Origin of the sequence: Vibrio sp. SCSIO 43086, assembly GCF_051132235.1 — a bacterium.
Classification (GTDB): Bacteria; Pseudomonadota; Gammaproteobacteria; order Enterobacterales; family Vibrionaceae; genus Vibrio; species Vibrio diabolicus.
The window spans coordinates 2,875,072-2,932,586 of the sequence record NZ_CP072677.1; the positions used below are offsets into that span (position 1 = coordinate 2,875,072).

Consider the following 57,515-nt stretch of genomic DNA (forward strand, 5'->3'; position numbering starts at 1 on the left):
CTGCACCTTGGTCAAGTTATTTCACGTGGCGATAAGATGGAGTTCACTATCCAAAAGTCAGTGGAACTTGGCGTCAATACCATCACACCTCTGATTTCCGAACGTTGTGGCGTCAAGCTTGACCAAAAGCGCTTTGAGAAAAAACTTGCGCAATGGCAAAAAATCGCCATCAGTGCCTGTGAGCAATGTGGACGCAATGTCGTTCCAGAAATTCGTCCAATTATGAGCTTGGAAGAGTGGTGTAAAGAAGAGTACGATGGCTTAAAGCTCAATCTTCATCCTCGTGCTAACTACTCAATCAACACACTGCCAACACCGGTTGAAAAAGTGCGCCTACTGATCGGCCCTGAAGGCGGTTTATCGTCTGAAGAGATCGAGATGACTCGAGAATATCAATTTGAAGAAACGCTACTCGGCCCTCGCGTTCTGCGCACCGAAACAGCGGCTCTGACAGCAATTACAGCCTTACAAGTTCGTTTCGGCGATCTTGGTTAAACGGAGAAAAATAATGATCAAACTCGGCATTGTGATGGACCCAATTTCGTCCATTAACATCAAAAAAGACTCTAGCTTTGCCATGATGCTTGAAGCGCAACGACGCGGCTATGAAATCCACTACATGGAAATGAATGATCTGCATCTCGATCAAGGCGTTGCTATTGCAGATACTAAAGTGGTGGAACTAAAAGAAGATCCAAACGGTTGGTACGAGTTCAAATCAGAGCAAACGATCGAACTGTCTGAGCTAGACGCTGTACTAATGCGTAAAGATCCTCCGTTTGACACAGAATACATCTACGCGACTTACATCCTTGAGCGTGCAGAAGAACAAGGTGCACTGATCGTTAACAAACCTCAAAGTCTACGTGATTGTAATGAAAAACTGTTTACAGCGTGGTTCCCTGAGCTGACACCAACGACAATCGTGACGCGAAAAGCAGAGAAAATTAAAGAGTTTCGTGAAAAGCATGGTGATGTCATCCTAAAACCGCTTGATGGTATGGGCGGCGCATCTATCTTCCGCGTAAAAGAAAACGACCCTAACGTCTCTGTAATCATCGAAACACTGACCAACCACGGTCAAAACTACGCAATGGCGCAAACCTTCGTGCCAGATATCAGCAACGGTGACAAACGTATCTTAGTCGTAGATGGTGAACCAATGCCTTACTGTCTAGCTCGTATTCCTGCAAAAGGTGAAACGCGCGGTAACCTTGCAGCTGGTGGCACAGGTGAGGCTCGACCACTAAGCGAGACCGATATTAAGATTGCTCAAACTGTGGCTCCTACACTGAAAGAAAAAGGCCTTATCTTTGTTGGCCTTGACGTAATTGGCGATAAGCTAACGGAAATCAACGTCACCAGCCCAACCTGTATTCGCGAAATTGAAGCGGCTTTTGACATCTCAATCACTGGCAAACTGATGGATGCGATTGAGCGTCGAGTAAAAGGCGAATAACTCAAACTGTATTACAGTTAATAGAGAGCGTAGTACATTAACTTAAGCAAACTCATGCACATACCTAGATGGTAAACTGTATGATGTTTGCTTAGGGGCATTTACGAGAGTTAAGGGTCAATATGAGTATGAATCTCACAAATCACTTTTTAGTTGCCATGCCTGGGATGAAAGATCCGTACTTTCAAAACAGCGTGATCTACGTTTGTGAGCACAACGAAGACGGAGCTATGGGGTTGATGATCAATGCTCCTGTTGATATCACCGTCGGCAACATGCTCAAGCAGGTGGAAGTTCAGCCAGTACACCCGCGCCTATTTGAAGCCAGCCTAGATAGACCAGTCTACAATGGCGGCCCAATCTCGGAAGATCGTGGTTTTATTCTGCATAAACCTAAAGATTACTACGAGTCCAGCGTCCAAATGACTGATGATCTCGCTGTAACCACTTCACGTGATATTCTTTCGGTGTTAGGAACAGAAGCAGAACCAAGTGATTACTTAGTGGCACTTGGCTACTCCGGTTGGAGTGCAGGCCAATTAGAAAATGAGCTGGTCGAAAACTCTTGGCTCACCATTGAAGCGACGCCTGAAATTATCTTTAATACACCAATCAACGAGCGTTGGAAGAAAGCGGTCGAAAAGCTGGGCATCGACCCAAGTCACCTTTCAGCAGACTCTGGACATGCTTAGTCCGAAATACAGTTACATTAGATAGAGACACCTTATGTCACGCACAATTATGGCTTTTGACTTTGGAACCAAAAGCATTGGTAGCGCTATTGGCCAAGAAATTACTGGTACGGCTTCCCCATTAAAAGCCTTTAAAGCCAATGACGGTATTCCAAATTGGGACGATATCGAAAAGCAAATCAAAGAGTGGCAGCCAGATTTGCTAGTGGTCGGTTTACCAACTGATCTTCATGGCAAAGACCTTGAGACCATAACCCCTCGTGCACGAAAATTTGCTAAGCGTCTGCAAGGCCGATACGGCTTACCTGTTGAACTGCATGATGAGCGTTTATCTACAGCAGAAGCTCGTGCGGAGTTGTTCAGCATGGGCGGCTACAAAGCCCTATCGAAAGGGAATGTGGACTGCCAGTCAGCGGTGGTGATTCTAGAAAGCTGGTTTGAAGCCCTCTGGGGTGAATAAAACACAATACTCAAAACAAGAAAAGGTTGGCAAGTGCCAACCTTTTTTCGTCTAAACACGCTTAATCCATATCGATCTTAACGTTAGCAAGACTGCCCGTAGAGAATGCTTCGCCACGCTGTGTTTTCAACATCAAGCGCAAATCATTCGCCGAATCGGCACTGTGCAGCGCATCTTCTTCGCTGATCTTACCTTGCATCACCAACTTATAAAGAGATTGATCGAACGTCAGCATACCAAACTCATTTGAGCGAGCCATGGTTGACTTCAACTCATGCAAATCTCCGCGACGGATCAAATCAGATACTCGTGGGCTATTTAGCAAGATCTCAAACACACCATGACGCCCCTGCCCATTCTTATCTCGGATCAGCTGCTGACCAACCACGCCTTTTAGGTTCATCGACAAGTCGAACAAGAATTGTTCTTTTTGATCTTTCGGTACCAAGTGAAGAATGCGCTCTAAAGCTTGGTTGGCATTATTGGCGTGCAACGTTGCCATACACAAATGGCCCGTTTCGGCGAACGTCATCGCGTATTCCATTGTTTCACGGCTACGGATCTCACCAATCAAAATCATATCTGGTGCTTGGCGCAGCGAGTTTTTAAGCGCAACTTCATAGCTTTCCGTATCTAACCCAACTTCGCGTTGAGTCACGATACAGCGCTTGTGCTCATGCACGAATTCGATCGGATCTTCGACCGTCAAAATGTGCCCCGTCTTGTTGCTGTTTCGATAGCCCGTCATTGCCGCCATTGTGGTGGACTTACCTGACCCAGTAGCACCAACCACCAACACCAAACCACGCTTGGCTATCGCTAAATCTTGCAACACTAACGGTAACTTTAATTGCTCAAAGGTGGGAATATTGGTTTCAATACGACGAATCACCGCACCCGGTAATTCTCGTTGAAAAAAGGCACTCACACGGAAGCGACCACAATCTCTCACAATGGCAAAATTCGACTCGCGACTTTTACGAAATTCCTGACGCCGATCTGGTTCCATAGCGCTGTCGAGTAATGCAGCCACATCACTCTCGGTGAGTTTTTCACCTTGTGGTCGCAATTCGCCATCCACGCGAAACAAAATTGGCGCACCAACCGTGATGTACAGATCCGACGCTTTCAGCGCCAGCATACCTTCGAGAAATTTATTTAGATCCATCTTCCGTGTTCACCTACGTATTACGAGAATTGCTGCACTTCTAACCCGATCTTACTATCGACCTCTTCACGAGCGACCATACCTTGTGCCATTAACTGACGAGCATTTTGCTCCATGGTTTGCATGCCGTGAGCCGCACCAGTTTGAATGATCGAATACATCTGCGCGACTTTGTCTTCGCGGATCAAGTTACGAATCGCAGGCGTTGCCATCATGATTTCATGGCATGCAATACGGCCACCACCATTACGTTTCAATAACTTTTGCGCGATAACCGAACGAAGGGATTCAGAAAGCATCGAGCGCACCATGTCTTTATCACTGCCAGGGAACACATCGATAATACGGTCAATGGTTTTTGCCGCCGAGCTGGTGTGTAACGTGCCGAACACTAAGTGCCCCGTTTCCGCCGCCGTTAATGCAAGGCTGATGGTTTCTTTGTCACGCATCTCACCAACCAGAATGACATCCGGGTCTTCACGTAATGCGCTGCGCAGTGCGTTTTGGAAACTGTGCGTATCACGGTGTACTTCACGCTGGTTGATCAAACATTTATTGTTGTTGTGAACAAATTCAATCGGATCTTCAATTGTGAGTACGTGCTTGTTGTGATTATGATTAATGTAGTCAACAATGGCTGCTAAGGTCGTCGATTTACCAGAACCTGTTGGGCCAGTAACCAGAACTAAGCCTTTTTCAGCGTTCGCAATTTTTTTGAAGATCTCGGGAGCTTCCAGCTCTTCCAAAGTTGGAATGCTACTTGGAATGGTACGGAATACTGCCGCACAGCCACGAGATTGGTTGAAAGCGTTGACACGGAAACGACCAACGTTATGCAACTCAAAAGAGAAGTCGACTTCGAGTTTTTCTTCGAACTCACTGCGTTGGGCATCGTTCATGATTTCGAAAACCAAACGATGCACTTCTTGGTGTGTAAACGCTGGAATGCCTAGTTTTCTCACATCCCCATCAATACGAACCATTGGTGGGACACCTGCAGAAAGATGTAGATCTGAGGCATTATGTTTTACACTAAAATCCAGTAACTCAGTGATATCCATTTAAAATCCTTAAGTCTAAAGTACAGCTATGAGTAGTATTCAACAAAATATTGAACATATCACCTCTCAAATTCGATATGACGAGCAAAAATGTGGTCGAACTCCAGAGTCAGTGCAACTTCTAGCGGTAAGCAAAACTAAACCTGTCGAGGCAATTCTCGAAGCCTACCAAGCGGGACAAACCGCCTTTGGTGAAAACTACGTCCAAGAGGGCGTCAGTAAAGTTCAGCACTTTGCCGAGCATTATCCAGATAATCGAATCGAATGGCACTTCATTGGCCCGATTCAGTCGAATAAATCGCGACTTGTTGCCGAACATTTCGATTGGGTTCACACCATAGATCGAACCAAGATTGCTCAACGCCTGAATGATCAGCGTCCAAGCGAACTTAAACCGCTACAAGTTCTGATTCAGGTTAACACCAGTGGTGAAGCATCTAAGTCTGGTGTCACCGAAGCGGAAGTATTCGAGCTGGCGGAGTTGATTTCTCGCCTACCCAACCTCACTTTAAGAGGGTTGATGTCGATTCCTGCCAACGTGTCTGATTACGAATCACAACTTCATGAATTTCAGAAGTTGGCTACATTGAAGCAAACACTCGAAGCTCAGTTCCCAGAAATCGATACATTATCAATGGGAATGAGTGGTGATATGACCGCTGCAATCGAAGCTGGTAGTACAATGGTTCGTATTGGAACCGCTATTTTCGGCGCGCGAGACTACAGCTAAATCAACAAAACGCTCACTAGCGACATAAATTCGTCGTTAAATTAAAGAGTAAATCGCGCAATCATCTTACTCGCCAATAGGAGCAGTAAGTAACAGCGGCGCCATTATACACCTGAGCGCACAACAAACTCTAAATATCATGATGGAAATCAGACAAATGGAACATAAAAAAATCGCCTTCATTGGTGCTGGCAACATGGTGAGAGCCATTGTTTCTGGCTTGGTTGCTAACGGATACCCAGCGCAAAACATTACCGCGACAGCTCCTTCAGAGGCACGCCGTCTTCCGCTAGAACAAGATTTTGGCATCCGTACCACCAGCGATAACATCCAAGCGGCGACCGAGGCGGATGTGGTGGTATTGTCTGTGAAACCGCAAATGATGGCTGATGTTTGTAAACCACTGCAAGCGATCGATTTCACTAATAAACTGGTGATTTCTATTGCCGCTGGCATCAACTGTTCACGATTGGATGATATGCTAGCGACAAAATTGAACTTGGTTCGTGTTATGCCAAATACGCCATCACAACTTGGGTTGGGCATGAGTGGTTTATTCGCACCAGCTCATGTAACTGAGCAAGACAAGGCTTTTGCCGCAGAGTTAATGGAAGCGGTCGGTAAGGTATGCTGGGTTGAGCAAGAGTCTGGTATCAATAATGTGATTGCCGCAGCGGGCAGTGCTCCGGCATACTTCTTTCTGTTTATGGAAGCAATGCAAGCAGAAGCGATTGCTCAAGGCTTTGATAAAGACACCGCTCGACTATTGGTTCAGCAAGCTGCATTGGGCGCGGCCAGTATGGTGGTTAGCAACCCAGAAACTGAGCTATCGACCCTGCGTGAGAACGTGACATCGAAAGGTGGGACAACGGCAGAAGCACTGCGTACATTCAACGAACATCAACTTTCAGATATTGTTGCTAAAGCCATGCAAGCTGCTGTGGCTCGCGCGGAAGAAATGGAAAAACTGTTTTAATTATTTGGATGAACTCCGTTTAGTATCATCCATCACTTGTTAAGGGTACCTTATGAATTCAATGAGTTTTCTCATCTCAACCCTATTTGACCTGTACATCATGGTCGTAATTTTGCGAATTTGGTTGCAAGCTGCACGCGCAGACTTCTACAACCCATTCTCGCAATTCATAGTAAAAGCGACTCAGCCGGTCATTGGTCCACTGCGCCGCATTATCCCATCCGTGGGGAATATTGACCTAGCAACCGTGTTGTTTGCCTACGTGTTGTGTGTGCTTAAATTTGTCGTTCTGATCCTGATAGCCTCTAACGGTTCCGTCTCTTTCAGCGCTGATTTCTTGTTCTTGGGCTTGTTATCATTAATCAAAGCCGCTGGAGGTCTGCTGTTCTGGGTACTATTGATCCGTGCAATTTTGAGCTGGGTAAGCCAAGGTCGCAGCCCTATCGAGTACGTATTCCATCAATTAACCGAGCCAATGTGCGCACCAATCCGTCGTATTATTCCGGCTATTGGTGGTCTTGATTTGAGCGTACTGGTACTGTTTATCGGCTTGCAGTTCGCGAACTTCTTGATGGGTGATATCATTGGTCCAATTTGGTTCCAGTTATAATGTCAGCCGCAGTTTGGCAAGATGGCGAGGACATCATCCTAAAGCTCTATATTCAACCTAAAGCAAGCCGCGATAAAATTGTTGGCTTGCATGGTGAAGAGCTCAAAATCGCCATTACTGCTCCACCTGTCGATGGCAAAGCTAATGCGCACCTAACTAAGTTCTTAGCCAAGCAGTTTAAAATCGCTAAGGGTTTGGTTCACATAGAAAAAGGTGAATTAGGACGGCACAAACAAATTCGGATAGAATCACCTACCCAGATACCGACAGAAATTAAAGCCATCTTATGATGGCTTTTTATTTACAATTTTGTACCACACTTACTAGTACCAATGACTGAGTTCGCATTTTTACCCCGTGACCAAGGTAAAATTGCGGCTATGGTTGTTTTATAACAAGTGCTTTGAGGAAGTAACAATGAGCAAATGGATTACCGCATTACTGATCAGCCTATTGTCGTTACCAAGCTTCGCCGATCAGTTTAAAAATATGAAAGATATCGAAGTACACTATGTCGCGTTTAACTCGACATTCTTAACACCGAAAGTCGCACGTAGCTACGATATCAAGCGTAATGGATACCTCGCTGTGGTTAATATTAGCGTGCTAGATAGAGCTTCATTGGGTAAACCTGCATTAGAAGCAAAAATTGCTGGACGCGCGAAAAACCTCATCGGCCAAACTCAGACCTTGTCCTTTCGTGAAGTCAAAGAAGGCAATGCGATATACTATTTAGCCGAACTGCCAATTACCCACGAAGAAACTTTTACTTTCGATATTGACGTAAAAGCTGGAAACAAAGGCTCAGGTAAGCTTAAATTCACCCAGAAGTTTTATGTTGAAGAGTAATTGGGTTGTGATGATCCAAAAGCTTTTGGATCTAAGCAGGCTAAAAACCACTTATTAGTTAAAGAATATCTAGAGGAGAACGATTTGTTCTCCTCTATCACTATTAAAAGAGATTCCCATGAAAAAAATTGTGCTAGCAACCGGTAACCAAGGCAAAGTTCGTGAAATGGCAGATTTATTGTCTGACTTCGGTTTTGAAGTATTAGCGCAAAGTGAATTCAATGTATCGGAAGTAGCAGAAACGGGTACAACCTTCATTGAAAACGCGATCATCAAAGCTCGCCATGCCGCACAAGAAACAGGGCTTCCTGCGATTGCAGATGACTCTGGCTTAGAAGTCGATTTCTTAAAAGGCGCTCCGGGCATTTACTCTGCACGTTACGCAGGCGAGAACGCATCTGATCAAGAGAATCTAGAAAAATTGCTATCGGCAATGGAAGGCGTACCAGAAGCAGAACGTACAGCACGTTTCCACTGCGTATTAGTCCTCATGCGCCACGAGAACGACCCAACGCCTATCGTCTGCCACGGAAAATGGGAAGGCCGCATTCTAACTGAAGCGCACGGTGAAAATGGCTTTGGCTACGACCCAATCTTCTTTGTTCCTGAAGACAACTGTGCGTCAGCCGAACTTGAACCTGCACGTAAGAAACAACTGTCTCACCGCGGTAAAGCGCTCCAGTCGTTGTTTGCTCAACTATCTGAGCAAGTGTCTCAGTAATCACGAGCGAATTAGACCATGTTAACGCCCCCAGCACTCAGCTTGTATGTACACATCCCTTGGTGTGTGCAAAAGTGCCCTTATTGTGATTTCAATTCACACGCACTAAAAGCGGACATTCCAGAAGAAGAGTACATCAATGCCCTTCTAGAAGATTTGGATACTGACATTCAAAAATACCGCCTTAACGAAGCGCCACGTCCACTGCATTCAATCTTCATTGGTGGTGGTACGCCGAGTTTGATTTCGGCAGAAGGCATCGAGCGTCTACTTAAGGGCATTGAAGCGCGTATTCCGTTCAAGCCTGAAATCGAAATCACCATGGAAGCGAACCCAGGCACTATCGAAGCAGAGCGTTTTGTTGGCTACCGCAAAGCTGGTGTAACGCGTATCTCTATCGGTGTGCAAAGCTTTGAGCAGCAGAAGCTTGAGCGTTTGGGGCGCATTCACGGCCAAGACGAAGCCGTCAATGCTGCTAAGCTGGCGCACCAAATCGGTTTGAACAGCTTTAACCTCGATCTCATGCACGGCTTACCTGATCAAAGCATCGAACAAGCCTTGGCAGATTTGGACAAAGCGATTGAGTTGGCACCGCCGCACTTGTCTTGGTATCAGCTGACCATCGAACCAAACACCATGTTTTACTACAAGCCACCAACGCTACCTGACGATGATGACTTGTGGGATATTTTCGAGCTCGGACACCAAAAACTTTCATCAGCGGGTTATGTGCAATATGAAATCTCGGGTTACAGCAAGCCGGGCTATCAGTGTCAGCACAACCTCAACTACTGGCGCTTTGGCGATTACCTTGGTATCGGTTGTGGCTCTCATGGCAAACTCAGTTTTACCGACGGACGTATTATTCGAACGACAAAGGTAAAACACCCGCGAGGCTATTTAGCGGCTTATCAAAATATGGTCAAACCTTATCTGCATACAGAACATGTCGTCGCGGATGAAGATCGTCCATTCGAGTTCTTTATGAACCGATTCCGCTTAATCGAAGCCTGTCCGAAGCAAGATTATGTGGACACCACAGGCTTACCGCTCAGTACGATTCAAGAAACTATTGATTGGGCGTTAGAAATGGGCTACTTGAGTGAAACCGCCACTCATTGGCAAATTACTGAAAAAGGGAAGCTCTTCCTTAATGACTTGCTCGAAGCCTTTATGGCCGAAGAAAGCGAAGAGTAACGCAACCCAAAAACAAAAAAAGCCTCTCAATTGAGAGGCTTTTTATTTAGAAACAGTACCATCCTAAATAAGGTTGACACACTTCCAACATTAGAAAATTGAACGGCCAATTCGTTCAGAGAGCAGCTCAAGCGCCTTAGTACCAGCAAGCGAGTTACCTGAAGGGTCAAGCTCTGGAGACCATACTGAAATGGTCATTTCACCAGGTACTACCGCGATAATGCCACCACCAACACCAGACTTACCAGGCATACCAACGCGATAAGCAAACTCGCCCGCGCCATCATACAAGCCACACGTTGCTAACAGCGCATTAAGTTGTTTGGTTTGCACAGGGGAAACTACAGGCTTACCCGTTTGTACCGATGTGCCTTTGTTTGCTAAATAGCTAAACGTTTTAGCCAAATCGACACAGCTCATCTTCAGCGCACAAGCGTGGAAGTAGTTTTGCAGCACTGGAATCACTTCATTTTCGAAGTTGCCAAACGAGCGCATGAGATATGCAATCGCCGCATTACGATCACCATGCATCATTTCGGATGCCGCGACGACTTTGTCATACACAATGTGAGTATCACCAGAAAGCTGACGCACAAATTCCAATAGACGCTGACGAGGTGCAGATAAGCGAGTTTGCAACAAATCAGCCACAACTATCGCTCCAGCATTAATAAAAGGATTGCGAGGAATACCTTGCTCCATTTCTAGCTGGATTAGCGAATTAAATGCCTGCCCCGAAGGCTCTTTTCCCACTCGAGACCAAATTTCTTCTTGCTTGTACAAGCACATCGCTAACGTCAAGCTCAATGCTTTTGAAATAGATTGGATAGAGAAAGGTTCATCGGCATCGCCCGCCTTAATAACCTCACCTTCGTTGGTGTATACCGCAATACCTAACTTGTTGCTGGGTACTTTTGCCAGAGCAGGAATGTAATCAGCCACTTTGCCTTGGCCGATTAAAGGGCGCACTTCCGCCAAAATATCTGTCAAAATTTCCACTGTCGGTTTCATTCTCTACCTTCTATTTACAAGAGAACTCGTTGAGCTCAGAGGTAAAAAAAGCCAACGTGTCGTTGGCTTTTCCATAGGGTTCGTTCGACTCAAGTCGATTATGGTTTTACTGCCACAATAATATTGCGGTTGATAGATTGATCAACACGGTGAAGATAACCGATGTAAGGCTCTTCTGAAAGTACCTTCCAACCTTGCTCTTCAAATAATGCCGCGACGTCTTTCCATTTCAACGTAAATTCATTGAAAGACAACACCACTGAACCTTGTTTTTTTAGTACCACTTTCCATGCAGGCAGAGCCTCTTTTAAAAGCTCTAGTGGGCTGCGGTTCAGTTTGCTGTCCTTGGCATTTTTGCTGCCGTGCTGCACACCATAAGGCAGATCAGACACCATCACATCAACTGAGTTCTTTTTCACGACTTGATCAGCGATACGAGTATCAGCCGAATACAGCTTCATAAACTGAAGATTGCCTTGGTTGTAATCTTCTTTATTTGCTGCAGCTTCAACCACGAAACCATCCGCCACTTTCTTGCCACCCGCAGTGCGCTTTTCTTTGCTCACTTTGTGCTTAAAGCGACCATTCTTCATGAACTTAACGATAAAGGTCTGGATCTCTTGCACCCACTTGGCATTGATCTCTACCCCCACCACGTTCAAACCATGGATCAAGCCTTCAAACAAGGTTGTACCTTTACCACACATTGGATCCATTAAGGTTAGCTGCTCACTTCCCGTATTGGACGCACTAATGCCGATATTCACCATCAAGCGAGTAAACTGCTCGTTTGTTTTCCCGGTATAACGCAGAATCTGACTCATGCTTTCCGGGAAAGTATTGAACGCTGGCGCTTGAATTGGTCGAAGTAAACCATCTTCGCGCACTTCAAATAGTGCATAGTAAATCGAAGAGGCTGCGATTCTTCGCGTCTGCTCATCGCTTAGAGCTTCCTGACAAGAAAACACCAACGCTGCAGGTAAGCCAACCTCTTTACTACCAATTTCTGTCACATCCACGCCTTGTGAAGCTAAAATTGCTTTTAGCTCTGAACAGGCAATGGTCATTGCGCTATCAAAGTAAATTCGGTTATGACCCGGATTCGCTAATATCGCGTAATGGTACATCCCATGAACTCCTCTAGTTACGCGATACGCTTATATTTGATATCCCACACACCGTGACCAAGACGGTGACCACGAGCTTCAAACTTCGTTAAAGGACGGTCGTCTGGACGAGGAACGAAATCACCATCTTTAGCAATGTTTTCGAAACCTGGCGCTTGGTTCATAACTTCAATCATGTGCTCTGCGTAGTTTTCCCAGTCTGTCGCCATGTGGAAAATACCTTCATTAGGGATCAGCTTCTCACGAACCATTTCAGCAAAACCTAATTGAACGATGCGACGCTTGTGGTGACGTTTCTTGTGCCAAGGGTCTGGGAAGAACAACTGCAGTGTCGATAGGCTGCCGTTTGGAATCATATGCTCAAACACTTCGACTGCGTCATGGCACATCACACGCAGGTTAGTAACTCCCGCCTCACGCGCATCCGCAAGACAAGCACCAACACCCGGGCTGTGTACTTCGATACCAATGAAGTTCTTCTCTGGTGCATTCTTTGCCATTTCAACCAATGAAGCACCCATACCAAAACCGATCTCTAGTACAACGGGGTTGTCGTTACCAAACACTTCTTTCCAATCGAGAAGTTCAGCTTTGAAGTCAATACCCATCGTTGGCCAGCATTCATTCATCGCGCTCTCTTGACCTTTAGTCAAACGCCCTTCACGGCGCACAAAGCTGCGGATTTTGCGGATCAGCTTTCCGTCTTCGTTGTATTCGTTAGTGGTTACTTCACTCATTGATTTTGCCTGCACATTGATTAATCAAAGCGGGGATTATCCAAAGAATTTACTGAGGTGCAAGTATTTGTTGAGCTCTTGGCCTATGGCAGCCCAAAAGCAATAGCACACCTCTTTATATCCCTACTGTTTATCCGTTGTACTTCTTGCCCATTATGTGGTGCAATTTTGCACCTAACCAATAATAGAATACAGAGCAAGTCGTGACACCTTTCGCCAATGCCATCCTAGAATGGTATGACGCATATGGAAGAAAAGATCTTCCGTGGCAACAAAATAAGACCGCATACAGTGTCTGGTTGTCTGAAATCATGCTTCAGCAAACTCAGGTCACTACGGTTATTCCGTATTACCAACGTTTCTTAGAGCGTTTTCCAACCGTGCTCGATCTTGCCAATGCTGAGCAAGATGAAGTCCTGCACCTTTGGACTGGCTTAGGGTATTACGCCCGAGCCCGTAACCTTCACAAAGCAGCACAAGAGGTCGCCTCTACATACAATGGTGAGTTTCCTCTTGATATAGAGAAAATGAACGCCTTACCGGGGATTGGCCGCTCTACCGCAGCCGCCGTTTTATCGTCTGTGTATAAACAACCACATGCGATTCTTGATGGCAACGTGAAGCGCACCCTATCCCGCTGTTTCGCAGTCGAAGGATGGCCAGGACAAAAAAAGGTTGAAAACCAGCTGTGGGAAATTGCCGAAACGCATACCCCACAAACGGACGTAGATAAGTATAACCAGGCAATGATGGACATGGGCGCGATGGTCTGCACACGCAGCAAACCCAAATGTAGCCTCTGCCCTGTTGCGGATCTGTGTGTGGCAAAACAACAAGGCAATGTGCTCGACTACCCGGGTAAAAAACCGAAAAAAGACAAGCCAATCAAGCAAACTCGTTTTGTAATGCTTCATCACAACACCGAAAATGGTAATGAAGTGTGGTTAGAACAAAGACCACAAACAGGCATTTGGGGTGGCTTATTTTGCTTCCCACAAACCGAACATGTAGATGTAGAAAGCGACATTGAATTGCTACTGGATCAACGTGGCATTCAAGCCAGCAATATCAAGCAGCAGCAAACACTGATTACCTTTCGCCATACCTTTAGCCATTACCACCTCGATATCACGCCAATTTTGATTGATTTATCAAAGCAACCGGACGTGATAATGGAAGGCAACAAAGGTCTTTGGTATAACTTATCTAAACCTGAAGAAGTCGGTTTAGCCGCGCCAGTAAAACTATTGCTGGAAGCGCTACCCCACGAACTTCGTTAATTGAATACAAGGAGTCATTATGAGCCGCACTGTATTTTGTGCTCGACTAAAAAAAGAAGGCGAAGGTCTAGACTTTCAACTTTACCCTGGTGAACTAGGTAAACGCATTTTCGACAACATCTCGAAAGAAGCGTGGGCTCAGTGGCAACACAAACAAACCATGTTGATCAACGAAAAGAAACTCAACATGATGGATCCAGAGCACCGAAAACTGATCGAAACAGAAATGGTAAACTTCCTCTTTGAAGGAAAAGACGTTCATATCGAAGGTTACACACCGCCGAGCGAATAAAGTCGCTTGAGTTAAAACAATGACATCACAACCACTTGTGGTGTCATTTTTCTATTACCTTCAATAGCCCTGATACTTATGAAAAAAATTGTCTTTATTGCTGCCGCACTTTTAATGGCTGGCTGTAGCCGTGAATTCGTCGAAAAGATTTATGACGTCAACTACGAGCCCACAAACCGTTTTGCCAATAACTTAGCTGAGCTACCTGGACAATTTGAAAAAGATACCGCCGCGTTAGATGCCCTGATCAATAGTTTCTCTGGTAATATTCAAAAGCGCTGGGGTAAAAAAGAAATTAAGTACGCAGGCAAAAGTAATTACGTCAAATATATCGATAACTACCTTAGCCGTGCCGAGGTCGACTTTCGCAAAGGCGTGATCACGATTGAAACCGTATCACCGACCGAGCCCCAAAAGCACCTCAAAGAGGCGATTGTCACTACCTTACTCACGCCAGACGATCCAGCTCACGTCGACTTGTTCTCCTCAAAAGGAATCACGTTAGAAGGGCAACCATTTCTGTATAAACAAGTTGTCGATCAAGACAATAAGCCAATTCAGTGGTCTTGGCGGGCAAACCGATTTGCGGAGTATCTCATCGCAAACAAGATCAAGACCAAAGACGTTGATTTCAAGAAAGCGTATTACGTCGAAATCCCCATGGTTGAAGACCATTTTTCAACACGCAGCTACCAATACGCCGATATCGTGCGCCGAGCTTCTAAGAAATACGATATTCCAGAAGATTTGATATACGCCATTATTAAAACCGAGAGCAGCTTCAACCCGTACGCAGTAAGTTGGGCAAATGCGTATGGCTTAATGCAAGTTGTACCTAAAACCGCCGGTCGGGACGTATTCAAGCTCGTGAAAAAGCGCTCAGGCCAACCAAGCCCGGAATATTTGTTTAATCCAGAAAACAACATCGATACCGGTACTGCGTATTTCTACATCTTAAAAAATCGTTATTTAAGAGAAGTCCATCACCCAACCTCTCTCGAGTACAGTATGATTTCCGCTTACAATGGTGGTACTGGAGGTGTTTTAAACACATTCCATCGCAGCGATCGCAAACGCGCAATGCAAGATCTTAATTCGTTGCAACCCAACCAAGTTTATTGGGCACTAACTAAGAAACATCCGAACGCAGAAGCACGTCGTTACCTAGAAAAAGTTACAAATTTCAAAAAGGAATTTAACTCAAAGCAAACTTTGTAGTGATAGTTGAATAAAAAGCGTTCGAACAAGCACTTTTTTGAAATTATTTAAAAAAAGTGGTTGACGCAAAGCGGGAAAATCCGTTTAATAGCGCTCCGTCGCCCGGATAGCTCAGTCGGTAGAGCAGAGGATTGAAAATCCTCGTGTCGGTGGTTCGATTCCGCCTCCGGGCACCACAATTTGATTTGTTGGTGTCTTAACGAAATGTTATAACACGGACAAAAGCACAAAGAATAAAGTGTGCCGACTTAGCTCAGTAGGTAGAGCAACTGACTTGTAATCAGTAGGTCACCAGTTCGATTCCGGTAGTCGGCACCATTCTTTTGCCTCGATAGCTCAGTCGGTAGAGCAGAGGATTGAAAATCCTCGTGTCGGTGGTTCGATTCCGCCTCGAGGCACCATATTTGGTGCGCTTGCTTAATTTAAAATCATTGGCAAGACACAAAACAGAATAGTTCCTCCTTAGCTCAGTTGGTAGAGCGACGGACTGTTAATCCGCAGGTCACTGGTTCGAGTCCAGTAGGAGGAGCCAACTTCAAGAATTTCATATAAATGAGATTCTTAAAACGAAGAGTTCATCTCTTCTAAAAAGAATAAAGTGTGCCGACTTAGCTCAGTAGGTAGAGCAACTGACTTGTAATCAGTAGGTCACCAGTTCGATTCCGGTAGTCGGCACCATTCTTTTGCCTCGATAGCTCAGTCGGTAGAGCAGAGGATTGAAAATCCTCGTGTCGGTGGTTCGATTCCGCCTCGAGGCACCATTATTTGGTGTCATTGCTAAACACGATACACGAATAATTCCTCCTTAGCTCAGTTGGTAGAGCGACGGACTGTTAATCCGCAGGTCACTGGTTCGAGTCCAGTAGGAGGAGCCATTTTTAAAAAGCCGCATCTTTTGATGCGGCTTTTTGGCATCTGCCCTACGCTCATTTCATTTTCTCTGTTTCTCTGTTTCTCTGTTTCTCTGTTTCTCTGTTTCTCTGTTTCTAGCATCGCAAAATATTAAGCCCAATCTCTAAAAAATACTTATTTTACGCTAAAAATTTAATCCACATCATAATTTCAATACGCATTAGTATGCGCGAATATTCATCTTCACTAAGATGCCCGAGTTATTACATTTCTTCTTTTAGCTATGCCTTACATAGTGATGACACTTTATTTGTGAGCCAAATATGAAACTAAAAACTCAAGCCTATTTATTATCTGCGATCATATTGCTAGCACTCCTAGCACTGACCGCAACGGGCTTATGGACACTTCGCGTCGCAAGTAACCTTGATAACAAAGCTCGGGTTACTGAGCTATTCAAAAGTGCGTACAGCATTCTTACCGAAGTAGAAAAAATGGCTATCGAAGGCAAAATGCCAGAGGACGAAGCGAAATCATTAGCCACTCGCCTACTTCGTAATAATATCTACAAAGACAACGAATACGTTTATGTCGCAGATGAGAACATGATTTTTGTTGCAGCTCCGCTTGACCCTCAATTACATGGCACAAGCTTTCACGACTTTCGTGATGGAGATGGCAACAGCGTCGGCCAACTTATCTTAGATGTTTTGGGGCGCAAAACAGGTCAAATCGTCGAATATACCTGGAGTCAAAAGCAGGCCGACGGAAGCATTGAAGAAAAACACTCTATTGCCGAGAAAACACCACATTGGGGCTGGGTTGTAGGTACAGGGATCGGCTTTAATGAGGTGAATGCTCGCTTCTGGGCTACCGCTCAATGGCAGCTTGTACTGTGTTTAGTTATCGCGGGGAGTATTCTCGGTGGCCTGATAATCTCGATTCGCAAGATGCTCAATCTACTTGGTGGAGAGCCAAACGATGTGCGCAAAGCCGTTCAAGCTGTCGCACAAGGCGACATTCAGACCAGTTTTGATGCAGCGGCGCCGAGAGGAAGTATCTATCGTGCGGTGCAAGATATGAGTCAATCGCTAGCCACCATGGTGACAAACCTTGAGAAATCCATGCACGCACTGCGCGCTGAGTTATCTGCCGTAGAATCTCGCTCAAATACGATTGCCGATCTCACCGTATCCCAGCAGCAGTCAACAGCAATGATTGCCACTGCGATGACTGAAATGGCATCTTCAGCCAACCATGTTGCCAACTCGGCAAGTGATACAGCAAACAACACAGACGAAGCCGATAAACAAAGTCAGCATACTCAGAAGTTGATTCACAGTACTGTTGAAAACATTCAAGGTTTGGCTTCTCAATTAAATACTGCAAGTAAAGCGGTCGCCGATCTAGATCAGGATGTAAATAATATTGTAAAAGTGCTCGATGTAATTGGCGATATTGCAGAGCAAACAAACTTACTCGCACTCAATGCTGCCATTGAAGCAGCACGTGCCGGAGAGCAAGGTCGAGGCTTTGCCGTTGTTGCCGACGAGGTGCGTAACCTGGCAGGCCGAACACAAGATAGCACTAAAGAGATTCAGCATATGATCTCCAACCTGCAAGAAGGTTCCCGTAACGCTATTCACACAATGGAAGTGTGTGCAGAAACCAGTGAGGGCACAGTAACAGAGTCTAAGAATGCCTCTGAAGCTCTGCAGCAAATTGTAACGGCGTTAGAATCTATCACCGCAATGAGTCAGCAGATCGCGACCGCAGCAGCCGAACAAACTCAGGTTAGCGATGATATTGCGCTGCGTGTCAATCTTATCGAGGAAAGCGGAAGCCAGCTCAACTCTGTGGTAACGGAGAGCCAATCAAGCACTCAAAGTTTAGCTTCGCTGGCAGATGAGCTAGAAGGTTGGGTAAACAAGTTCTCTGTAAAGCACTAGGTTAAAGTCAATTGTTTAGTATAAAGCACGTTTTCAAGCGTGCTTTTTTTGTTTTTATCCATTTACTCTACTTTCAAACTCCTATCTCTCCATTAAAGAAAGCTTAGTTAATGGTGTATTTGTATCAAAAATGCATAAAAACAGCCCACTCCGAGCACATTTTCATCAAACGATATTTTATTTTAATTTTATGGTTGACCTAAGAGCCGAAAAACCGTTTAATACACCTCGTCGCCCGGATAGCTCAGTCGGTAGAGCAGAGGATTGAAAATCCTCGTGTCGGTGGTTCGATTCCGCCTCCGGGCACCACGATTTATTAATTGTTGGTGCTTAGCACGAACAATAGTTAAAGAATATAGTGTGCCGACTTAGCTCAGTAGGTAGAGCAACTGACTTGTAATCAGTAGGTCACCAGTTCGATTCCGGTAGTCGGCACCATTTATTCTCTTAAAAAGACAATTCCTCCTTAGCTCAGTTGGTAGAGCGACGGACTGTTAATCCGCAGGTCACTGGTTCGAGTCCAGTAGGAGGAGCCATTTTTCAGTTAGTAAGTCGATTACTTATTAACGAAAATGTGCCGACTTAGCTCAGTAGGTAGAGCAACTGACTTGTAATCAGTAGGTCACCAGTTCGATTCCGGTAGTCGGCACCACTTATTAAAATTTGTTCCTCCTTAGCTCAGTTGGTAGAGCGACGGACTGTTAATCCGCAGGTCACTGGTTCGAGTCCAGTAGGAGGAGCCATATTAGAAAAAGCCGTATCTCTTGATACGGCTTTTTTGCATTGGTTTAAAGTCAAACTCTTTTCTACTCATACCACTCAGGAAAGAAAATCAGAGTTTAGATCATTACCTTGAAGGCATAGCTTAACTTGGAGTGGAATATCTGATCACCAACAACTCTGCTTTCTATCGATAGTCCCACCATAAGCAATGTTCACCAATAAATAATAATCATAGTGGGTGGCACACATCTCCCAGATCAAAAAAGCCAGGTAAAACCCAGCTTTTTGCTTAAATCAACCAACTCAGCTTAAACCACCGAGACATATATACTTTGTCTCCAAATATTCATCGAGCCCTTGTTTCGCACCTTCTCGGCCAACTCCTGACTCTTTCACTCCTCCAAACGGGGCCACCTCAGTAGAAATAATCCCCTCATTGACACCAACCATGCCGTATTCCAAACCTTCGCTGAAAGCAACAATACGCTTGAAGTTATTCGTGTAGAAGTAACAAGCCAAACCATACTCTGTGTCATTCGCCATTCCGAGAACTTTTTCATCATTCTCAAAGGTAATAATAGGTAACACAGGCCCGAATAGCTCTTGCTGAACAATCGACATATGCTGCTTGACGCTATCCAAAAGAACGGGCTCCATAAAGCGCCCAGAGCGTTTCTGTGGAGAGTTGGCAATAGAAGCTCCTTCTTGTACGGCTTGGTCGATCACTGCCTCTAGGCGATGTTTAGAAGCCATCGTAATAACAGGACCTAATGTGACACCTTTCTCTAAACCATTACCAAGCTGTAATTTGCTTAACTTCGACAATACTTTTTCAATAAAAACTTGTTTTACACCTTCATGAACATACAGCCGATTGGTACAAACACATGTTTGCCCTGCATTACGAAACTTCGAAGCGACAAGCCCTTCCGCAGCCGCATCTAAATCTGCATCTTCAAAAACAATAAAAGGTGCATTACCACCTAACTCCATCGAAACCGCTTTGACAGAGTCACTGGCTTGTTTCATCAAAATCTTCCCGACTCGCGTAGAGCCCGTAAAAGAAACTTTCTTAATCCTAGGATCAGTACTTAGTACTTGGCCAAACTCAGCTGCCTGCTCTGATACCACCACAGGAAGCAGTTCTTTTGGGATTCCTGCCTGATAAGCTAATTCAACAACAGCGATTGCAGTAAGAGGGGTAAGCTCAGAGGGTTTAATCAGCATACCACAGCCTGCCGCCAGGGCTGGTGCTGCTTTTCTTGTAATCATCGCAATAGGGAAGTTCCACGGCGTAATTGCAGCGCATACCCCTACAGGCTGGCGAATAGCAGACAGACGTCGATCTGTCGTGGGGGCAGGTATAACTTCGCCATAAGCACGTTTGGCTTCTTCTGAGAACCACTCGACAAAAGAGGCGCCATACATCACCTCTCCTTTACTCTCGGTTAATGGTTTTCCCTGCTCTAAGGTAATAACTGTGGCAATGTCTTCTGCATTATCAAGGAGTAATTGATACCACTTTTTCAAGCGACGAGAGCGCTCTTTGGCACTTAACTTTGCCCAACGAACTTGCTCAGTTTTGCACTGACCAATGAGAGTATCTAACTCCTCTAGACTACTAGGCTTTAACCGAACTAACTCTTGCTCAGTTGCAGGGTTGATGACCACAATTCCCTCTTCGGAAGACCATTGCTTAAATACGGATTTCAAGGTTTCATTTTTTATTTGTTGCATCATCAAACTTACTCCTACGAGAACTCCTCTTAGGTTAATCGTTACTAGCAAGATCAGCAAAGAAAACAAAGTTTTCTAAAAGACATGAATGTTCGAATGACTTTACTCTCTTAACAGTCTAGACGCTCATTCTCTTCCAATGACTAAATCAGACTAGCGGTAACAAACTCCAGCAATCCATTCTCCTAGGGACTATCCAGAACACTAGAACGATGAATATTTGCGAAGTAGCAGTAGAAAACTCTTATTAGAGAGGAGCGTTAACGAAATACGCAGTGACAAGAATGCAGACTACGAGCTAGCTTATGCGAATTCTCTGGTCTAATGACCGGCATAACCCATCAGTCCCCAGCATTTACTATAGGCTCGAATCTGTAGAGAAATGGGCAAGATTACATTCAACTAGAATTGTGCAACTTGGTTACAGAGAAAGCTGGTCCTACAGATACCAAAAATCTTAGTCTTTCAAGTGAAGCTTAATATAAGTGGCAGCGGTTCTGGGCTACTAACAGGCCTTTCCGCAGGACTCATTCGATTGAAGGGAAAAATATACTCGCATTAACGAAAAAGCCCCAGTCTTTCGACTGAGGCTTAATATAAGTGGCGGAGTGGACGGGACTCGAACCCGCGACCCCCGGCGTGACAGGCCGGTATTCTAACCAACTGAACTACCACTCCGCAGTGGTATCACTCGCTTGTAATCAGCAAGTGTCCAAAATTTAAAGCCTGGCGATGTCCTACTCTCACATGGGGAAGCCCCACACTACCATCGGCGCTATTTCGTTTCACTTCTGAGTTCGGCATGGAAATCAGGTGGGTCCAAAACGCTATGGTCGCCAAGCAAATTCTTTAATTCGGAAAGCTGTGTTTAATTCTCGTTCTTACACATTCAATGTTCTTTCATTGAGTCCATCAAAACCCCTTGGGTGTTGTATGGTTAAGCCTCACGGGCAATTAGTACAGGTTAGCTCAACGCCTCACAACGCTTACACACCCTGCCTATCAACGTCGTAGTCTACGACAACCCTTTAGGATACTTAAAGTATCAGGGAGAACTCATCTCAAGGCTCGCTTCCCGCTTAGATGCTTTCAGCGGTTATCGATCCCGAACTTAGCTACCGGGCAATGCGTCTGGCGACACAACCCGAACACCAGAGGTTCGTCCACTCCGGTCCTCTCGTACTAGGAGCAGCCCCTTTCAATTCTCCAACGCCCACGGCAGATAGGGACCGAACTGTCTCACGACGTTCTAAACCCAGCTCGCGTACCACTTTAAATGGCGAACAGCCATACCCTTGGGACCGACTTCAGCCCCAGGATGTGATGAGCCGACATCGAGGTGCCAAACACCGCCGTCGATATGAACTCTTGGGCGGTATCAGCCTGTTATCCCCGGAGTACCTTTTATCCGTTGAGCGATGGCCCTTCCATTCAGAACCACCGGATCACTATGACCTGCTTTCGCACCTGCTCGAATTGTCATTCTCGCAGTCAAGCGGGCTTATGCCATTGCACTAACCTCACGATGTCCAACCGTGATTAGCCCACCTTCGTGCTCCTCCGTTACGCTTTGGGAGGAGACCGCCCCAGTCAAACTACCCACCAGGCACTGTCCGCAACCCCGATAAGGGGTCGACGTTAGAACATCAACACTACAAGGGTGGTATTTCAAGGACGGCTCCACGCAATCTAGCGACTGCGCTTCAAAGCCTCCCACCTATCCTACACATGTAGGGTCAATGTTCAGTGCCAAGCTGTAGTAAAGGTTCACGGGGTCTTTCCGTCTAGCCGCGGGTACACTGCATCTTCACAGCGATTTCAATTTCACTGAGTCTCGGGTGGAGACAGCGTGGCCATCATTACGCCATTCGTGCAGGTCGGAACTTACCCGACAAGGAATTTCGCTACCTTAGGACCGTTATAGTTACGGCCGCCGTTTACCGGGGCTTCGATCAAGAGCTTCGACCGAAGTCTAACCCCATCAATTAACCTTCCGGCACCGGGCAGGCGTCACACCGTATACGTCATCTTGCGATTTTGCACAGTGCTGTGTTTTTAATAAACAGTTGCAGCCACCTGGTATCTGCGACTCTCAATAGCTCCATCCGCGAGGGACTTCACCGTCGAGAGCGTACCTTCTCCCGAAGTTACGGTACCATTTTGCCTAGTTCCTTCACCCGAGTTCTCTCAAGCGCCTTGGTATTCTCTACCCGACCACCTGTGTCGGTTTGGGGTACGATTCCTTACAATCTGAAGCTTAGAGGCTTTTCCTGGAAGCATGGCATCAATGACTTCACATCCGTAGATGCTCGACGTCGTGTCTCAGCCTTAAAGAGAGCCGGATTTACCTAACTCTCAAGCCTACGCACTTGAACCTGGACAACCGTCGCCAGGCCCACCTAGCCTTCTCCGTCCCCCCATCGCAATTGTAAGAAGTACGGGAATATTAACCCGTTTCCCATCGACTACGCCTTTCGGCCTCGCCTTAGGGGTCGACTTACCCTGCCCCGATTAACGTTGGACAGGAACCCTTGGTCTTCCGGCGAGGAGGTTTTTCACCCCCTTTATCGTTACTCATGTCAGCATTCGCACTTCTGATACGTCCAGCATGCGTTACCACACACCTTCAACCGCTTACAGAACGCTCCCCTACCCAATACTCAAAGAGCATTGCCGCAGCTTCGGTTTACTACTTAGCCCCGTTACATCTTCCGCGCAGGCCGACTCGACCAGTGAGCTATTACGCTTTCTTTAAATGATGGCTGCTTCTAAGCCAACATCCTGGCTGTCTGAGCCTTCCCACATCGTTTCCCACTTAGTAGTAATTTGGGACCTTAGCTGGCGGTCTGGGTTGTTTCCCTCTCCACGACGGACGTTAGCACCCGCCGTGTGTCTCCCGGATAGTACTTACTGGTATTCGGAGTTTGCAAAGGGTTGGTAAGTCGGGATGACCCCCTAGCCTTAACAGTGCTCTACCCCCAGTAGTATTCGTCCGAGGCGCTACCTAAATAGCTTTCGGGGAGAACCAGCTATCTCCAGGTTTGATTGGCCTTTCACCCCTAGCCACAAGTCATCCGCTAATTTTTCAACATTAGTCGGTTCGGTCCTCCAGTTGATGTTACTCAACCTTCAACCTGCCCATGGCTAGATCACCTGGTTTCGGGTCTATATCCAGAGACTGAACGCCCAGTTAAGACTCGGTTTCCCTACGGCTCCCCTAGATGGTTAACCTTGCCACTGAATATAAGTCGCTGACCCATTATACAAAAGGTACGCAGTCACAGGACAAAGCCTGCTCCTACTGCTTGTACGTACACGGTTTCAGGTTCTATTTCACTCCCCTCACAGGGGTTCTTTTCGCCTTTCCCTCACGGTACTGGTTCACTATCGGTCAGTCAGTAGTATTTAGCCTTGGAGGATGGTCCCCCCATATTCAGACAGGATATCACGTGTCCCGCCCTACTCGATTTCACTGAATATGCGTCGTCAGTTACGGGGCTATCACCCTGTATCGCCAAGCTTTCCAGCTTGTTCACCTAACGCCTATAAAGCTTAAGGGCTAGTCCAATTTCGCTCGCCGCTACTTTCGGAATCTCGGTTGATTTCTTTTCCTCGGGGTACTTAGATGTTTCAGTTCCCCCGGTTCGCCTCGTTATGCTATGTATTCACATAACGATACTTACTTATGTAAGTGGGTTTCCCCATTCGGAAATCCCAGACTCAAGTGGTTTTTACTACCTAATCTGGGCTTATCGCAAGTTAATACGTCCTTCATCGCCTCTGACTGCCAAGGCATCCACCGTGTACGCTTAGTCACTTAACCATACAACCCGAAGGAGTTTCGAGTTGATAATCAAATCACCAAAGTTGTCTCTCATTATTTGAATGAGCGAGAGACATTCGATTTTGCCGGACTCAAATTCCAAGAACACTTGAATGTGTTTTTAGTTGTATTCATAAATGAATACTTTGAGAACTTTACAAACAACAATAAATTGTTGTTTTGTCAGCTTTCCAAATTGTTAAAGAGCTAGATTTTCTGATGAAAACCATTTTTAAAGATTCTTTTTCAAGAACACTTAAAGATGGTGGAGCTATGCGGGATCGAACCGCAGACCTCCTGCGTGCAAGGCAGGCGCTCTCCCAGCTGAGCTATAGCCCCATCAAGGTGTCGATACTGTAGCCAATTCCTTGGGAAGGAAATTGGTGGGTCTGAGTGGACTCGAACCACCGACCTCTCGCTTATCAGGCGAACGCTCTAACCACCTGAGCTACAGACCCAGTATCGTCTCTTTACTTTATAAACCGTATCAATCTGTGTGAACACTCATCGCAATAATCATCGTTTAAGGAGGTGATCCAGCGCCAGGTTCCCCTAGCGCTACCTTGTTACGACTTCACCCCAGTCATGAACCACAAAGTGGTAAGCGTCCCCCCGAAGGTTAAACTACCTACTTCTTTTGCAGCCCACTCCCATGGTGTGACGGGCGGTGTGTACAAGGCCCGGGAACGTATTCACCGTGGCATTCTGATCCACGATTACTAGCGATTCCGACTTCATGGAGTCGAGTTGCAGACTCCAATCCGGACTACGACGCACTTTTTGGGATTCGCTCACTCTCGCAAGTTGGCCGCCCTCTGTATGCGCCATTGTAGCACGTGTGTAGCCCTACTCGTAAGGGCCATGATGACTTGACGTCGTCCCCACCTTCCTCCGGTTTATCACCGGCAGTCTCCCTGGAGTTCCCGACATTACTCGCTGGCAAACAAGGATAAGGGTTGCGCTCGTTGCGGGACTTAACCCAACATTTCACAACACGAGCTGACGACAGCCATGCAGCACCTGTCTCAGAGTTCCCGAAGGCACCAATCCATCTCTGGAAAGTTCTCTGGATGTCAAGAGTAGGTAAGGTTCTTCGCGTTGCATCGAATTAAACCACATGCTCCACCGCTTGTGCGGGCCCCCGTCAATTCATTTGAGTTTTAATCTTGCGACCGTACTCCCCAGGCGGTCTACTTAACGCGTTAGCTCCGAAAGCCACGGCTCAAGGCCACAACCTCCAAGTAGACATCGTTTACGGCGTGGACTACCAGGGTATCTAATCCTGTTTGCTCCCCACGCTTTCGCATCTGAGTGTCAGTATCTGTCCAGGGGGCCGCCTTCGCCACCGGTATTCCTTCAGATCTCTACGCATTTCACCGCTACACCTGAAATTCTACCCCCCTCTACAGTACTCTAGTCTGCCAGTTTCAAATGCTATTCCGAGGTTGAGCCCCGGGCTTTCACATCTGACTTAACAAACCACCTGCATGCGCTTTACGCCCAGTAATTCCGATTAACGCTCGCACCCTCCGTATTACCGCGGCTGCTGGCACGGAGTTAGCCGGTGCTTCTTCTGTCGCTAACGTCAAACAACGCCGCTATTAACGACGCCGCCTTCCTCACGACTGAAAGTGCTTTACAACCCGAAGGCCTTCTTCACACACGCGGCATGGCTGCATCAGGCTTGCGCCCATTGTGCAATATTCCCCACTGCTGCCTCCCGTAGGAGTCTGGACCGTGTCTCAGTTCCAGTGTGGCTGATCATCCTCTCAGACCAGCTAGGGATCGTCGCCTTGGTGAGCCCTTACCTCACCAACTAGCTAATCCCACCTAGGCATATCCTGACGCGAGAGGCCCGAAGGTCCCCCTCTTTGGCCCGTAGGCATCATGCGGTATTAGCCATCGTTTCCAATGGTTATCCCCCACATCAGGGCAATTTCCTAGGCATTACTCACCCGTCCGCCGCTCGACGCCGTTATCGTTCCCCGAAGGTTCAGATAACTCGTTTCCGCTCGACTTGCATGTGTTAGGCCTGCCGCCAGCGTTCAATCTGAGCCATGATCAAACTCTTCAATTTAAGATTTTGTTCGGCTCAATGAATACTGAACATTACATAAAGTAATGTTTGAATTGACTGTGCTGAATCCGAAGATTCAATGGTCACTTCGTTTCATTGAAACCTAATTTGATACCGAAGTATCGAATTGGATTATCATCAACGAGTGCCCACACAGATTGATAGGTCTATATTGTTAAAGAGCTTGCTTTGCGAGAAGTTTTCTCTCAAAGCGGAGGTGCATTCTAGCGATTTGGTTGTTAGTGTCAAACACTTTTTTCAACTAATTTTTCGTAGAAGCTTTTTACCTCTCCGACCCTGCTGAAGCCTTGTGGCGTCTGCCGTGTCGATGGATGCGCATTATAGGGAGAAGATTTTCTTTGGCAAGACTAAAAATACATTTTTTCTAAAAAAGCATGCCAAGTGGATACTTTCCATCCAACCTCAAAATTACCCCGAAATAACACTCAAGATTTCTACAGCTTACCCACAAAAATCTGTGGATAACTACTCATCACTATCGAAGAAGTAAGAAATGCGTGAACGCGGATTAAGATACTCTTTGATTTTCTCCGGCAATTTAGACGGATGAATCGCGTTAACTATCTTTATATCCTTTGATGCAAGATCAATGATTGGCGCCTGCGTCCTTGGCACTGATGGGTCGTAAACCAATACATTTGGGAATAATAGATGCGATGCATTCACTGAGATAACCAAGCCCACCATATTATTGGAAAGCTGAACCACAGTTCCTGGAGGAAACACGCCCATAAACTTAATCAGGATATTCAGGTTTTCTTCTTTATATAGGTGTTTACAGTTCTTATATAAATGAGAGAGTGCGGTATAAGGAATTTTTTGCTCTGAGACTATAGGTGTATGACACAAGTTATCAAATGCGTTAGCTACAGCAATAATTTGAGCAAACTCGTTGATCTCATCTCCTTTCAGACCTTTGGGATAGCCAGACCCATCTCTTAGTTCATGGTGCTGTGCAATCACAACTCTTGCAACTTCGGGAAAACCTTCTATTTGGCTCGCAAGGTCTACTCCATATTTGGTGTGCAACTTTAAGTAGTTAGTTTCTGGTTCCGTCAGCGGTGCTTGCTTTCTTAATATTGCGGTAGGAATTTTTATTTTCCCGATATCGTGGAATAGCGCTGAGAATGAAAGCTCTTTCAACTGCGCAGCTGAGTACCCCTTAGCACGGCCAATCATCATGGCGATAACAGCAACGTTCAACGAATGGAAATAAATATCTTCAAACTCATTTTTACCGTTCATCAGGTGTAGAGTGACATTATCATCACACATTAACTTCTCGACGATATCTTCAATAAGAAGCTTCGCTTCATCAACGGCAGCTGTTGGACGATTACGAATTTTCGTCATGACCGAGCGCATACGCGCAAGAGAGCGCTCAAACTCTTTTTCGCACTGGATAACGCGTCGACGATACGCACTTAACTTTTCTATGCGGTTTTGTTTTTCTTGCCAAAGTTTTTGAGTTTCATGATCTAGCGACGCTTCATTCGTTACTCTATCAGCTTGTATCTGGTCGACTGGAAGTGGTGCGGCATCACTTTGCTCTGGATTAAAGTAAACGAACTTTACACCGAGGTGACGGATCATCTCGACTTGTTCTTGATCTTTAATCTTAAAACTATTGAGTAGAAAAGGGTGATCGTTCCACTTTAGCGGAAGACGGATATGTAATCCGGGTTGAATACGATCGACCGTAAGTTTAATGGCTGCCACTTATTCACTACTGATTTACGTTGCCTAAGAGAGTTAGAATACTAGTAAATTTTGTGAATAAATTCATCAGTAAGTATCAAAACATCAGATGGTCATTTCTAATGACTCATTTAATGAGCAAAAGCAAGCTACTTTAAGGTTCGATCTGCTTTGCGTATTTTAAGCTGAGCCTCGAACGTTGGCTTATCTATTATTTCTTGATCTTTGACTAATCCCATTAATGTTTGTACCGCTACACGGGCCATATCACTGATAGGAAAGTGCACTGCCGACACTGTAGGATAAAGGCTTTCACAAAGGTCGACACTGTCAAAGCTAGTTAAAGAGATTTGCTCCGGTACTGAAATATTGTGCTCGTGTAAGTACTGCATTGCACCGACCGTCATTTCCTCACTGCAAGAAAAGACTGCAGTAACTTCAGGGTGTCGTTGTAAAATTGCAGCCATTGCATCATAACCACTTTGCCGACCATAATTCCCTTCTTCACACCAGCTTTCGTCAATATCGATACCTGCGTCCTTCATCGCATCAACGTACCCAAGCTTTCTTAATAAACTATTATGACGTTGGGATGGACCGGTAATACAGGCGATTTTTCTATGACCACCAGCTAAAAGATGCTCGACGGCAATACGGCTTGCATGATGATGATTAAAAGTAACGCAACGCTCTTCTATTCCTTCAACATAGCGATCCAGAAGAACGAAAGGCGTAGGCTGTTTTGCTAATTCACGTAAATCATCATCTGACAAATAACGACTATGGAGGACATAGCCATCACAACGCAGATCATTAAAACGCTGAATGGCTTCCTTTTCGCCTTCTGCAGAATGATGTCCTTGAGCGGTAATCAAAAACTTTTTATGAATATCCAGCTCAGTCTGAACCTGCTCCATCATCTCGCCAAAGAAGCCCCCCGTATAGTAAGTCACCAATAAGCCAACCATATTACTGGATGAGGTTGCGAGTGAACGAGCAATCGCACTCGGGCGATAATTCAGTTGCGCCATAGCTTGCTCTACTTTTTTTCGAGTTTCTTCGCGAAACTTCCCCTCCCCATTAATGATTCGAGAAACGGTAGAGCGATTTACACCGGCGAGTTCGGCGACATCTTTAATCCTTGCCATAATGCTATTGGGTCCAACTGCAATTGTTATTAAATATCCGTTTGTGTAGAACGGCTGCCAGCAATTCGTAAGGTGCTTATAGGGGGCGAAGCTGGCAGCCTTTAATCATACACCGACCATTTGATTGGTAGAAACGAGCTCAGAGTAATCCGTGACAGCTATACCATGTTGAGCTAACTGTTCTTTTAAAATGGGAGAGGTTAGAACTTGTAACTCTAGCTCTCGCTGAAGCGCATAACCACTCTTTAAAATCAGCGCTTGATCGGCCTCTGCCGGGTGGCACATCACCTCAACCAAATCATAGTCTGTCTTTAGACTCAATAAATGCGCCATCAAACCATCCAAACTTACTTTTTGATCGTAAAACTCATCAGTAAAGACATACCTTGTTGTCATCGATTCTTGACACAAGCCAGTGCCCCGCAGTGGCACTCGGTATTCACTCGCTACCTCTTTAATAACGGGCAAAATTTGAGGGTGAGTATGCGCGTGATGATGGCTATCTAAGTGGCTTAGCTCTAACCCAAGCGATAAAAAATGTTCCACCTGAGCTTTTGCTTCGTCATAAATGACCTGAGTTTCGAAGTCCTGCTTACCCCACAGTTCGTCGTATTTGATAAAATGCGCTCGACCGTTGGTCAAATTAGGGTGCCCAGTTAGAGGCACTCCCGCTGTAAACCTAAGATGAACGCCAATTCTCAAGTCTGGATTATGGCGAGCCAACTCTAAAGCATGTTTCTCAGCATCCATACCGACCATCATGGTGGTTGAATGAACAACACCTTGCTGATGAGCTTTTACGATGCCGTTATTTACACCTCTCGTTAAACCAAAATCATCAGCATTAAAAATGACTTTCATTGGCGTCCTTCCTTAGTACTACAACGTCGTTAGTTTAAATTGAGGTAAATACGGAGCGTTCACCGCTAGGATATCATCCAGAATTGACTTGGCACGACCAATGTCTGGCACCAATGGGTTGTTGGTTAATGCCATGAGCGCTTTGTCATAATTACCTTCAACAGCAGCGTCTATTGTCAACTGTTCATATGCTTTGACTTGATAGAGTAATCCTTTGATATTGTTTGACAGCTCACCAACCGCAAGAGGTTTCGCGCCCCAACTACCAATCACCGCGCTACACTCAATCACAGCATCGTCGGGGAGGCCGTTAATCGCTCCGTTATTTAAGACGTTAACAACATGAATACTATTACGATTGTTATAAATTGAATCAACCAAGTTTAGTGATGCATCTGAATAATAAGCCCCACCCCGCTCTTCTAACTCTTTCGGCTTATGATCGAGATTAGGATCTTGATAGAGCTTGAATAGCGCATTTTCTGTTTCCATTACCTGCTCAGCACGAGTGCCCTTTTCACCCGCGCTTTGTTTCTCTTCAGCGAGCATAGCATCGGTTTGATAGAAATAACGATGGTAAGGACATGGTATCGCCCCCAGCGCTTTTAAAAATGCTGGATCCCACGGTTCTTCCCAGATGTTCTTCATGCTGAAGTTAGCACCATCACCGACTTTCTCTAATACCGTTTGAGTAATATCTTCTCCATTGAGCCATGCTTTGTGCACCCAAACGAGATGGTTTAATCCGGCAAACTCCAGTTGTAGCTCTTTTGGCTCGCACTCCATCATTTCTGCGATCATCATTTCCATCGAAACCGGCACATTACATAAACCAATACTCTTTACTTTGGTGTACTTACTGACGGCTTCCGAGACCAAACCCGCAGGGTTGGTGAAATTGAGCATCCATGCATTGGGTGCCAACTCTTCAATATCTTTACATATATCAAGAATAACCGGGATGGTTCGCAGTGCTTTAGCAAACCCACCAGGGCCTGTTGTTTCTTGGCCGATGACGTCGTATTTAATTGGAATTCGCTCGTCATTAGCACGAGCAGCAAGACCACCCACACGGAACTGCGTCATCACAAAGTCCGCATCTTTTATCGCAGCACGACGATCAAAGTCTGCTTTTATCTCAATCTTTGCACCTGCTTTATCAACCATTCGCTGCGCTAGACCTTTGATAATCTCAAGCTTCTCAGCTCCTGACTCAATGTCCACAAAATGAATCTTCTTAACGGGTAAATATTCTAAGCGCTTAATAACCCCTTCAACCAGTTCAGGGGTATAACTACTACCACCGCCAATAATGGCAAGTTTGATCGCCTCTCTAGACATTTTTCTCCCCTTATTTGTTCGAGATTTTTTTGTTCAGTGCAACGATTTCTACAGCCATTTCTTGAGCCAAAATCGTGGTCATTAAGTGATCTTGAGCATGTACCATCACTAACGTCATCGGGACTTTCCCTTCCCCCTGATCTTCCTCAATCAACTGAGTCTGAATTAAGTGGGCTTTGTTAATGCACTCTCTTGCTTGAGAGAGCTTCTCCTCAGCCGCATCAAAATCTTGTTCTCTAGATAAACGCAACGCCTCGTAGCTCAAACTTCTGGCTTCGCCAGCATTACAGATGATCTCCATCACAACCAATTCTTGTTCCATCATTTTCTCTCCGAAAATCGGGCCGCGGTAATTGCGGCCCATTAAGCACCGTTAAGCAGTAACACCTTCGCCTGAAGGTTGCGCCTCATCTTTAGTTTCTTTCGTCGTCGGTAGTTCTTGCTCCAACATTTGCTTCTCAAACATTTTGAAGAATGGGAAGTAGATAATTAGATCAAGAATCAATAAACCAATGACGAGCAATACTGGAGCAAAGGTCCAACCGCTACCCCACGAAGCACCTATCAGTGCTGGTGTTGTCCAAGGCGTTGTAGCGACACCCATGCCCACAAAGCCGACATGCACAGCAAAGTACGCAATCGTAGCGTTGATGACTGGAGCGAAGACGAACGGGATAAACAAGGTCGGGTTCATCACAACTGGGCTACCGAAGATCACAGGTTCATTGATTTGGAAGAAGCCAGGCACCGCACTCATTCGACCAATACTCTTAAGGTGAACAGAACGGCTAAATGACATCAGCATAACAAGAGCAAGTGTTGCACCAGAGCCACCGATAAAGATGTAAAAATCCCAGAAAGGCTGAGTAAATACGTTTGGAATCGGTTCACCTGCAACAAAGGCTTCGATGTTGGCACCAATGTTGGTCAAGAAAATTGGAGAAAGCAGCCCCACAACAATTGCAGCACCATGGATACCCGCAAACCAAAGTAATTGGCAAAGCAATAGAGCGCCAATAATGGCAGGCAATGAGTTAGACGCACTAATTAAAGGCTTAAAGACTGCCATGACAGCATCTGGAATCAGCATGTCGTACTGGGTTTGCACGAAAAGGCTAAGTGGATATAAGGTAATGAATATCGCTAAGACTGGTAACAGTACTTCAAATGATCGTGCAATCGCAGGTGGCACCTGCTCTGGCATACGAATCGTAATATTGTGCCTTTTCATAAAACGGTAGAGCTCTACCGAGAAGAATGCACACATCACTGCGGTGAAGATCCCGGTTCCTCCCATGTGTGACATAGACAACGCGCCATCTTTAGCAGGGGCCGCGATGAGTAAAAAAGACATCAGCGACAATACTGCACTCGTGATCCCATCCATCTTGTAAGCCTTAGCTAAGCTATAAGCAACGCCGAGCGAAACAAAAATGGTCATGATCCCCATCGACATGTTGTAGGGCATCATTATGGTATCAAAATGTGTGGTGGCGAAATCGAGCCAAATTCGACCGAAAGTAAAGGTCGTGTCTTCGGCAAATGGTGGGAATGCAAAAATCAAAATGAAACTACCGACAATAATAAACGGCATTGCAACTATAAAACCGTCTCTCATTGCTCGAACATGGGGCTGATTCCCCACTTTTGCTGCTATAGGGGCTATATGCTTTTCGACTGCGCCTATAATTGCGTCATAAAGCTTCATAGAATCCATCCTTATTTTAGGCAAAAGAATCCCGCATCAAATATTTATATTTGATGTACAGTTATCTTTTTTAATTTAAAACTATGGTTTAGTTAATTAATTCTAATGCTTGCTCTAGTACTTCTTCTCCCTTCATCATTCCATAATGCTGAGGAGAAATCGCATCAATGTTTTTACCATGCTCTTGCGCCGTTTTTCTTAGCTCTTCTAGCTGAAAACGTACTTGAGGCCCGAGAAGACAAACATCGTACTCTTTAATTGCATCTTCAAATGCATTCACTGACATCGCATCAATTTTGCACTCAATTCCTTTATTTTCAGCAGCTTGCTCCATTTTTTTAACAAGCATACTGGTTGACATCCCTGCGCTACAGCATAAAAGGATCTTTTTCATAGCCTTACTCCCGTTGTGTAAATTTCAACCTGCAAAAACTGTAGCAAAAATAACCAAGACAAAAAAGCGCAACCGGTTGCATTATTCGTGAACACAATCCCAATTTAGAAAATACGACCTGTTTTTTAGTAATTATTTAGGTCTAGGATAAAAGTCAGGAAATAAATTAAGACACCACATTAGGTTTCAAATTATCAATATATTACTACTGACAACGTCGTTATTAATTTCTAAAAAGGAATAGAGAATGAAATTTAATAAATTGGCTATTGCAACGCTTGTAAGTGCCGCACTATCACAATACTCATTTGCTCAAACCGACTCTAAAGGCACCATTTATCTAACGTTTGATGATGGACCAATCAATGCATCTATTGACGTTATTCAAGTACTTAACCAAGAAGATATCAAAGCGACGTTTTACTTTAATGCTTGGCACTTAGACGGAATTGGTGATGAGAATGAAGACCGTTCGCTAGAAGCCTTAAAGCTCGCATTAGACACTGGTCATATTGTCGCGAACCATAGTTACGATCATATGGTTCATAACTGCGTTGATGAGTTTGGACCTAATAGCGCAGCAGAATGTAATGCTACCGGCGACCACCAGCTTAACTCGTACCAAGATCCTGTTTACGATGCCTCAATGTTTACAGAAAACTTATCTGTTTTAGAAAAGTATCTGCCTAACATTACAAGCTACCCGAATTATAAGGCAACAGAGTTTGCTAGACTGCCCTACACCAACGGCTGGCGCGTGACTAAAGACTTCAAAGCAGATGGATTATGTGCAACGTCTGATGACTTTAAACCTTGGGAACCAGGCTACGTTTGTAATATCAACGACCTATCAAACAGTGTGAAAGCCTCAATTGCGGTACAAAACATTCTGGCTAATAAAGGCTATCAAACACATGGTTGGGATGTGGATTGGGCACCTGAAAACTGGGGGATAGCAATGCCAGCCAACAGTCTAACAGAGGCAGAACCTTTCCTAGGTTACGTAGATGCAGCATTGAACAACTGTGCTCCTACCACCATCAACCCTATCAATTCAAAAGCACAAGAGTTTCCATGTGGTACACCACTCCACGCAGACAAGGTCATTATTCTAACGCATGAGTTTTTGTTTGAAGACGGTAAGCGAGGAATGGGCGCAACCAAGAATTTACCTAAATTAGCGGAATTTATCCGACTAGCAAAACAAGCTGGCTATGTATTCGATACGATGGATAACTACACACCAAACTGGCAAGTTGGTCATAGCTACAACGCTGGCGACTACGTCCTACATTTAGGCACCGTTTACCAAGCAGTGACCAGCCATAACGCACAGCAGGACTGGGCACCTTCCCCAACCTCTAGCCTTTGGACCAATGCTGATCCGGCAACAAATTGGGAAGTGAATGTTTCATATAAAGAGGGAGATGTTGTGACGTACTCTGGCAAACGTTATCTCGTCAACGTGCCACACGTATCTCAAGCCGATTGGACACCTGACTCACAGAACACCTTGTTCACAGCTCTATAAGCTGTTCCCTACTATTATCATGTAGTAGCTTGCGCGAGGTAATCCCTCGCGCTTTTTTATTTTTAGAAAAGTAAAAATGGAAAGCAGTAAAGAGTGGAGTGACTGGACCTGGCATTCCTGACGCCACGCTGGATTTGAATTCACAAACCCTAGACACAACAAAGCCCCGACTTTCGTCGAGGCTTTATCATATGAATTATGGTACCCGTGGGCAGAGTTGATTGGACAAGCACTCCTACCGCCACCGCAAAGGCAACGCTAACTTTCTTTTGATATTTACAAGCACCTAAAACGACGAAAGGCCGCTATAAGAGCGACCTTTCTATATATGGTACCGGTGGGCGGACTTGAACCGCCACGCCCGAAGGCAACGGATTTTGAATCCGTCGTGTATACCAATTTCACCACACCGGCATCTTTGGGCTATTGCCCTTTGATGGTTGGCATTATACGGAAGCTTTTGACCTGCGCAAGCAGAAATACCTTAAATAACTATCGTTTGCTGATAATTTCGCCACAAAGTGTGACAAAGCTGTACTGATAAGAAACGTACACTCCATTTCCTACTACTGTTCCAAGTGGAAATGAATATACGTAACTCTTTTTAAATTCTATTCACTGTAATATCAGAAACATAACCATTCCCAATGCTCGACAAAGCCGTATGGAGCATCTCGGCAGCATCTTCCGCTTGCATGAAGTGACTCGTGTCCATCGTGTTGCCGCTTGTCTTCCAGAATTCCGTATCCATACCACCAGGATAAACCGCGATAATTTTCATCGGCTTTCCTTTTAACTCCAAACGAACCGACTCGATTAATCCTTTGACAGCCCACTTCACAGCACAATACGTAGACTCTTGCGCTTTAGGCTGTTGCGCAGCAGTAGACATAACCATGACCACTTTTATCGGTTGATCTTTGTAACGCTTTACTAACTCTCTTAATACATGAATGGCAGAATTCAGGTTATTATCAATCAGTTTTTGAATCTCTTCCGGCTCCTGCTCTTCCAGTTCGCCAAAATAACCACTTCCCGCACTATGAATGACCATTTCAGGCGGCTGTTTCATCCCATCAAATAGGTGTTTCACATCTTGATGCAGTGAAAGGTTGCAAGCTTGATAGCCGACGTTATGAGAGAGTTGTTTAGCTAATGCGGATAGTTTTTCTGTGTTTCTTCCTATGATATACGTCTCTTTGTCTTCCGCATCATAACGCTTTGTCAGCTCAGCCCCTAAACCGCTACTTGCACCTGTAATTACAATCATGGCTACCTCTTATCAATCACATACTTTTAATGCATCTATCAATTAAGGTAACAGAATCTTGGTAATTCACACCTCAAGAACACCATTCTTTGAAGCAAGCGGCTTTCTTACTCTCATGATGCATGAAATACCAAGTAGAACGAGGAAGATTTAACCTATGCTTAAGCAAGAATAACTTTCTGAATTTTCTATCGACTTTCGAGTAAGAACCTCATAGGAGCATACGAATGACTGGGTCAAAATGGCAATGGTTACTGAAGCAAATGACGCGTAAACTGTGGGTTCGCACGTCACTTTATGCCTTACTTGCTGTCGCCACTGCCCTAATATCCATTGTTTTAAACCAGTTCATTACTCTGCCTCCTGCAATCAACGTCAGTAAGGATTTGCTTAACAACATATTAAATATCCTCGCGACTTCCATGCTTGCGGTGACCACATTCTCGCTCAATATAATGGTCTCAGCGTACAGTGCCGCTAGTGCAGGGGTAACGCCGCGAGCGACAAAACTGTTGATGGAAGACAGCACAACACAAAATGCTTTGGCGACCTTTCTTGGCTCCTTTCTATTTAGTTTGGTAGGCATTATCGCGCTAGGCATTGGCGCCTATCATCAACAAGCACAAATTTACCTATTCATCGTAACCATCGCCGTGATCGTGATGATCATACTCACCTTGCTACGTTGGATTCAGCACCTTTCCGTACTAGGGAGAGTCAGTGAAACTACCTCCTACGTGGAACAAGCTTTGTTAGATGCGATAAGAAAACGGGGCAAAGAGCGTTGGCTAGGCGCTCACCCATGGAGCCATCCAGAACATAAACCCAGAGGAAGCAAGCCTATTTTCAGCCAAGAAATTGGCTACTTACAGCATGTTGATATGCATCATCTCGATAGTATTGCTGAAGCAAACCAATGCACTATCTATCTTGAACGACAACCAGGAAGCTTTGTGTATGTGAGTCAACCATTGGCTTGGGTTTGTGGAGCGTTGCCAGACGAAAGCGAAGTAACGGCGGCCTTCACGATTCGAACGGAGCGTTCCTATGATCAAGATCCTCGTTTTGGATTAGTCGTTATGGCGGAGATCGCCTCACGAGCTCTCTCCCCCGCAGTGAATGATAACGGTACCGCGATTGATGTTCTTGGGCGTTCTGTACGAGCGCTTTCATTATGGGGAGAGTCACTCAGCGAGCCACCTACCAAAACTCGATACCCTAGGCTATTTGTGCCCGCATTAAGCTGCCAAGATTTATTTGATGATGTCTTTTTGCCAATCGCGCACGATGGTGCAGCGCAACTCCAAATACAGATTCGCCTACAAAAAGCCTTGCTGGCTCTTTCTAGTATGCACCCCAAGTTGTTTTTATCACCTGCAACCAAGCTATCAGAAAAAGCTTTAGAGCTCGCCTTGAGCCAGCATTATACCGAAGATGAGAAACACCAACTCTCTTATCTGTCTAATCTAGTTACAGACCAAAAAGCTAATGGTTAGGCAAGTAAAATTCAGTTGAAATAGATTACTGAAAGGCCTTGTACATCATGATATGTGTTCATAACACACTGCAGAAAAGTCACTTCGTTTATGCATAATTAAAGACTCTGTGCGTTAGGTCTCTTTTCTCTTGGTGAGGGAATCTATATTCTGACGCACAATTTTTAAGGTAAGTGATGGAATAATGACAACGTCTACAACTCTTCCACCTGCAGGTCTCTTTCGTCGACTTGCAGCGTTGATTTACGACACATTGATTATTATCGCAATTGAAATGATGGCCGCAGGTATTGTTATGGCCGTTGTATTTGCACTAAATGCAGCAGGGCTGTTGAGCTATGGCGAGTACGCAGATGCCGCTGATATGCTCGGAAAGCACCCTGTATTAAGCCCTCTATTTACACTGTATCTTGCGGTTGTATGGATATACTTCTTTGTCTTCTTCTGGACGCGAGCAGGGCAAACACTTGGGATGCGCGCTTGGAAACTTCGAGTTCGCAATGCCAAAGACGGTGCGCCGATTACAGTCACTCAAGCCCTGATTCGCATTGCAACATCTGGCTTTGGTTTGGCAAACCTGACTGTACCGATTGATCCCAAGAAACGTGGGTTCCACGACATTTGGGCAAAAACAGAGGTTGTTGTGTTGCCTAAGGCAAACTAACTTATCCGGGAATACAAAAAAGGAAGGCATAATGCCTTCCTTTTACATTTAGTCCGATGAAACATGGTTTATTCGGTGATACTTCAGCTACAGCTTTCTTCTCAGCAGCGCAATCGCAATAGCTAAGAACACCAGGCTCGGAGCCAATGCACCAAACACTGGGGATATGCCATATACCAAACTTAATGGGCCAAAGAACTCACTGGATATATAAAAAGTAAACCCGGCAACCACGCCCGACAATACCCTTGCCCCCATGGTCACACTTCTGAGTGGACCGAAAACAAACGATAGCGCCATCAACATCATCACGGCAATTGAAAGCGGCTGTGTCAACTTACGCCAAAACGCCAATTCATAGCGAGACGCATCTTGCTCTGAAGCTTTCAGATAGGTCACGTAATCATACAAACCGCTCAGTGATAACTCTTCAGGCTTTACCGTCACCACAGCTAGCTTATCTGGAGCCAATGACGTATGCCATTCCATCTGTTCGATGTCTTGCTTCGAAATCACGTTTTCATTTTTCATATCCGTGATTTGTACGTCGCGCATCAACCAGTTGTTATCTTGTTGATAGTCGACTTCTTCGGCGAAAATAACTTTTTGTAGATTCTTATCATCATCAAAACGCCACATATTTAAAGCATAAAGCTTGTCGTCTTCGACTTTACCTATAAAGATAAAGTCGTTTGCGTCACGAGCCCAAACTCCAGAACGAACTGAGACAATACTACCTCCAGATATCGCAAAGGATCGTAGGTCACGAGCCATCTTTTGTGCTTCTGGAGCGCCCCATTGCCCTAACGTCATAACGATAAGCATAAGTGGCACCGCCGTTTTGAGCACGGATAACCCGATATCCAACTTTGAGAAACCAGCAGCTTGCATCACCACCAGCTCAGAGCTTGACGCCAACATACCCAAACCAATAAGGGCACCGAGTAATGCCGCCATTGGGAAGAACATTTCGATATCACGCGGCACACTGAGCAACACAAAGTACAACGCATGAGTGAGGTCATACACGCCTCGCCCTACTTTACGTAACTGTTCTACGTATTTGATGATGCCCGATAAGCCAACAAACGTCGCTAAAACCAAGGCAGTGGTAGAGATGATGGTTCTACCGATGTAAAGGTCTAAGATTTTGAACACAGCTTACGCGAGCCTCTTCTTACGGAATTTGTCTTTTATTCGTCGAGCAGCAACGCTGTCCATCATATTGGCCATGATTGCGACAATCAGTAACATCGCATTAATTGGCCACATGCCGATTGCCGCCGGAATGTCACCATCTTCTAATGCAGATTTTGTTGCACTAATCGCCAGGAAATACGCTAGATAAATAAGAATCGCGGGCCCCATTTTGGCAAATCGTCCCTGACGCGGATTCACCGCCGACAATGGAATAACCAACATCGTTAAGAGTGGAATACACACAAATAACGAGATCCGCCATTGCAGCTCCGCTTGCGCTTCTGGGTCTGGGTGTCCAATCAAATCAACCGTTGGGTACGCTTCCCAATCTCGCCCTTTCTTTTTGACCTCACGCTGGCCGATAACGCCTTCGTATTCATCGAATTTTGTGATCATATATTCAACGCGAGTAGGCACACCTTCATAACGCGTGCCTTCTTTCATGGTGATGACCTGACGGCCGTCCGACAGTTCTTTTACTTCACCAGAGGACGAGAACATCACACTCGGCAATACTGAATCTCTCGGGCGCATCTGCGCGACAAAAACGTTGCTCAATGTATTGTCTTTAATGTCATCGATGAAGACAACCGATGAACCATCTGGCGTGCCTTGGAATTGCCCTTTCTTTAGCAAGTCAACGCTGTTTTCTGCTGCCACTTGTTCATAAAGTTGCTCAACACGGTCTTGAGACCACGGCGATAACCACAATGCATTGAAAGCCGCCACAGCAGAAGTAATCAGTGCTAAGTACAAGGCCGCTTGTACCAGGAATTTGTTACCAATACCTGTCGCGTTCATAACGACAATTTCGCTCTCTGCATACAGGCGACCAAAGGTGATCAGTATGCCGATATACAGACTCAAAGGCAGCATTAACAACCCCATTGCTGGCATATTCAAACCAACAATCGAGAAAATCAATCCAGCAGGAATATCCCCATCAGAAGCATCAGCAAGAACACTTATGAATTTCTGGCTTACAAACACCAAAAAAAGTACGAAAAAAATCGCAAATTGGCTCTTGAGTGTTTCGCGGATCAAATATCTAACAATAATCACGCTGAAATTACCTATACAAAACTTGTTTTTTTGGTCGAATCACTATAGTTTCCCGTTGAACCATTTATTTTTTTAAAAATTATAAACTAGATGTTAGTCGCTTAATCAGCTCTGCATGTAAGCCTGGAGCTAAAATTCAACAAGTAAGCGATCATTATCTAACATTTAGAGCAATTTGTCTTCAGGATGTAGGAGTACGCATGGAGTTCAGTGTAAAAAGTGGCAGTCCAGAGAAACAACGTAGCGCATGTATCGTTGTTGGTGTGTTTGAACCACGTCGCCTTTCTCCAGTAGCCGAACAACTTGATAAAATCAGTGACGGTTACATCAGTTCACTACTTCGCCGTGGTGATCTAGAGGGTAAACCTGGTCAGATGCTGCTACTGCATCAAGTACCAGGTGTTTTGTCAGAGCGCGTTTTACTTGTCGGTTGCGGCAAAGAGCGTGAACTTGGCGAGCGCCAGTACAAGGAAATCATTCAAAAGACGATCAGCACACTTAACGAGACTGGCTCAATGGAAGCGGTATGTTTCCTAACTGAACTGCATGTTAAGGGTCGCGATACATACTGGAAAGTACGCCAGGCTGTAGAAGCGACTAAAGATGGTCTATACACATTTAATCAATTCAAGAGCGTTAAACCTGAAACTCGCCGCCCACTGCGCAAGCTTGTTTTCAACGTACCAACGCGTCGTGAATTAAACTTGGGTGAAAAAGCAATCACTCATGGTCTAGCTATCGCATCAGGTGTCAAAGCTTCAAAAGACCTTGGCAACATGCCGCCAAACGTAGCTAATCCAGCTTACCTTGCTTCTCAAGCTCGTCGTCTAGCGGACGATTACGAAACCGTAACCACCAAAATCATTGGTGAGCAAGAGATGGAAAAACTGGGTATGACCTCTTACCTAGCAGTAGGCCGTGGTTCTAAAAACGAATCTATGATGTCTATCATCGAGTACAAAGGTAACCCTGACTCAGATGCAAAACCGATTGTGCTAGTAGGTAAAGGTCTAACCTTCGATTCAGGCGGTATCTCTCTAAAACCGGGCGAAGGTATGGATGAGATGAAGTACGACATGTGTGGTGCGGCATCGGTATTCGGTACAATGAAAGCGCTAGCGAAGCTAAACCTACCAATTAACGTTATTGGTGTTCTAGCTGGCTGTGAAAACATGCCTGGCAGCAACGCGTACCGTCCAGGTGACATCCTAACGACAATGTCTGGTCAAACTGTAGAAGTTCTGAACACGGATGCGGAAGGTCGTCTTGTTCTTTGTGACGCACTGACTTATGTAGAGCGTTTCGAACCAGACTGTGTTGTTGACGTTGCAACGCTAACCGGCGCTTGTGTTATCGCACTAGGTCACCACATCAGTGGCGTTATCTCTAACCATAACCCACTGTCTCACGAACTAGTGAATGCTTCTGAGCAAGCAAGTGACCGTGCATGGCGTCTACCAATGGCAGATGAGTACCACGAGCAGTTGAAAAGCCCGTTTGCGGATATGGCAAACATTGGTGGCCGTCCTGCTGGTACTATCACTGCGGGTTGCTTCTTGTCTAAGTTCGCGAAGAAGTACAACTGGGCTCACGTCGATATCGCAGGTACTGCGTGGAAATCAGGCGCAGCGAAAGGCTCAACGGGCCGTCCTGTCTCAATGCTTGTCCAATTCCTTTTGAACCGCAGCGGCCAAGAGACAGAAGAGTAATTTCTGAACAACATCTAAAAGGGCCGCAAGGCCCTTTTTTATTATCCTAATTTTCTAAAATGAAAGTGGGACTTAAGATGGTCTTAGGAAGAGACCCAAGGCAAGTGAGAGAATGATGCAAACTGCAACCTTCTACATCATTAACGAAGAGAGCCCGCAAGCAACGGTGGCTGGCTTTGAAGAGTACATTGTGTTTTTGGCGCAGCACTTTGCCCGCCAAGGCGCTAAAGTGTATTTAAACTGCCAAGACAAACCACACGCCGAGCAACTCGCTGAAGCCTTTTGGCAAGTTGATGCAGACAAGTTCATGGCACATAACCTCGTAGGCGAGGGACCGAAATACGCCACCAATATTGAGATCGGCCATAACGGTGTAAAGCCGTCTTGGAATCGTCAATTGGTAATTAATTTGGCGGAAAATGAGACAACCTTTGCGAACAAGTTTGCTCAAGTGGTAGACTTCGTGCCCTGCGAAGAAAAAGCTAAACAACTCGCAAGAGAAAGATATAAAATTTACCGTCAAGCAGGTTACCAGCTGCAAACGATCGAAATTCAATATCCTTAACGGTCAATCCTTATAGTTAAGGCGATCTTGTTAAGATCCCTCACTTATAAAGATTGACTAAGATTCAACCATCAACGTATCCATTAAAAGAGCGCTATGGAAAAGACATACAACCCAACTTCAATCGAACAAGCTCTGTATCAGACTTGGGAAGAGAAAGGCTACTTTAAGCCACACGGTGACACTACTAAAGAATCATACAGCATCATGATCCCGCCACCGAACGTCACTGGTAGCCTACACATGGGCCACGCGTTCCAAGATACGATCATGGATACGCTTATCCGTTGTGAACGTATGAAGGGTAAAAACACCCTTTGGCAAGTAGGTACTGACCACGCTGGTATCGCAACTCAGATGGTTGTTGAGCGTAAGATCGCTGCAGAAGAAGGCAAAACAAAACACGATTACGGTCGTGAAGCTTTCATCGACAAAATCTGGGAATGGAAAGGCGAATCTGGTGGCACTATCACTAAACAGCTTCGTCGTCTTGGCGCATCAGTAGACTGGGACCGTGAGCGCTTTACGATGGACGATGGTCTATCTAACGCCGTTCAAGAAGTGTTCGTACGTCTATACGAAGACGATCTAATCTACCGCGGTAAGCGTCTAGTTAACTGGGATCCAAAGCTACACACAGCGATTTCAGATCTAGAAGTAGAGAACAAAGATACTAAAGGCAGCATGTGGCACTTCCGCTACCCATTAGCAGATGGCGCTAAAACAGCGGATGGCAAAGACTACATCGTTGTTGCAACGACTCGTCCAGAGACCATGCTAGGCGATACGGGTGTTGCAGTTAACCCAGAAGATCCACGTTACAAAGATCTTATCGGTAAAGAAATCATCCTTCCTATCGTTGATCGTCGCATCCCAATCGTGGGCGATGAGCACGCAGATATGGAAAAAGGTACTGGCTGTGTGAAAATCACACCTGCGCACGACTTCAACGACTACGAAGTTGGTAAGCGCCACCAGCTACCAATGATCAACATTCTGACTTTCGACGCGAACATCCGCGACGCAGCAGAAGTATTCAACACTAACGGCGAAGCAAGCGACGCTTACAGCACTGAGCTACCAGCTAAATACCACGGTATGGAGCGTTTTGCCGCTCGTAAAGCTATCGTTGCTGAATTCGACGAGCTAGGTCTACTTGAAGAAGTGAAAGATCACGATCTACAAGTTCCTTACGGCGACCGTGGTGGCGTGGTTATCGAACCAATGCTAACTGACCAATGGTACGTACGTACTGCGCCTCTAGCGAAAACCGCAGTTGAAGCAGTAGAAAACGGCGACATCCAATTCGTTCCTAAGCAATACGAAAACATGTACTTCTCTTGGATGCGTGACGTTCAAGACTGGTGTATCTCTCGTCAGCTATGGTGGGGTCACCGCATCCCAGCTTGGTACGACAACCAAGGTAATGTTTACGTAGGTCGCACTGAAGAAGAAGTTCGCAAGAACAACAACCTAGAGTCAGTAATTGAGCTGCACCAAGACGAAGACGTACTGGATACATGGTTCTCTTCTGCGCTATGGACGTTCGGTACTCAAGGTTGGCCAGAGCAAACTGACGATCTGAAAGTATTCCACCCTTCAGACGTTCTAGTAACTGGTTTCGACATCATCTTCTTCTGGGTTGCCCGCATGATCATGATGACCATGCACTTCGTGAAAGACGAAAATGGCAAACCACAAGTACCATTTAAGACAGTTTACGTTACCGGCCTAATTCGTGACGAAAACGGCGACAAGATGTCGAAGTCGAAAGGTAACGTACTTGACCCAATCGACATGATCGATGGTATCGACCTAGAGTCTCTAGTAGAGAAGCGTTGTGGCAACATGATGCAGCCTCAGCTAGCGAAGAAGATTGAGAAGAACACGCGTAAGACGTTTGAAAACGGTATCGAAGCATACGGTACAGACGCACTGCGTTTCACTCTTGCAGCAATGGCATCAACAGGTCGCGATATCAACTGGGATATGAAGCGTCTTGAAGGTTACCGTAACTTCTGTAACAAACTATGGAACGCAAGCCGTTACGTAATGATGAACACAGAAGAGCAAGATTGTGGTTTTGGTGAAGGTGAGATCGAGTACTCTCTAGCAGACAAGTGGATCGAGTCTCAGTTTGAACTCGCAGCGAAAGCGTTCAACAACCATATCGACAACTTCCGTCTAGATATGGCTGCGAACACGCTTTACGAATTCATCTGGAACCAATTCTGTGACTGGTACCTAGAGCTAACTAAACCCGTTCTATGGAAAGGTACTGAAGCGCAACAGCGTGGTACTCGCCGTACACTAATCACGGTACTTGAGAAGACGCTACGTCTGGCTCACCCAGTGATTCCTTACATCACAGAAACTATCTGGCAAAGCATCAAGCCACTAGTTGACGGTGTTGAGGGCGAGACAATCATGCTACAAACTCTGCCTCAGTTTGACGAAGCGAACTTCCACCAAGAAGCGCTAGACGACATCGAGTGGGTGAAAGCGTTCATCACTAGCATCCGCAACCTACGTGCTGAGTACGACATCAACCCAGGCAAGCCTCTAGACGTTATGCTGAAAGCAGCGAATGAGAAAGACGCCTCTCGTCTAGAAGCAAGCAAACAAGTATTGATGTCTCTAGCGAAGCTAGAAGCAGTACGCGTGCTTGAAGCTGGCGAAGAAACCCCAGCGTGTGCAACGGCACTGGTTGGCAAGTCTGAGCTGATGATCCCAATGGCGGGTTTGATCGACAAAGATGCAGAGCTTGCTCGTCTAGATGGCGAAATCAAGAAGACGCACGGCGAAATCAAGCGTATCGAAGGCAAACTGGGCAACGAAGGCTTCGTGGCGAAAGCACCGGAAGCGGTTGTTGCTAAAGAGCGTGAGAAGCTTGAAGGCTACAAAGAGACACTAGCTAAGCTAGAAGAGCAGAAGACAACGATCGCTGCACTTTAAGCCTCAGTGAAAGAGAAGAACTAACACTTCTCACTTTGAATCCAAAGGTTGGCCATCATGGTCAACCTTTTTTGTATATCTTTCACCAAAAACCATCATCAATAGCTTTCCCCTATCGCAACAATACTCATCATCCATTAGCATTAATGAGAATTATTATCGATAATAAACTCATCGAAACAAACACGATTGAGTAATTATCATGAAAAAGACACTAACTTTCGCAGCACTGCATTTTACTATCGCATTTAGTGTCGCTTACGTACTCACAGGCGACATTTTAATTGGTAGTTTAATTGCCATGATTGAGCCTTCAGTGAACACCGTAGCCTTCTACTTTCATGAAAAGGCATGGGCAAAAGTCCCAGCACTTAAAGCTCGTCAGTGGATGACCAAATTAAAAACCGCAAGCTTTGCGACCGTGCACTTCAGCGTCGCTTTTACCGTGGTTTACTTACTAACAGGTGATGCATTTGTCGGCGGCGTAATGGCGATGCTAGAGCCGAGTTTGAATACGGTGGCTTACTACTTCCACGAGAAAGTATGGATGCGTAAATCATCAGCAAAAACTCCAGCACCGCAGTTTTGTTTACATCACCACGCTTAAACATGGAGGCTCACTACGTCTCCTAACGAGCCAAATGACATTTATCATTGACAAAGTTGCGCACCGCAATTAATTTAATTGCGGTGCGCAACTTTATTTTTAGAGGTAAGTGATAATGAACGCTCGTCAACTCCGACACTACTCCCGTCAAGCCGTCCGATTGCTTGGTATGCTCGATAAACAATGCGGCGATGTCGCTCTTACCCCGGTACAAGCGCACGCATTAGGTGAAATCCAATTGCAGCCATTGACCATCAACCAACTGGCGCAGCAGCTTAGTGTCGACAAGTCCAATGCAAGCCGCACCATTACTGGTTTGATTAAATTAGGTTTGGTTGAGAGCATCGAAAACCCGAAAGATAAACGAAGCCAACTCGTAGTGCTCACAATTCAAGGACAGCAGGCGTTAGCGCAATTAGACCAACAGCAAAACAGCTTTTTTGAGCAGTTGCTTACACAACTTGATGACTGTGAGCAAGAACAACTCAAACTTGGTCTAGAGACTTACCTAAAAGGGCTAACAAAAGTGTGTCAGGCAGAGGAATACACCCTTCGACCTCTTACCAAAGCAGACAATCCGCAAGTGGCAGACGTAATTCGTAAAGTCTCCGCAGAATACGGCTTAACCGCAGACAGAGGTTATGGTGTGGCAGATCCAACGCTTGATGATATGTATTCGGTGTATAATCAAAACGGGGCCGCCTATTGGGTCATTGAACATCGCGGAGAGATCGTTGGTGGCGGTGGCTTTGCCCCTTTAGCTGGTGAGCCAAATGTGTGTGAGCTGCAAAAGATGTACTTCTTACCTCAAACACGAGGACACGGTTTAGCCAAACGCATCGTCGCATTGAGCTTACAACTGGCGAAACAGTTTGGGTATCAGCAGTGCTATTTAGAAACGACCGAATGTCTAAGAGAGGCGGTAAGCTTGTATGAAAAGCTAGGCTTTGAGCATCTCGATGCCCCGCTTGGACAAACAGGGCATGATGCATGTGAAGTCGTAATGCTTAAGGTACTGTAATAAAAAATATTATCAGACGTTAAAGCACAACATGGGTAACGCAAAGCTCCTGGCTCAATGCAACAGTGAAGTTTTGGCGTTGCCCATCCAATTCAACAGACAACTGATAGAGATCATTTGGATCAGGGTCATTAAGATCAGCATACTTTGGCGCTTCAATCTGAAAGAGTGCACTGGCGTGATCTGCACGAACGTCAATTGGGATATGGTAAGTCATGCCATTAAACTTTACCGCTGCTGACACTAGCCCTGGTGCAAATGTCTGGTAATACAAATCGACCTTAAATTCACACCCGCCACCATGGTGCCAAATCTGCTCGGTTGCCACGCGATCTAAACGCACGTTGCGAATAAACTGCAAGTACGGTTCTTGCCACACGCCCAGTCGCTCATCACTTTTCTTATATTGATGTTCAGAAAGCGGGCACAGTTCTGGCTTATCCTCATCGAATAAAAGATCTTCTTCTTCCTCTAGGAACAATATCTCAAAGCGATTACGCCCCATTTGCATGTATGGGCGAATGTCTTTCTTATACACACTTTGCGAGCCATCACAATCAAACACAGCCACGCCGTTCAAACGTACCTCCGCATGGTAATCAACACCACCCATTACCATTTCCACTGCAGGAAATGCCATCATCGCCTCATCCACTTCAATGTCATGCATCAGGTGCCATTCTTGTTGACGGATCGCTTCCTCCGTCAATTCATCAGGCAGGACCAGACTTAAAGGGGCGGGAAAAGTGATGTCATCCTGTGGAATCGAGAGGTCCGTCAGTGGAGAGACTTGCCATAAACCGGCGAGTGAGAGTTGCATATACACCTTGCGCTAGATCAATTTTCACGCATTATAGGGAGAAATCCCCTATAAACTCAATGTGAATTATTTATCACCTCTACATTCATCTGTTGTTGGATGCCATTTTCAAGGTATAAAAAAACCAGCGTTAAACGCTGGTTTCTCTAAAAGAGGTGAGCTTTGATTACTCGTCGTCTTCATCTTCTTCAGGGTAAAGCGCATCTTCGCCTTCGTAGTACGTACCCCAACCGTCATAGATGATGTCGTATTTTTCTGCCAAGTGAATCAGTTTTTCAACTTGCGCATCAATGGCTTCTGCGTCTAATGCTGATTCCATGGTTGCGTCACAGCAAAGCAACTTGTTGCCATCTTCATCTTCAGTTTCTTCCGCTTCAAGCACTTCAAAGCCCATCTTGAATGCTTCAACTACCGCTTTTTCTAGCGTGTCAAAATCTTCTGCAAACAGGTGGTGCTCGATTTCGTATAGCGAATCTGGATCGCTGCCATCTTCTAGCAATGCTGCAATGATATCGCGAGTCTCTTCCTTTTGAATCTCAATTAATTCTTCTACTGATAGATATTCATCTTCGTGAGACATGTTTTGGCTCCAGATTAGTTACTTGATAGAAACACTATACCCGATACTGAGTATGCTGATCCGGTGAAATATGGCATGGATTGCGATGAAAAGCCACAAACAAACATCATATCACCGCGATTCTTATCTGTTATTTGAATATAAATATTAAACCGACCACGCAAAGAAACAAAAAATTAACAAAAAATGGCATTTTTTAATATTCAGAACATCCTAACTGACACTTAATGCGGTTATTTTCTCTTTCTGTGCGTGTTTATGGCGCTTTCTTGAATACACTCACGTGTAAAACGAAGAAGCATAACGAATAAATTCACTTCAATAATGCATAATTGAGAATAAAAATGCACGTTTTATGCACTATGCATGTATTCTTTCTCAACGGGAAAATTAGAATAAAAACGCACGCTCTCCACATTTCACAAAATAGAATTTAAACCCAAACCAAAACTTCATTAGCAAAACAGACAAAACTAAAATCTAAAAAACAATAAAAACTCAGAATATAGGCAAAGCGTAGTGATTTGCATCTTTCTAGGAAGCTTGTCATAACTAACGGCTGGAAAATTTGTAAGGATACAAAATGAGCAAGCTGTACGTTGGATCAGAAGTTGGTCAACTTCGACGAGTTCTATTAAATCGCCCAGAGCGCGCCCTAACCCACTTAACTCCATCAAACTGTCATGAATTACTGTTTGATGATGTTCTTGCTGTGGAAGCGGCAGGTGAAGAGCACGATGCGTTCGCACGCACGCTACGCGATCAAGATGTAGAAGTGCTTCTCCTCCACGATTTACTGGTCGAAACCCTCGCCGTTCCAGAAGCAAAACAGTGGCTGCTAGATACTCAGATTTCTGACTTTCGTTACGGGCCAACCTTTGCGCGAGACCTACGCCAATATTTTTCAGAAATGGATGATGAACACCTTGCCAGCATCTTTTTAGGTGGCTTAGCTTACTCAGAGCTGCCGATCACCTCATCTTCTATGCTGCCAAAAATGAAGCGTCCGCTGGATTTTGTTATTGAGCCACTACCTAACCACCTATTTACGCGTGATACCTCATGCTGGGTTTATGGTGGTGTATCGCTCAACCCAATGATGATGCCTGCACGCCAACGTGAAACAAACCACTTACGTGCGATTTATCGTTGGCACCCAATTTTTGCTGGCCAAGACTTTATTAAATACTTCGGTGACGATGATCTGCATTATGATAATGCGAATGTCGAAGGCGGTGATGTGTTGGTTATTGGTAAAGGTGCAGTTCTGATCGGTATGTCTGAGCGTACTACCGCGCAAGGCGTAGAGAACCTTGCAGCGAGCCTGTTTAAGGCAGGACAAGCAACCGAAGTGATTGCGATTGATCTGCCTAAACACCGTTCATGCATGCATTTAGACACCGTGATGACCCATATGGATGTAGATACTTTCTCTGTTTACCCAGAGATCATGCGTAAAGATCTCGACACATGGCGCTTAACACCAAAAGGCAATGGTGAAATGCATGTTGAAGCATCTCATAACTACCTACATGCGATTGAATCTGCTCTTGGCTTAGATCAGCTGAAAATCATCACCACGGGTGGTGACAGTTATGAAGCTGAGCGCGAACAATGGAATGACGCCAATAACGTTCTTACCGTAAAACCGGGCGTTGTGATTGGTTACGAACGCAATGTATACACCAACGAAAAATACGACAAAGCTGGTATCAAAGTACTGACAGTCCCAGGTAACGAGCTTGGCCGTGGCCGTGGTGGCGCCCGCTGCATGAGTTGTCCGATAGAACGAGACGATATATAACCAATTCGTCCTTTTACATTAAATGAATAAAAACTAAGGTTGATGTGAATGCATCAACCTTTTTTAGTTTTACATAAAAATAATTATTCACAAATAAAGCATTTATATGTTTTAATGCATTCTATTAATTCAATCACACGTACTAAGGGACGAGCTATGGCTTTCAATTTACGTAACCGCAACTTTTTGAAGCTATTGGATTTCTCAACCAAAGAAATCCAGTTCTTGCTCGAACTGTCTGCAGAGCTAAAAAAAGCAAAATATGCAGGAACAGAGCAGAAGACACTTCAAGGTAAAAACATTGCACTCATCTTTGAGAAATCTTCGACTCGTACCCGATGTGCGTTTGAAGTCGCAGCTTTTGATCAAGGCGCTCAAGTTTCTTACATCGGCCCTTCTGGTTCTCAGATTGGCCATAAAGAATCAATGAAAGACACCGCGCGCGTACTTGGCCGCATGTATGATGGCATCGAATATCGCGGCTTTGGCCAATCCATTGTTGAAGAGCTTGGCACTTATGCTGGTGTTCCAGTGTGGAATGGTTTGACTGATGAGTTCCACCCAACCCAAATCCTTGCCGATTTCCTTACCATGCAAGAGCACGGACGCGGTAAGCAGCTGCATGAAATGACCTTCGCTTACCTAGGCGATGCACGCAACAATATGGGCAACTCGCTCATGGTGGGTGCCGCTAAAATGGGCATGGATATTCGCCTTGTCGCGCCAAAAGCGTTCTGGCCTGAAGAAGATTTGGTGGCAACTTGCCAAACTATCGCGCAGCAAACTGGTGCAAAAATCACATTAACTGAAAGCGTAGAGGAAGGCGTGAAGGGTTGTGACTTCCTTTACACCGATGTTTGGGTATCTATGGGTGAATCCGCTGAGGCATGGGATGAACGTGTGGCTTTAATGACACCATATCAAACCAATATGGAAGTGATTAAACAAACGGGTAATCCACATGTGAAATTTATGCACTGTCTTCCGGCTTTCCACAATGATGAAACTACCGTTGGCAAAGAAGTCGCTGAAAAATACGGCATGAAAGGCCTTGAAGTAACAGAAGAGGTATTTGAGTCAGAATACTCCATCGTATTCGACGAAGCTGAAAACCGTATGCACACTATCAAAGCCGTGATGGTAGCAACATTAGGAAGCTAAACTAGCAAGCAAAAAAAGCCGCTAAAAACCATGATGTAATCGCTTGCGCTCACGAAAGTTAAGCGTATAATGCTCGGCAATTTGTCTGAGGATTAAGAAATGACCAAGCTAATTGCCGACATGAAAACGCGATTTGCTCTAGCTAAGCGACTACGCTTACGTGGTGTTATTTTCGTTAATTCTATTGAATTTTAAAACCTCCCCATTTGGGGAGGTTTTTTTATGTCCAAAATTCCTTTCGGCAATTTGGATGTAGTCATCAATGTTATAGGGAAGAAGATCATGGCGAACTCGCTTTACCAGAAGCACATCATCTCTATTCCAGAGCTTTCACGTGAAGAACTGGAACTTATCGTAGAAACAGCAGGCAGCCTTAAAAAAGCACCTCGACCAGAACTGATTAAAAACAAAGTCGTTGCCAGTTGTTTCTTTGAACCATCAACACGTACACGTTTATCGTTTGAAACGGCGATTCAACGCATTGGTGGTGACGTGATTGGCTTTGATAATGATGGTAATACCTCTCTGGCGAAAAAAGGCGAAACACTCGCAGATTCAGTACAGGTCATCTCTTCTTACGTCGATGCCTTTGTGATGCGCCATCCACAAGAAGGCGCCGCTCGCTTGGCCTCTGAATTCTCAAATGGCGTGCCAGTGATCAACGCTGGTGATGGTGCAAACCAACACCCAACTCAAACGCTACTCGACCTATACACCATCGCGGAAACACAAGGTCGTCTAGACAACTTGAACGTAGCGTTCGTCGGTGACCTAAAATATGGCCGCACGGTGCACTCTCTGACTCAAGCATTAGCGAAGTTTAATAACATCCGCTTCTTCTTTGTTGCACCAGAAGCATTGGCAATGCCAGATTACATCTGCGAAGAGCTAGACGAAGCTGGCATTCAATATAGCCTGCACACGGACATGGAGAGTGTGATTCCTGAACTGGATATTCTGTACATGACGCGCGTACAGAAAGAACGTTTTGACGAATCGGAGTACGCGCACATTAAATCGGCGTATATTTTGACAGCTGCATTACTCGAAGGGGCGCGCGAAAATCTAAAAGTACTCCACCCACTACCACGTGTGGATGAAATCACAACCGATGTTGATAAAACGCCTCATGCTTACTTCTTCCAGCAAGCTCAAAATGGCGTATACGCTCGCCAAGCACTGTTGGCGCTTGTTCTAAACGAAACACTGTAATCGAGGAGAAAACCCATGGCTAAAGAAACTCAATTGCAGGTAGAAGCAATCAAAAATGGCACGGTCATCGACCACATCCCTGCGCAAATCGGCATCAAAGTACTAAGACTGTTCGATATGCACAATTCATCACAGCGCGTTACTATTGGTCTGAACTTGCCATCATCAGCACTCGGTCATAAAGATCTACTGAAAATAGAAAATGTGTTTATTAATGAAGAGCAAGCGAGCAAGTTGGCGCTGTATGCTCCTCACGCGACCGTGAACCAAATCGAAAATTATGAAGTGGTGAAAAAGCTCGCGTTAGAGCTTCCAGAGCGCATCAATGATGTCTTCGAATGCCCAAATTCAAACTGTATTTCTCACAATGAGCCAGTAGAAAGCAGCTTTAGCGTATTCGAAAAGAAACAAGAAATCCGCCTAAAGTGTAAGTACTGCGAGAAAGTTTTCTCACGCGAGATCGTAACCGAACGATAAACACACCGTACGACTAGGCGTGATACGTTTAAAACACCCCGCAATGTCGGGGTATTTTACTCTTTACCTACCACGGGTTTAGAGGCAAACTGAGAATCTTTATTCCCTACAACTGATGGAAAAATCAAATGACGAAAGTACTTCACACTGAATCTGCACCAGCAGCAATCGGTCCTTACGTTCAAGGCGTAGATCTAGGTAACATGGTTCTTACTTCAGGCCAAATCCCAGTAAACCCAGCGACAGGTGAAGTGTCTGCTGATATCGCAGAGCAAGCTCGTCAGTCTCTAGAAAACGTAAAGGCTGTGGTTGAATCTTCAGGCCTTAAAGTGTCAGATATCGTGAAGCTAACGGTTTTTGTTAAAGACCTAAACGACTTTGGCACGGTAAACGAAGTTTACGGCAAGTTCTTTGATGAGCACGGCGTAGCAAACTACCCTGCACGTTCTTGTGTAGAAGTCGCTCGCCTACCGAAAGATGTTGGTATCGAGATTGAAGCAATTGCAGTTCGCAAATAATTGCACTTGCTGACAAACATAAAAAAACGGGTAGCTCAGGCTACCCGTTTTTTTATTGTCTTTTCGTGATGATATCGCAGTAAAACTTAAGCAGCATTACGCTGTTTGACTTCTTCATCTAACGATTCAAGTTTCTCTTTCATCTGTTCACGACAGATATTTGCTAGCTCGCGAATGCCCTCTTTACCATAGCCTTCTGTACTGATTGGAGGTAGCATTTCAACAATCACATGACCATTGTTCCAACGGTTCAGCTTAATTTTATTCGTCGAGCTACATACGATAGGAATGATTGGCACGCCTGCTCCAATTGCTGCATGAAAAGCACCTGTTTTGAATGGCAGCAGACCACGCCCACGAGAACGCGTGCCTTCTGGGAACATCCACACCGAAACATCACTTTCTTTCATGCTGCTCACTACCTGATCGATAGTACCTTTTGCTTTCGAGCGATTCGCTCGGTCAATCAGAATGTTGCCCGTAAGCCAGTAAAGCTGACCAAACAGTGGCATCCAAGCCAAGCTCTTTTTACCTACTGTCACAACTTTCGGAGTCACAGCAGCAGAAACAGTAAACATGTCCCAGTTGTTCTGGTGGTTAGCAATGTAAACATGTTGGCCGCGTGAATACGCATCTTCAGGGATACGCAGCTCTAACTTAATCCCAAATACACGAGACATCTTGGCAAACAAGCGGCCAAAAGTGAAAACGTGCTTAGGGTTTCGGGGGCTTAATAGGCAGTAACCACAACCACCAATAAACATAACAATCGCAAAGATAGCGACAGCAAATACACGTAACAGTGCAATCATTCTTGTTCTCCAGGAACCGGCTTTTGCCAGATACAGCTATTAATTTCTCTCTTTCCATAAAGGATAACTATGGTCATGAGAGTGATATAAAAAAGCCGAAACTCAGGTTTCGGCTCTCTTGATATCCAAGTTACCTGCGGTGCAGTTTAACTTGCCTCGCTCACTCGCTCAATATTTGCGCCAAGTGCAGCCAGTTTATTTTCGATTTTGTCGTAACCGCGGTCGATATGGTAAATACGGTCAACGATGGTTTCGCCTTTAGCAATACAGCCCGCAATTACCAAACTAGCCGAAGCTCGTAGGTCGGTTGCCATGACTTGCGCACCGCTGAGTGACTCAACATCACCACAGATAACAGTGTTGCCTTCAATCTCGGCTTTCGCGCCCATACGCATCAATTCTGGTACGTGCATAAAGCGGTTTTCAAAGATAGTCTCAGTGATCACGCCGCCGCCTTTCGCCATCATGTTTAGTAGCGTAAATTGCGCTTGCATATCGGTCGGGAAGCCTGGATGCGGCGCTGTACGTACACTCACTGCTTTCAGCTCGCGATCAGTCATATCAACTGAAATCCAATCTTCACCCGTTTCGACAAGTGCGCCAGCTTCTTCTAGCTTGGCTAAAACCGCTTCAAGCAAATGAGCGTTAGTGTTACGACATACTACTTTACCGCCAGATACCGCGGCAGCGACAAGGAATGTTCCCGTCTCAATACGGTCGGCAACCACGTTGTGTTTACAGCCGCCTAGGCGCTCAACACCTTCAATCGTGATCGTATCTGTGCCTGCACCAGAAATTTTTGCACCAAGCTTATTTAGGAAATCCGCTGTGTCTACAATTTCAGGTTCACGCGCCGCGTTGTCTAGTGTTGTAGTGCCTTCAGCAAGTGCTGCAGCACACATGATGGTGATCGTCGCGCCTACACTGACTTTATCCATCACGATGTGCGCACCTTTTAGACGACCATCAACCTCAGCTTTAACGTACCCATCTTCAAGCGTAATCGTTGCGCCAAGCTGCTCTAGGCCAGAAATATGCAGATCAACAGGACGAGCACCGATAGCACAACCGCCAGGTAGAGAAACCTGACCTTGACCAAATCGCGCTACGAGCGGGCCCAAAGCCCAAATAGAAGCACGCATGGTTTTCACCAAATCATACGGTGCGCAGTATTCAGTAATGCTACTTGGATCGACGTGAACAGAACCATTACGGCTTACTTTCGCGCCTAAACGCTTAAGCAGTTCCATGGTTGTATCGATATCACGAAGGTGTGGCACGTTTGCCACTTCTACAGGCTCTTCCGCCAAGATAGACGCAAATAAAATCGGCAGTGCTGCGTTTTTTGCACCGGAAATGGTCACTTCACCAACGAGTGGTTTATCTGACCCAATAACTCGAAACTTTTCCATCAATAAACCTTAAAGCGACATCAGTTTCTTATCACGAGCCCACTCTTCTGGTGTGAACGCTTTAATTGATAATGCGTGAATGTCGTTACGCTGGATGTATTCCATCAGAGGACCATAAATTAACTGCTGCTTCTTAACGCGGCTCATTCCATCGAAACAAGCATCAACAGCAACCACCTCATAGTGGCTACCTTCACCTTTTACATGCACTTCTTGAAGGTTTAGTGCTTCTTCTAATAACTGTTGTACTTTTGCGCTATCCACAATTTACCCCTGATAATTCTGTATGTGTTTGGCCACTAAAGATTCAACATTGCTCAGTTGAAACAAAGTGCGCAGTTGCGCCGGCACGAAACTGAGCATTATATGACAGTTTTGCTTTTTTGCATGCTCTAATAAGTGGATTAACATCACCATTCCTGCAGAGTCGACGCGCTCTATCTCTTTTAACGAGCATTCCAGCTCAGCTTGAGCTGGTTGCCATTGCTGAGCATACGCCCACAATGAGGGCACTGTATCTCGATCAAGTGCCCCTGTTAGCTTAAGAATGTTTTGATCTAATTGCCACTGAGCGGGAGTCTGGGCCATTATTTCTTCGCCTCAAAGCGAACCGGTTCCGCAGCTAATTTTTCTAGATCTTTCGCGACAGATAGAATGCCTTCTTGACGAATTTTGCTATTCCATTCTGACTGTTTACTAGAGAGTAAACTGATGCCTTC

General features: G+C 45.3%; 52 protein-coding genes, 16 tRNA genes and 3 rRNA genes (2 of these 71 only partly in view). 41 read left to right on the forward strand and 30 right to left on the reverse strand.

Annotated elements, in window-relative coordinates:
- The 4 genes from rsmE to ruvX form a co-directional block, all read left to right on the forward strand.
- Nucleotides 1–495: the 3' portion of a 16S rRNA (uracil(1498)-N(3))-methyltransferase gene (gene rsmE / locus J8Z23_RS13590; protein ID WP_005393970.1), read on the forward strand. It extends 237 nt beyond the left edge of the window; the window shows 495 of its 732 coding nt (coding positions 238–732); its start codon lies off the left edge, out of view; it ends in the stop codon at nt 493–495.
- 13 nt (nt 496–508) lie between these two features.
- The gene (gshB, locus tag J8Z23_RS13595) at nt 509–1,459 is read left to right on the forward strand and encodes a glutathione synthase (RefSeq protein WP_006743090.1); all 951 of its coding nucleotides are present in this window, start codon (nt 509–511) and stop codon (nt 1,457–1,459) included.
- A gap of 128 nt (nt 1,460–1,587) precedes the next feature.
- Nucleotides 1,588–2,151 (forward strand): YqgE/AlgH family protein, encoded by a 564-nt coding sequence (locus J8Z23_RS13600; RefSeq protein ID WP_005393973.1) that lies wholly within the window; start codon nt 1,588–1,590, stop codon nt 2,149–2,151.
- A gap of 34 nt (nt 2,152–2,185) precedes the next feature.
- A complete protein-coding gene (gene ruvX, locus J8Z23_RS13605; RefSeq protein ID WP_005381017.1) occupies nt 2,186–2,611 on the forward strand; it encodes a Holliday junction resolvase RuvX in 426 nt (141 codons plus the stop codon).
- A gap of 61 nt (nt 2,612–2,672) precedes the next feature.
- Here the strand turns inward: ruvX and J8Z23_RS13610 are convergent, their stop codons facing one another.
- Entirely contained in the window at nt 2,673–3,779 is a 1,107-nt protein-coding gene (locus J8Z23_RS13610; protein WP_006743091.1) for a PilT/PilU family type 4a pilus ATPase, read from the reverse strand.
- Nucleotides 3,780–3,799: 20 nt separating this feature from the next.
- Nucleotides 3,800–4,840: a type IV pilus twitching motility protein PilT gene (locus tag J8Z23_RS13615; RefSeq protein WP_395229700.1), complete on the reverse strand. Its 1,041-nt coding sequence runs from the start codon at nt 4,838–4,840 to the stop codon at nt 3,800–3,802.
- A gap of 28 nt (nt 4,841–4,868) precedes the next feature.
- Between J8Z23_RS13615 and J8Z23_RS13620 the strand changes: the two genes are divergently transcribed.
- The 7 genes from J8Z23_RS13620 (at nt 4,869) to hemW (ending at nt 9,923) form a co-directional block, all read left to right on the forward strand.
- Entirely contained in the window at nt 4,869–5,570 is a 702-nt protein-coding gene (locus tag J8Z23_RS13620) for a YggS family pyridoxal phosphate-dependent enzyme (RefSeq protein ID WP_054575409.1), read from the forward strand.
- 157 nt (nt 5,571–5,727) lie between these two features.
- Entirely contained in the window at nt 5,728–6,546 is an 819-nt protein-coding gene (gene proC, locus J8Z23_RS13625) for a pyrroline-5-carboxylate reductase (RefSeq protein ID WP_047008834.1), read from the forward strand.
- Nucleotides 6,547–6,598: 52 nt separating this feature from the next.
- Nucleotides 6,599–7,156: a YggT family protein gene (locus J8Z23_RS13630; protein ID WP_012841393.1), complete on the forward strand. Its 558-nt coding sequence runs from the start codon at nt 6,599–6,601 to the stop codon at nt 7,154–7,156.
- Nucleotides 7,156–7,446, forward strand: a complete 291-nt coding sequence (yggU, locus tag J8Z23_RS13635; protein WP_005393980.1) for a DUF167 family protein YggU — start codon at nt 7,156–7,158, stop codon at nt 7,444–7,446. The genes J8Z23_RS13630 and yggU overlap by 1 nt, the downstream gene beginning before the upstream one ends.
- Before the next feature lie 127 nt (nt 7,447–7,573).
- Complete coding sequence (locus tag J8Z23_RS13640; RefSeq protein WP_005393982.1) at nt 7,574–8,005, forward strand: DUF4426 domain-containing protein; 432 nt, start codon at nt 7,574–7,576, stop codon at nt 8,003–8,005.
- Nucleotides 8,006–8,123: 118 nt separating this feature from the next.
- On the forward strand, nt 8,124–8,726 hold the full coding sequence (locus J8Z23_RS13645) for an XTP/dITP diphosphatase (RefSeq protein WP_193447896.1): 603 nt from the start codon (nt 8,124–8,126) through the stop codon (nt 8,724–8,726).
- A gap of 18 nt (nt 8,727–8,744) precedes the next feature.
- On the forward strand, nt 8,745–9,923 hold the full coding sequence (gene hemW / locus J8Z23_RS13650) for a radical SAM family heme chaperone HemW (protein WP_301659961.1): 1,179 nt from the start codon (nt 8,745–8,747) through the stop codon (nt 9,921–9,923).
- A 90-nt stretch (nt 9,924–10,013) separates the two neighbouring features.
- Here the strand turns inward: hemW and glsB are convergent, their stop codons facing one another.
- The 3 genes from glsB to trmB form a co-directional block, all read right to left on the reverse strand.
- On the reverse strand, nt 10,014–10,934 hold the full coding sequence (gene glsB / locus J8Z23_RS13655; RefSeq protein WP_005381007.1) for a glutaminase B: 921 nt from the start codon (nt 10,932–10,934) through the stop codon (nt 10,014–10,016).
- A gap of 98 nt (nt 10,935–11,032) precedes the next feature.
- Entirely contained in the window at nt 11,033–12,061 is a 1,029-nt protein-coding gene (locus J8Z23_RS13660; RefSeq protein ID WP_074191811.1) for a TRM11 family SAM-dependent methyltransferase, read from the reverse strand.
- A gap of 17 nt (nt 12,062–12,078) precedes the next feature.
- Entirely contained in the window at nt 12,079–12,798 is a 720-nt protein-coding gene (gene trmB, locus J8Z23_RS13665) for a tRNA (guanosine(46)-N7)-methyltransferase TrmB (RefSeq protein ID WP_006743099.1), read from the reverse strand.
- Nucleotides 12,799–13,001: 203 nt separating this feature from the next.
- On the opposite strand from trmB, the gene mutY reads away from it, so the two are divergent.
- The 16 genes from mutY to J8Z23_RS13745 all read left to right on the forward strand — a co-directional run bounded on the left by mutY (nt 13,002) and on the right by J8Z23_RS13745 (nt 19,132).
- Nucleotides 13,002–14,078, forward strand: coding sequence for an A/G-specific adenine glycosylase (mutY, locus tag J8Z23_RS13670; protein WP_301659960.1), 1,077 nt, complete (start codon nt 13,002–13,004; stop codon nt 14,076–14,078).
- Between the two features lie 19 nt (nt 14,079–14,097).
- Nucleotides 14,098–14,370 (forward strand): oxidative damage protection protein, encoded by a 273-nt coding sequence (locus J8Z23_RS13675; protein WP_005381002.1) that lies wholly within the window; start codon nt 14,098–14,100, stop codon nt 14,368–14,370.
- Nucleotides 14,371–14,448: 78 nt separating this feature from the next.
- Nucleotides 14,449–15,588, forward strand: coding sequence for a membrane-bound lytic murein transglycosylase MltC (gene mltC / locus J8Z23_RS13680; protein WP_005393998.1), 1,140 nt, complete (start codon nt 14,449–14,451; stop codon nt 15,586–15,588).
- A 100-nt stretch (nt 15,589–15,688) separates the two neighbouring features.
- Nucleotides 15,689–15,764 (forward strand) — tRNA-Phe (locus J8Z23_RS13685).
- 66 nt (nt 15,765–15,830) lie between these two features.
- A tRNA-Thr gene (locus J8Z23_RS13690) sits at nt 15,831–15,906 on the forward strand.
- A gap of 7 nt (nt 15,907–15,913) precedes the next feature.
- Nucleotides 15,914–15,989 (forward strand) — tRNA-Phe (locus J8Z23_RS13695).
- A 55-nt stretch (nt 15,990–16,044) separates the two neighbouring features.
- Nucleotides 16,045–16,120 (forward strand) — tRNA-Asn (locus J8Z23_RS13700).
- 70 nt (nt 16,121–16,190) lie between these two features.
- Nucleotides 16,191–16,266, forward strand: a tRNA-Thr gene (locus J8Z23_RS13705).
- Between the two features lie 7 nt (nt 16,267–16,273).
- Nucleotides 16,274–16,349 (forward strand) — tRNA-Phe (locus tag J8Z23_RS13710).
- Between the two features lie 38 nt (nt 16,350–16,387).
- A tRNA-Asn gene (locus tag J8Z23_RS13715) sits at nt 16,388–16,463 on the forward strand.
- Nucleotides 16,464–16,763: 300 nt separating this feature from the next.
- The gene (locus J8Z23_RS13720; RefSeq protein WP_301659064.1) at nt 16,764–18,389 is read left to right on the forward strand and encodes a methyl-accepting chemotaxis protein; all 1,626 of its coding nucleotides are present in this window, start codon (nt 16,764–16,766) and stop codon (nt 18,387–18,389) included.
- Nucleotides 18,390–18,622: 233 nt separating this feature from the next.
- Nucleotides 18,623–18,698: transfer RNA gene (locus tag J8Z23_RS13725), tRNA-Phe, on the forward strand.
- A gap of 53 nt (nt 18,699–18,751) precedes the next feature.
- Nucleotides 18,752–18,827 (forward strand) — tRNA-Thr (locus J8Z23_RS13730).
- A gap of 22 nt (nt 18,828–18,849) precedes the next feature.
- A tRNA-Asn gene (locus J8Z23_RS13735) sits at nt 18,850–18,925 on the forward strand.
- A 40-nt stretch (nt 18,926–18,965) separates the two neighbouring features.
- A tRNA-Thr gene (locus J8Z23_RS13740) sits at nt 18,966–19,041 on the forward strand.
- A 15-nt stretch (nt 19,042–19,056) separates the two neighbouring features.
- Nucleotides 19,057–19,132: transfer RNA gene (locus J8Z23_RS13745), tRNA-Asn, on the forward strand.
- 283 nt (nt 19,133–19,415) lie between these two features.
- On the opposite strand, the gene J8Z23_RS13750 is transcribed toward J8Z23_RS13745, so the two are convergent.
- The 14 genes from J8Z23_RS13750 to J8Z23_RS13815 all read right to left on the reverse strand — a co-directional run bounded on the left by J8Z23_RS13750 (nt 19,416) and on the right by J8Z23_RS13815 (nt 33,920).
- Nucleotides 19,416–20,852, reverse strand: coding sequence for an NAD-dependent succinate-semialdehyde dehydrogenase (locus J8Z23_RS13750; RefSeq protein ID WP_301577930.1), 1,437 nt, complete (start codon nt 20,850–20,852; stop codon nt 19,416–19,418).
- Between the two features lie 598 nt (nt 20,853–21,450).
- Nucleotides 21,451–21,527, reverse strand: a tRNA-Asp gene (locus J8Z23_RS13755).
- Nucleotides 21,528–21,573: 46 nt separating this feature from the next.
- Nucleotides 21,574–21,690 (reverse strand): 5S ribosomal RNA (gene rrf, locus J8Z23_RS13760).
- A gap of 92 nt (nt 21,691–21,782) precedes the next feature.
- Nucleotides 21,783–24,672: ribosomal RNA gene (locus J8Z23_RS13765) — 23S ribosomal RNA — on the reverse strand.
- Nucleotides 24,673–24,935: 263 nt separating this feature from the next.
- Nucleotides 24,936–25,011, reverse strand: a tRNA-Ala gene (locus tag J8Z23_RS13770).
- 42 nt (nt 25,012–25,053) lie between these two features.
- Nucleotides 25,054–25,130: transfer RNA gene (locus J8Z23_RS13775), tRNA-Ile, on the reverse strand.
- Between the two features lie 66 nt (nt 25,131–25,196).
- Nucleotides 25,197–26,749, reverse strand: a 16S ribosomal RNA gene (locus tag J8Z23_RS13780).
- The 16S, 23S and 5S rRNA genes sit together here with 3 tRNA genes alongside, the layout of an rRNA operon.
- Before the next feature lie 486 nt (nt 26,750–27,235).
- Nucleotides 27,236–28,489, reverse strand: a complete 1,254-nt coding sequence (locus J8Z23_RS13785; RefSeq protein WP_012841389.1) for an HD-GYP domain-containing protein — start codon at nt 28,487–28,489, stop codon at nt 27,236–27,238.
- A gap of 128 nt (nt 28,490–28,617) precedes the next feature.
- Complete coding sequence (locus tag J8Z23_RS13790) at nt 28,618–29,616, reverse strand: LacI family DNA-binding transcriptional regulator (protein WP_046873620.1); 999 nt, start codon at nt 29,614–29,616, stop codon at nt 28,618–28,620.
- 105 nt (nt 29,617–29,721) lie between these two features.
- Nucleotides 29,722–30,477 carry a chitin disaccharide deacetylase gene (chbG, locus tag J8Z23_RS13795; RefSeq protein ID WP_134648085.1) on the reverse strand — a complete coding sequence of 252 codons (756 nt, stop codon included), beginning with the start codon at nt 30,475–30,477 and terminating at the stop codon, nt 29,722–29,724.
- Nucleotides 30,478–30,495: 18 nt separating this feature from the next.
- Nucleotides 30,496–31,818 (reverse strand): 6-phospho-beta-glucosidase, encoded by a 1,323-nt coding sequence (locus tag J8Z23_RS13800; RefSeq protein WP_005397437.1) that lies wholly within the window; start codon nt 31,816–31,818, stop codon nt 30,496–30,498.
- Between the two features lie 10 nt (nt 31,819–31,828).
- Nucleotides 31,829–32,140 carry a PTS lactose/cellobiose transporter subunit IIA gene (locus J8Z23_RS13805; protein WP_031780628.1) on the reverse strand — a complete coding sequence of 104 codons (312 nt, stop codon included), beginning with the start codon at nt 32,138–32,140 and terminating at the stop codon, nt 31,829–31,831.
- A 51-nt stretch (nt 32,141–32,191) separates the two neighbouring features.
- A complete protein-coding gene (locus tag J8Z23_RS13810) occupies nt 32,192–33,526 on the reverse strand; it encodes a PTS sugar transporter subunit IIC (RefSeq protein WP_256954215.1) in 1,335 nt (444 codons plus the stop codon).
- Nucleotides 33,527–33,614: 88 nt separating this feature from the next.
- Nucleotides 33,615–33,920: a PTS sugar transporter subunit IIB gene (locus tag J8Z23_RS13815; RefSeq protein WP_025767645.1), complete on the reverse strand. Its 306-nt coding sequence runs from the start codon at nt 33,918–33,920 to the stop codon at nt 33,615–33,617.
- 247 nt (nt 33,921–34,167) lie between these two features.
- On the opposite strand from J8Z23_RS13815, the gene J8Z23_RS13820 reads away from it, so the two are divergent.
- Nucleotides 34,168–35,451, forward strand: coding sequence for a carbohydrate-binding protein (locus J8Z23_RS13820; RefSeq protein WP_182034390.1), 1,284 nt, complete (start codon nt 34,168–34,170; stop codon nt 35,449–35,451).
- A 329-nt stretch (nt 35,452–35,780) separates the two neighbouring features.
- Here J8Z23_RS13820 and J8Z23_RS13825 read toward each other — a convergent pair.
- Nucleotides 35,781–35,865: transfer RNA gene (locus tag J8Z23_RS13825), tRNA-Leu, on the reverse strand.
- Between the two features lie 190 nt (nt 35,866–36,055).
- On the reverse strand, nt 36,056–36,721 hold the full coding sequence (locus tag J8Z23_RS13830; RefSeq protein WP_395192065.1) for an SDR family NAD(P)-dependent oxidoreductase: 666 nt from the start codon (nt 36,719–36,721) through the stop codon (nt 36,056–36,058).
- A 227-nt stretch (nt 36,722–36,948) separates the two neighbouring features.
- Between J8Z23_RS13830 and J8Z23_RS13835 the strand changes: the two genes are divergently transcribed.
- Nucleotides 36,949–38,217, forward strand: a complete 1,269-nt coding sequence (locus J8Z23_RS13835; RefSeq protein ID WP_434633951.1) for a DUF2254 domain-containing protein — start codon at nt 36,949–36,951, stop codon at nt 38,215–38,217.
- Between the two features lie 184 nt (nt 38,218–38,401).
- A complete protein-coding gene (locus J8Z23_RS13840; protein WP_005397453.1) occupies nt 38,402–38,881 on the forward strand; it encodes an RDD family protein in 480 nt (159 codons plus the stop codon).
- A gap of 87 nt (nt 38,882–38,968) precedes the next feature.
- Here J8Z23_RS13840 and lptG read toward each other — a convergent pair whose 3' ends face one another.
- Together lptG and lptF are read right to left on the reverse strand one after the other, a co-directional pair.
- On the reverse strand, nt 38,969–40,039 hold the full coding sequence (gene lptG / locus J8Z23_RS13845; protein WP_005397455.1) for an LPS export ABC transporter permease LptG: 1,071 nt from the start codon (nt 40,037–40,039) through the stop codon (nt 38,969–38,971).
- Nucleotides 40,040–40,042: 3 nt separating this feature from the next.
- Entirely contained in the window at nt 40,043–41,143 is a 1,101-nt protein-coding gene (lptF, locus tag J8Z23_RS13850; protein ID WP_006742363.1) for an LPS export ABC transporter permease LptF, read from the reverse strand.
- Nucleotides 41,144–41,343: 200 nt separating this feature from the next.
- On the opposite strand from lptF, the gene pepA reads away from it, so the two are divergent.
- From pepA to J8Z23_RS13875, 5 genes are all read left to right on the forward strand, one after another.
- Nucleotides 41,344–42,852 carry a leucyl aminopeptidase gene (gene pepA, locus J8Z23_RS13855; RefSeq protein ID WP_005397459.1) on the forward strand — a complete coding sequence of 503 codons (1,509 nt, stop codon included), beginning with the start codon at nt 41,344–41,346 and terminating at the stop codon, nt 42,850–42,852.
- A gap of 115 nt (nt 42,853–42,967) precedes the next feature.
- On the forward strand, nt 42,968–43,417 hold the full coding sequence (locus J8Z23_RS13860) for a DNA polymerase III subunit chi (protein ID WP_046873623.1): 450 nt from the start codon (nt 42,968–42,970) through the stop codon (nt 43,415–43,417).
- 96 nt (nt 43,418–43,513) lie between these two features.
- On the forward strand, nt 43,514–46,372 hold the full coding sequence (locus J8Z23_RS13865; protein WP_395217747.1) for a valine--tRNA ligase: 2,859 nt from the start codon (nt 43,514–43,516) through the stop codon (nt 46,370–46,372).
- Nucleotides 46,373–46,574: 202 nt separating this feature from the next.
- Entirely contained in the window at nt 46,575–46,979 is a 405-nt protein-coding gene (locus tag J8Z23_RS13870; RefSeq protein ID WP_005397464.1) for a DUF2061 domain-containing protein, read from the forward strand.
- A gap of 115 nt (nt 46,980–47,094) precedes the next feature.
- Complete coding sequence (locus J8Z23_RS13875) at nt 47,095–48,000, forward strand: bifunctional helix-turn-helix transcriptional regulator/GNAT family N-acetyltransferase (RefSeq protein WP_301659997.1); 906 nt, start codon at nt 47,095–47,097, stop codon at nt 47,998–48,000.
- A 19-nt stretch (nt 48,001–48,019) separates the two neighbouring features.
- Here the strand turns inward: J8Z23_RS13875 and J8Z23_RS13880 are convergent, their stop codons facing one another.
- Both J8Z23_RS13880 and rraB read right to left on the reverse strand, forming a co-directional pair.
- Nucleotides 48,020–48,820, reverse strand: coding sequence for a glycosyl hydrolase 2 galactose-binding domain-containing protein (locus tag J8Z23_RS13880; protein WP_006742360.1), 801 nt, complete (start codon nt 48,818–48,820; stop codon nt 48,020–48,022).
- A gap of 166 nt (nt 48,821–48,986) precedes the next feature.
- A complete protein-coding gene (gene rraB, locus J8Z23_RS13885; RefSeq protein WP_005381081.1) occupies nt 48,987–49,400 on the reverse strand; it encodes a ribonuclease E inhibitor RraB in 414 nt (137 codons plus the stop codon).
- Nucleotides 49,401–49,983: 583 nt separating this feature from the next.
- Here rraB and arcA point away from each other — a divergent pair.
- The 6 genes from arcA (at nt 49,984) to J8Z23_RS13915 (ending at nt 54,572) form a co-directional block, all read left to right on the forward strand.
- Nucleotides 49,984–51,204, forward strand: a complete 1,221-nt coding sequence (gene arcA / locus J8Z23_RS13890; protein WP_006742359.1) for an arginine deiminase — start codon at nt 49,984–49,986, stop codon at nt 51,202–51,204.
- Nucleotides 51,205–51,360: 156 nt separating this feature from the next.
- Nucleotides 51,361–52,365 carry an ornithine carbamoyltransferase gene (locus J8Z23_RS13895; RefSeq protein ID WP_301659996.1) on the forward strand — a complete coding sequence of 335 codons (1,005 nt, stop codon included), beginning with the start codon at nt 51,361–51,363 and terminating at the stop codon, nt 52,363–52,365.
- Nucleotides 52,366–52,464: 99 nt separating this feature from the next.
- On the forward strand, nt 52,465–52,560 hold the full coding sequence (locus J8Z23_RS13900; protein WP_031780631.1) for a hypothetical protein: 96 nt from the start codon (nt 52,465–52,467) through the stop codon (nt 52,558–52,560).
- 87 nt (nt 52,561–52,647) lie between these two features.
- A complete protein-coding gene (gene pyrB, locus J8Z23_RS13905) occupies nt 52,648–53,577 on the forward strand; it encodes an aspartate carbamoyltransferase (protein WP_005397473.1) in 930 nt (309 codons plus the stop codon).
- Nucleotides 53,578–53,592: 15 nt separating this feature from the next.
- On the forward strand, nt 53,593–54,054 hold the full coding sequence (pyrI, locus tag J8Z23_RS13910) for an aspartate carbamoyltransferase regulatory subunit (RefSeq protein ID WP_005381086.1): 462 nt from the start codon (nt 53,593–53,595) through the stop codon (nt 54,052–54,054).
- A gap of 128 nt (nt 54,055–54,182) precedes the next feature.
- A complete protein-coding gene (locus J8Z23_RS13915) occupies nt 54,183–54,572 on the forward strand; it encodes a RidA family protein (protein ID WP_005381087.1) in 390 nt (129 codons plus the stop codon).
- An 86-nt stretch (nt 54,573–54,658) separates the two neighbouring features.
- Here J8Z23_RS13915 and J8Z23_RS13920 read toward each other — a convergent pair whose 3' ends face one another.
- The 5 genes from J8Z23_RS13920 to mlaC form a co-directional block, all read right to left on the reverse strand.
- Entirely contained in the window at nt 54,659–55,384 is a 726-nt protein-coding gene (locus tag J8Z23_RS13920; protein ID WP_005381088.1) for a 1-acylglycerol-3-phosphate O-acyltransferase, read from the reverse strand.
- 146 nt (nt 55,385–55,530) lie between these two features.
- Nucleotides 55,531–56,796 (reverse strand): UDP-N-acetylglucosamine 1-carboxyvinyltransferase, encoded by a 1,266-nt coding sequence (murA, locus tag J8Z23_RS13925; protein ID WP_046873610.1) that lies wholly within the window; start codon nt 56,794–56,796, stop codon nt 55,531–55,533.
- Nucleotides 56,797–56,805: 9 nt separating this feature from the next.
- Nucleotides 56,806–57,060 carry a BolA family iron metabolism protein IbaG gene (ibaG, locus tag J8Z23_RS13930; RefSeq protein ID WP_005396230.1) on the reverse strand — a complete coding sequence of 85 codons (255 nt, stop codon included), beginning with the start codon at nt 57,058–57,060 and terminating at the stop codon, nt 56,806–56,808.
- A gap of 3 nt (nt 57,061–57,063) precedes the next feature.
- Nucleotides 57,064–57,384 (reverse strand): STAS domain-containing protein, encoded by a 321-nt coding sequence (locus tag J8Z23_RS13935; RefSeq protein ID WP_005396231.1) that lies wholly within the window; start codon nt 57,382–57,384, stop codon nt 57,064–57,066.
- Nucleotides 57,384–57,515, reverse strand: partial view of a phospholipid-binding protein MlaC gene (mlaC, locus tag J8Z23_RS13940; RefSeq protein ID WP_006742355.1) — the 3' end only. The gene runs 507 nt beyond the window's last position; only the last 132 of its 639 coding nucleotides appear in the window; the start codon falls outside the window, past its right edge; its stop codon occupies nt 57,384–57,386. Before mlaC ends, J8Z23_RS13935 begins: the two co-directional genes overlap by 1 nt.

What these genes read in the sequence shown, in the direction of transcription:
- gshB (WP_006743090.1), top strand. Translation starts at nt 509, where the DNA reads ATGATCAAACTCGGCATTGTGATGGACCCAATTTCGTCCATTAACATC.
- J8Z23_RS13660 (WP_074191811.1), bottom strand. Translation starts at nt 12,061, where the DNA reads ATGTACCATTACGCGATATTAGCGAATCCGGGTCATAACCGAATTTAC.
- J8Z23_RS13860 (WP_046873623.1), top strand. Translation starts at nt 42,968, where the DNA reads ATGCAAACTGCAACCTTCTACATCATTAACGAAGAGAGCCCGCAAGCA.
- arcA (WP_006742359.1), top strand. Translation starts at nt 49,984, where the DNA reads ATGAGCAAGCTGTACGTTGGATCAGAAGTTGGTCAACTTCGACGAGTT.
- J8Z23_RS13800 (WP_005397437.1), bottom strand. Translation starts at nt 31,818, where the DNA reads ATGTCTAGAGAGGCGATCAAACTTGCCATTATTGGCGGTGGTAGTAGT.
- J8Z23_RS13645 (WP_193447896.1), top strand. Translation starts at nt 8,124, where the DNA reads ATGAAAAAAATTGTGCTAGCAACCGGTAACCAAGGCAAAGTTCGTGAA.
- J8Z23_RS13600 (WP_005393973.1), top strand. Translation starts at nt 1,588, where the DNA reads ATGAATCTCACAAATCACTTTTTAGTTGCCATGCCTGGGATGAAAGAT.
- J8Z23_RS13610 (WP_006743091.1), bottom strand. Translation starts at nt 3,779, where the DNA reads ATGGATCTAAATAAATTTCTCGAAGGTATGCTGGCGCTGAAAGCGTCG.
- J8Z23_RS13640 (WP_005393982.1), top strand. Translation starts at nt 7,574, where the DNA reads ATGAGCAAATGGATTACCGCATTACTGATCAGCCTATTGTCGTTACCA.
- J8Z23_RS13630 (WP_012841393.1), top strand. Translation starts at nt 6,599, where the DNA reads ATGAATTCAATGAGTTTTCTCATCTCAACCCTATTTGACCTGTACATC.
- J8Z23_RS13620 (WP_054575409.1), top strand. Translation starts at nt 4,869, where the DNA reads ATGAGTAGTATTCAACAAAATATTGAACATATCACCTCTCAAATTCGA.
- J8Z23_RS13935 (WP_005396231.1), bottom strand. Translation starts at nt 57,384, where the DNA reads ATGGCCCAGACTCCCGCTCAGTGGCAATTAGATCAAAACATTCTTAAG.
- J8Z23_RS13820 (WP_182034390.1), top strand. Translation starts at nt 34,168, where the DNA reads ATGAAATTTAATAAATTGGCTATTGCAACGCTTGTAAGTGCCGCACTA.
- J8Z23_RS13805 (WP_031780628.1), bottom strand. Translation starts at nt 32,140, where the DNA reads ATGGAACAAGAATTGGTTGTGATGGAGATCATCTGTAATGCTGGCGAA.
- rraB (WP_005381081.1), bottom strand. Translation starts at nt 49,400, where the DNA reads ATGTCTCACGAAGATGAATATCTATCAGTAGAAGAATTAATTGAGATT.
- murA (WP_046873610.1), bottom strand. Translation starts at nt 56,796, where the DNA reads ATGGAAAAGTTTCGAGTTATTGGGTCAGATAAACCACTCGTTGGTGAA.
- J8Z23_RS13790 (WP_046873620.1), bottom strand. Translation starts at nt 29,616, where the DNA reads ATGGCAAGGATTAAAGATGTCGCCGAACTCGCCGGTGTAAATCGCTCT.
- J8Z23_RS13830 (WP_395192065.1), bottom strand. Translation starts at nt 36,721, where the DNA reads ATGATTGTAATTACAGGTGCAAGTAGCGGTTTAGGGGCTGAGCTGACA.
- chbG (WP_134648085.1), bottom strand. Translation starts at nt 30,477, where the DNA reads ATGAAAGTCATTTTTAATGCTGATGATTTTGGTTTAACGAGAGGTGTA.
- J8Z23_RS13880 (WP_006742360.1), bottom strand. Translation starts at nt 48,820, where the DNA reads ATGCAACTCTCACTCGCCGGTTTATGGCAAGTCTCTCCACTGACGGAC.
- J8Z23_RS13870 (WP_005397464.1), top strand. Translation starts at nt 46,575, where the DNA reads ATGAAAAAGACACTAACTTTCGCAGCACTGCATTTTACTATCGCATTT.
- pyrB (WP_005397473.1), top strand. Translation starts at nt 52,648, where the DNA reads ATGGCGAACTCGCTTTACCAGAAGCACATCATCTCTATTCCAGAGCTT.
- J8Z23_RS13815 (WP_025767645.1), bottom strand. Translation starts at nt 33,920, where the DNA reads ATGAAAAAGATCCTTTTATGCTGTAGCGCAGGGATGTCAACCAGTATG.
- ruvX (WP_005381017.1), top strand. Translation starts at nt 2,186, where the DNA reads ATGTCACGCACAATTATGGCTTTTGACTTTGGAACCAAAAGCATTGGT.
- yggU (WP_005393980.1), top strand. Translation starts at nt 7,156, where the DNA reads ATGTCAGCCGCAGTTTGGCAAGATGGCGAGGACATCATCCTAAAGCTC.
- J8Z23_RS13900 (WP_031780631.1), top strand. Translation starts at nt 52,465, where the DNA reads ATGACCAAGCTAATTGCCGACATGAAAACGCGATTTGCTCTAGCTAAG.
- glsB (WP_005381007.1), bottom strand. Translation starts at nt 10,934, where the DNA reads ATGAAACCGACAGTGGAAATTTTGACAGATATTTTGGCGGAAGTGCGC.
- J8Z23_RS13840 (WP_005397453.1), top strand. Translation starts at nt 38,402, where the DNA reads ATGACAACGTCTACAACTCTTCCACCTGCAGGTCTCTTTCGTCGACTT.
- pepA (WP_005397459.1), top strand. Translation starts at nt 41,344, where the DNA reads ATGGAGTTCAGTGTAAAAAGTGGCAGTCCAGAGAAACAACGTAGCGCA.
- hemW (WP_301659961.1), top strand. Translation starts at nt 8,745, where the DNA reads ATGTTAACGCCCCCAGCACTCAGCTTGTATGTACACATCCCTTGGTGT.
- mltC (WP_005393998.1), top strand. Translation starts at nt 14,449, where the DNA reads ATGAAAAAAATTGTCTTTATTGCTGCCGCACTTTTAATGGCTGGCTGT.
- J8Z23_RS13720 (WP_301659064.1), top strand. Translation starts at nt 16,764, where the DNA reads ATGAAACTAAAAACTCAAGCCTATTTATTATCTGCGATCATATTGCTA.
- J8Z23_RS13810 (WP_256954215.1), bottom strand. Translation starts at nt 33,526, where the DNA reads ATGAAGCTTTATGACGCAATTATAGGCGCAGTCGAAAAGCATATAGCC.
- trmB (WP_006743099.1), bottom strand. Translation starts at nt 12,798, where the DNA reads ATGAGTGAAGTAACCACTAACGAATACAACGAAGACGGAAAGCTGATC.
- proC (WP_047008834.1), top strand. Translation starts at nt 5,728, where the DNA reads ATGGAACATAAAAAAATCGCCTTCATTGGTGCTGGCAACATGGTGAGA.
- J8Z23_RS13750 (WP_301577930.1), bottom strand. Translation starts at nt 20,852, where the DNA reads ATGATGCAACAAATAAAAAATGAAACCTTGAAATCCGTATTTAAGCAA.
- J8Z23_RS13875 (WP_301659997.1), top strand. Translation starts at nt 47,095, where the DNA reads ATGAACGCTCGTCAACTCCGACACTACTCCCGTCAAGCCGTCCGATTG.
- J8Z23_RS13835 (WP_434633951.1), top strand. Translation starts at nt 36,949, where the DNA reads ATGACTGGGTCAAAATGGCAATGGTTACTGAAGCAAATGACGCGTAAA.
- J8Z23_RS13615 (WP_395229700.1), bottom strand. Translation starts at nt 4,840, where the DNA reads ATGGATATCACTGAGTTACTGGATTTTAGTGTAAAACATAATGCCTCA.
- pyrI (WP_005381086.1), top strand. Translation starts at nt 53,593, where the DNA reads ATGGCTAAAGAAACTCAATTGCAGGTAGAAGCAATCAAAAATGGCACG.
- J8Z23_RS13895 (WP_301659996.1), top strand. Translation starts at nt 51,361, where the DNA reads ATGGCTTTCAATTTACGTAACCGCAACTTTTTGAAGCTATTGGATTTC.
- J8Z23_RS13675 (WP_005381002.1), top strand. Translation starts at nt 14,098, where the DNA reads ATGAGCCGCACTGTATTTTGTGCTCGACTAAAAAAAGAAGGCGAAGGT.
- J8Z23_RS13920 (WP_005381088.1), bottom strand. Translation starts at nt 55,384, where the DNA reads ATGATTGCACTGTTACGTGTATTTGCTGTCGCTATCTTTGCGATTGTT.
- J8Z23_RS13865 (WP_395217747.1), top strand. Translation starts at nt 43,514, where the DNA reads ATGGAAAAGACATACAACCCAACTTCAATCGAACAAGCTCTGTATCAG.
- J8Z23_RS13915 (WP_005381087.1), top strand. Translation starts at nt 54,183, where the DNA reads ATGACGAAAGTACTTCACACTGAATCTGCACCAGCAGCAATCGGTCCT.